The organism is Bradyrhizobium sp. HKCCYLR20261, from assembly GCF_051168435.1.
In the GTDB taxonomy this organism is placed as follows: domain Bacteria; phylum Pseudomonadota; class Alphaproteobacteria; order Rhizobiales; family Xanthobacteraceae; genus Bradyrhizobium.
Genome location: NZ_JBNPUZ010000006.1, coordinates 56907 through 113664 on the forward strand (window position 1 = coordinate 56907; position 56758 = coordinate 113664).

Annotated in this window: 47 protein-coding genes and 2 tRNA genes (2 of these 49 only partly in view); 20 read left to right on the forward strand and 29 right to left on the reverse strand. The window is 65.6% G+C overall.

From position 1 onward, the window contains the following. Positions 1-417, forward strand: partial view of a nucleoside triphosphate pyrophosphohydrolase gene (gene mazG, locus ACQR1L_RS15685; RefSeq protein WP_434858840.1) — the 3' portion only. The gene continues 402 nt to the left of window position 1, outside the view; only the last 417 of its 819 coding nucleotides appear in the window; its start codon lies off the left edge, out of view; its stop codon occupies positions 415-417. A gap of 24 nt (positions 418-441) precedes the next feature. Here mazG and ACQR1L_RS15690 read toward each other — a convergent pair whose 3' ends face one another. Beyond that, positions 442-1344, reverse strand: coding sequence for a LysR family transcriptional regulator (locus ACQR1L_RS15690; RefSeq protein ID WP_434858841.1), 903 nt, complete (start codon positions 1342-1344; stop codon positions 442-444). Between the two features lie 126 nt (positions 1345-1470). Between ACQR1L_RS15690 and ACQR1L_RS15695 the strand changes: the two genes are divergently transcribed. The 3 genes from ACQR1L_RS15695 to ACQR1L_RS15705 are packed head-to-tail and all read left to right on the forward strand — an operon-like array spanning position 1471 to position 6303. Further along, on the forward strand, positions 1471-2844 hold the full coding sequence (locus ACQR1L_RS15695; protein WP_434858842.1) for an MFS transporter: 1374 nt from the start codon (positions 1471-1473) through the stop codon (positions 2842-2844). Between the two features lie 23 nt (positions 2845-2867). Further along, complete coding sequence (locus ACQR1L_RS15700; protein WP_434858843.1) at positions 2868-4553, forward strand: FAD-dependent oxidoreductase; 1686 nt, start codon at positions 2868-2870, stop codon at positions 4551-4553. After that, the gene (locus ACQR1L_RS15705; RefSeq protein WP_434858844.1) at positions 4531-6303 is read left to right on the forward strand and encodes a thiamine pyrophosphate-requiring protein; all 1773 of its coding nucleotides are present in this window, start codon (positions 4531-4533) and stop codon (positions 6301-6303) included. Before ACQR1L_RS15700 ends, ACQR1L_RS15705 begins: the two co-directional genes overlap by 23 nt. Positions 6304-6310: 7 nt before the next feature. On the opposite strand, the gene hflX is transcribed toward ACQR1L_RS15705, so the two are convergent. The 7 genes from hflX to dusB all read right to left on the reverse strand — a co-directional run bounded on the left by hflX (position 6311) and on the right by dusB (position 15733). Next, entirely contained in the window at positions 6311-7687 is a 1377-nt protein-coding gene (gene hflX, locus ACQR1L_RS15710) for a GTPase HflX (RefSeq protein ID WP_434858845.1), read from the reverse strand. A 27-nt stretch (positions 7688-7714) separates the two neighbouring features. Beyond that, positions 7715-7963 carry an RNA chaperone Hfq gene (gene hfq, locus ACQR1L_RS15715; protein ID WP_006613906.1) on the reverse strand — a complete coding sequence of 83 codons (249 nt, stop codon included), beginning with the start codon at positions 7961-7963 and terminating at the stop codon, positions 7715-7717. Positions 7964-8233: 270 nt separating this feature from the next. Then, on the reverse strand, positions 8234-9604 hold the full coding sequence (locus ACQR1L_RS15720) for a sigma-54-dependent transcriptional regulator (protein ID WP_434858846.1): 1371 nt from the start codon (positions 9602-9604) through the stop codon (positions 8234-8236). A 17-nt stretch (positions 9605-9621) separates the two neighbouring features. Further along, positions 9622-11964 carry an ATP-binding protein gene (locus ACQR1L_RS15725; RefSeq protein ID WP_434858847.1) on the reverse strand — a complete coding sequence of 781 codons (2343 nt, stop codon included), beginning with the start codon at positions 11962-11964 and terminating at the stop codon, positions 9622-9624. A gap of 179 nt (positions 11965-12143) precedes the next feature. Further along, positions 12144-13586 carry a nitrogen regulation protein NR(I) gene (gene ntrC, locus ACQR1L_RS15730; RefSeq protein WP_434858848.1) on the reverse strand — a complete coding sequence of 481 codons (1443 nt, stop codon included), beginning with the start codon at positions 13584-13586 and terminating at the stop codon, positions 12144-12146. A 9-nt stretch (positions 13587-13595) separates the two neighbouring features. After that, a complete protein-coding gene (locus tag ACQR1L_RS15735; RefSeq protein ID WP_434858849.1) occupies positions 13596-14783 on the reverse strand; it encodes a two-component system sensor histidine kinase NtrB in 1188 nt (395 codons plus the stop codon). After that, positions 14780-15733 (reverse strand): tRNA dihydrouridine synthase DusB, encoded by a 954-nt coding sequence (gene dusB / locus ACQR1L_RS15740; RefSeq protein WP_434859242.1) that lies wholly within the window; start codon positions 15731-15733, stop codon positions 14780-14782. Before dusB ends, ACQR1L_RS15735 begins: the two co-directional genes overlap by 4 nt. Before the next feature lie 467 nt (positions 15734-16200). Between dusB and ACQR1L_RS15745 the strand changes: the two genes are divergently transcribed. Beyond that, positions 16201-17382, forward strand: coding sequence for a bifunctional 2-C-methyl-D-erythritol 4-phosphate cytidylyltransferase/2-C-methyl-D-erythritol 2,4-cyclodiphosphate synthase (locus ACQR1L_RS15745; RefSeq protein ID WP_434858850.1), 1182 nt, complete (start codon positions 16201-16203; stop codon positions 17380-17382). A gap of 368 nt (positions 17383-17750) precedes the next feature. After that, the gene (locus ACQR1L_RS15750; protein ID WP_434858851.1) at positions 17751-18365 is read left to right on the forward strand and encodes a CinA family protein; all 615 of its coding nucleotides are present in this window, start codon (positions 17751-17753) and stop codon (positions 18363-18365) included. 30 nt (positions 18366-18395) lie between these two features. On the opposite strand, the gene ACQR1L_RS15755 is transcribed toward ACQR1L_RS15750, so the two are convergent. Together ACQR1L_RS15755 and ACQR1L_RS15760 are read right to left on the reverse strand one after the other, a co-directional pair. Continuing rightward, positions 18396-18623: a hypothetical protein gene (locus ACQR1L_RS15755; protein WP_434858852.1), complete on the reverse strand. Its 228-nt coding sequence runs from the start codon at positions 18621-18623 to the stop codon at positions 18396-18398. A 349-nt stretch (positions 18624-18972) separates the two neighbouring features. Continuing rightward, a complete protein-coding gene (locus ACQR1L_RS15760; RefSeq protein ID WP_434858853.1) occupies positions 18973-19320 on the reverse strand; it encodes a DUF1127 domain-containing protein in 348 nt (115 codons plus the stop codon). A gap of 219 nt (positions 19321-19539) precedes the next feature. Between ACQR1L_RS15760 and ACQR1L_RS15765 the strand changes: the two genes are divergently transcribed. Further along, positions 19540-19860 (forward strand): hypothetical protein, encoded by a 321-nt coding sequence (locus tag ACQR1L_RS15765; protein ID WP_434858854.1) that lies wholly within the window; start codon positions 19540-19542, stop codon positions 19858-19860. A gap of 40 nt (positions 19861-19900) precedes the next feature. Here the strand turns inward: ACQR1L_RS15765 and ACQR1L_RS15770 are convergent, their stop codons facing one another. Continuing rightward, positions 19901-20458, reverse strand: coding sequence for an HD domain-containing protein (locus ACQR1L_RS15770; protein ID WP_434858855.1), 558 nt, complete (start codon positions 20456-20458; stop codon positions 19901-19903). An 832-nt stretch (positions 20459-21290) separates the two neighbouring features. Between ACQR1L_RS15770 and ACQR1L_RS15775 the strand changes: the two genes are divergently transcribed. Further along, the gene (locus ACQR1L_RS15775) at positions 21291-22553 is read left to right on the forward strand and encodes a methyl-accepting chemotaxis protein (RefSeq protein ID WP_434858856.1); all 1263 of its coding nucleotides are present in this window, start codon (positions 21291-21293) and stop codon (positions 22551-22553) included. A 373-nt stretch (positions 22554-22926) separates the two neighbouring features. On the opposite strand, the gene ACQR1L_RS15780 is transcribed toward ACQR1L_RS15775, so the two are convergent. Then, a complete protein-coding gene (locus ACQR1L_RS15780) occupies positions 22927-23400 on the reverse strand; it encodes a type II toxin-antitoxin system RatA family toxin (protein ID WP_434858857.1) in 474 nt (157 codons plus the stop codon). Positions 23401-23410: 10 nt separating this feature from the next. Then, positions 23411-24370 carry a lipoyl synthase gene (gene lipA / locus ACQR1L_RS15785; protein WP_434858858.1) on the reverse strand — a complete coding sequence of 320 codons (960 nt, stop codon included), beginning with the start codon at positions 24368-24370 and terminating at the stop codon, positions 23411-23413. A 135-nt stretch (positions 24371-24505) separates the two neighbouring features. Between lipA and ACQR1L_RS15790 the strand changes: the two genes are divergently transcribed. Beyond that, positions 24506-25144 (forward strand): DNA-3-methyladenine glycosylase, encoded by a 639-nt coding sequence (locus ACQR1L_RS15790; protein WP_434858859.1) that lies wholly within the window; start codon positions 24506-24508, stop codon positions 25142-25144. 79 nt (positions 25145-25223) lie between these two features. On the opposite strand, the gene ACQR1L_RS15795 is transcribed toward ACQR1L_RS15790, so the two are convergent. From ACQR1L_RS15795 to ACQR1L_RS15815, 5 genes are all read right to left on the reverse strand, one after another. Beyond that, entirely contained in the window at positions 25224-28088 is a 2865-nt protein-coding gene (locus ACQR1L_RS15795) for a valine--tRNA ligase (protein ID WP_434858860.1), read from the reverse strand. Between the two features lie 310 nt (positions 28089-28398). Next, on the reverse strand, positions 28399-29142 hold the full coding sequence (locus ACQR1L_RS15800; RefSeq protein WP_434859243.1) for a PopZ family protein: 744 nt from the start codon (positions 29140-29142) through the stop codon (positions 28399-28401). A 378-nt stretch (positions 29143-29520) separates the two neighbouring features. Then, positions 29521-30906, reverse strand: coding sequence for a TolC family outer membrane protein (locus ACQR1L_RS15805; protein WP_434858861.1), 1386 nt, complete (start codon positions 30904-30906; stop codon positions 29521-29523). Between the two features lie 282 nt (positions 30907-31188). Next, positions 31189-31854, reverse strand: coding sequence for a protein-L-isoaspartate O-methyltransferase family protein (locus ACQR1L_RS15810; protein WP_434858862.1), 666 nt, complete (start codon positions 31852-31854; stop codon positions 31189-31191). 147 nt (positions 31855-32001) lie between these two features. Further along, positions 32002-32187, reverse strand: coding sequence for a hypothetical protein (locus ACQR1L_RS15815; protein ID WP_434858863.1), 186 nt, complete (start codon positions 32185-32187; stop codon positions 32002-32004). A gap of 258 nt (positions 32188-32445) precedes the next feature. Between ACQR1L_RS15815 and ACQR1L_RS15820 the strand changes: the two genes are divergently transcribed. The 6 genes from ACQR1L_RS15820 (at position 32446) to ACQR1L_RS15845 (ending at position 35699) form a co-directional block, all read left to right on the forward strand. Then, positions 32446-32520: transfer RNA gene (locus tag ACQR1L_RS15820), tRNA-Asn, on the forward strand. A gap of 186 nt (positions 32521-32706) precedes the next feature. Further along, positions 32707-33210, forward strand: coding sequence for an NUDIX domain-containing protein (locus tag ACQR1L_RS15825; protein WP_434858864.1), 504 nt, complete (start codon positions 32707-32709; stop codon positions 33208-33210). Positions 33211-33226: 16 nt separating this feature from the next. Then, the gene (locus tag ACQR1L_RS15830; RefSeq protein ID WP_434858865.1) at positions 33227-34072 is read left to right on the forward strand and encodes a GRP family sugar transporter; all 846 of its coding nucleotides are present in this window, start codon (positions 33227-33229) and stop codon (positions 34070-34072) included. A 219-nt stretch (positions 34073-34291) separates the two neighbouring features. Continuing rightward, positions 34292-34738, forward strand: coding sequence for a response regulator (locus ACQR1L_RS15835; protein ID WP_434858866.1), 447 nt, complete (start codon positions 34292-34294; stop codon positions 34736-34738). After that, on the forward strand, positions 34735-35160 hold the full coding sequence (locus tag ACQR1L_RS15840) for a response regulator (protein WP_434858867.1): 426 nt from the start codon (positions 34735-34737) through the stop codon (positions 35158-35160). The genes ACQR1L_RS15835 and ACQR1L_RS15840 overlap by 4 nt, the downstream gene beginning before the upstream one ends. A 359-nt stretch (positions 35161-35519) precedes the next feature. Next, the gene (locus ACQR1L_RS15845) at positions 35520-35699 is read left to right on the forward strand and encodes a hypothetical protein (protein WP_434858868.1); all 180 of its coding nucleotides are present in this window, start codon (positions 35520-35522) and stop codon (positions 35697-35699) included. Between the two features lie 113 nt (positions 35700-35812). Here ACQR1L_RS15845 and ACQR1L_RS15850 read toward each other — a convergent pair whose 3' ends face one another. Then, positions 35813-37555 carry a methanol/ethanol family PQQ-dependent dehydrogenase gene (locus tag ACQR1L_RS15850; RefSeq protein ID WP_434858869.1) on the reverse strand — a complete coding sequence of 581 codons (1743 nt, stop codon included), beginning with the start codon at positions 37553-37555 and terminating at the stop codon, positions 35813-35815. A 105-nt stretch (positions 37556-37660) separates the two neighbouring features. Continuing rightward, positions 37661-38236 (reverse strand): ubiquinol-cytochrome c reductase iron-sulfur subunit, encoded by a 576-nt coding sequence (locus ACQR1L_RS15855; RefSeq protein WP_434858870.1) that lies wholly within the window; start codon positions 38234-38236, stop codon positions 37661-37663. 517 nt (positions 38237-38753) lie between these two features. On the opposite strand from ACQR1L_RS15855, the gene ACQR1L_RS15860 reads away from it, so the two are divergent. Next, a tRNA-Cys gene (locus ACQR1L_RS15860) sits at positions 38754-38827 on the forward strand. 49 nt (positions 38828-38876) lie between these two features. On the opposite strand, the gene ACQR1L_RS15865 is transcribed toward ACQR1L_RS15860, so the two are convergent. Genes ACQR1L_RS15865 through ACQR1L_RS15890 form a run of 6 tightly spaced genes read right to left on the reverse strand, consistent with a single transcriptional unit; the run spans position 38877 to position 49062 of the window. Then, positions 38877-39050 (reverse strand): hypothetical protein, encoded by a 174-nt coding sequence (locus ACQR1L_RS15865; RefSeq protein ID WP_434858871.1) that lies wholly within the window; start codon positions 39048-39050, stop codon positions 38877-38879. 49 nt (positions 39051-39099) lie between these two features. Further along, entirely contained in the window at positions 39100-39843 is a 744-nt protein-coding gene (locus tag ACQR1L_RS15870) for a tRNA-uridine aminocarboxypropyltransferase (protein WP_434858872.1), read from the reverse strand. A 39-nt stretch (positions 39844-39882) separates the two neighbouring features. Continuing rightward, the gene (locus ACQR1L_RS15875) at positions 39883-42987 is read right to left on the reverse strand and encodes an efflux RND transporter permease subunit (protein WP_434858873.1); all 3105 of its coding nucleotides are present in this window, start codon (positions 42985-42987) and stop codon (positions 39883-39885) included. After that, the gene (locus ACQR1L_RS15880; protein WP_434858874.1) at positions 42987-46115 is read right to left on the reverse strand and encodes an efflux RND transporter permease subunit; all 3129 of its coding nucleotides are present in this window, start codon (positions 46113-46115) and stop codon (positions 42987-42989) included. Before ACQR1L_RS15880 ends, ACQR1L_RS15875 begins: the two co-directional genes overlap by 1 nt. 30 nt (positions 46116-46145) lie before the next feature. Next, on the reverse strand, positions 46146-47549 hold the full coding sequence (locus ACQR1L_RS15885; RefSeq protein WP_434858875.1) for an efflux RND transporter periplasmic adaptor subunit: 1404 nt from the start codon (positions 47547-47549) through the stop codon (positions 46146-46148). Continuing rightward, entirely contained in the window at positions 47539-49062 is a 1524-nt protein-coding gene (locus tag ACQR1L_RS15890) for an efflux transporter outer membrane subunit (protein WP_434858876.1), read from the reverse strand. The genes ACQR1L_RS15885 and ACQR1L_RS15890 overlap by 11 nt, the downstream gene beginning before the upstream one ends. Before the next feature lie 300 nt (positions 49063-49362). Here ACQR1L_RS15890 and ACQR1L_RS15895 point away from each other — a divergent pair, with 300 nt between their 5' ends. The 4 genes from ACQR1L_RS15895 (at position 49363) to ACQR1L_RS15910 (ending at position 53993) form a co-directional block, all read left to right on the forward strand. Further along, the gene (locus ACQR1L_RS15895) at positions 49363-50676 is read left to right on the forward strand and encodes an NAD(P)/FAD-dependent oxidoreductase (protein WP_434858877.1); all 1314 of its coding nucleotides are present in this window, start codon (positions 49363-49365) and stop codon (positions 50674-50676) included. Between the two features lie 7 nt (positions 50677-50683). Continuing rightward, positions 50684-51529: a DUF1365 domain-containing protein gene (locus tag ACQR1L_RS15900; RefSeq protein ID WP_434858878.1), complete on the forward strand. Its 846-nt coding sequence runs from the start codon at positions 50684-50686 to the stop codon at positions 51527-51529. Positions 51530-51633: 104 nt separating this feature from the next. Then, the gene (locus tag ACQR1L_RS15905; RefSeq protein WP_434858879.1) at positions 51634-52863 is read left to right on the forward strand and encodes a class I SAM-dependent methyltransferase; all 1230 of its coding nucleotides are present in this window, start codon (positions 51634-51636) and stop codon (positions 52861-52863) included. A gap of 95 nt (positions 52864-52958) precedes the next feature. Beyond that, positions 52959-53993, forward strand: a complete 1035-nt coding sequence (locus ACQR1L_RS15910) for a cysteine synthase A (protein ID WP_434858880.1) — start codon at positions 52959-52961, stop codon at positions 53991-53993. A gap of 72 nt (positions 53994-54065) precedes the next feature. On the opposite strand, the gene ACQR1L_RS15915 is transcribed toward ACQR1L_RS15910, so the two are convergent. The 3 genes in view from ACQR1L_RS15915 to ACQR1L_RS15925 are tightly spaced (at most 49 nt apart) and all read right to left on the reverse strand, a layout consistent with a single transcriptional unit that may run on beyond the window. Next, entirely contained in the window at positions 54066-54809 is a 744-nt protein-coding gene (locus ACQR1L_RS15915; protein ID WP_434858881.1) for an amino acid ABC transporter ATP-binding protein, read from the reverse strand. Between the two features lie 25 nt (positions 54810-54834). Further along, entirely contained in the window at positions 54835-56355 is a 1521-nt protein-coding gene (locus ACQR1L_RS15920) for an amino acid ABC transporter permease (RefSeq protein WP_434858882.1), read from the reverse strand. A 49-nt stretch (positions 56356-56404) separates the two neighbouring features. Then, a protein-coding gene (locus ACQR1L_RS15925) for an amino acid ABC transporter permease (RefSeq protein WP_434858883.1) crosses the window boundary here: on the reverse strand, positions 56405-56758 show its final stretch. 852 nt of this gene lie beyond the right edge of the window; the window shows 354 of its 1206 coding nt (coding positions 853-1206); the start codon falls outside the window, past its right edge — the gene reads right to left on this strand; its stop codon occupies positions 56405-56407.

A 56758-nucleotide genomic window follows, 5' to 3' on the forward strand; every position in this document is an offset into this window, starting at 1 on the left:
CCCGAGGAGCTGGCCGGCAAGTCGTCGCTGCTGTCGGGCGTCAAGGCCGGACAGCCGGCGCTGGTGCGCGCGATGGAGCTGCAGCGAAAAGCGGCGACCGTCGGCTTCGACTGGAACGACCCGCGCGCGGTGCTGCAGAAGATCCGCGAGGAGGCCGACGAGATCGAAGCCGCCCTCGACAAGAAGGACGCGACCGAGCTCTCCGCCGAGACCGGCGACCTGCTGTTCGCACTGGTCAACCTCGCCCGCCACGCCGACGTCGATCCCGAAACCGCGCTGCGCGGCACCAACGCCAAGTTCGAGCGCCGCTTCGCTTATATTGAGCGCACGCTTGCGCAGAAGGGACGGACGCTCGAAGAAGCCTCGCTCGACGAGATGGATGAGCTGTGGAACGAGGCGAAACGGCTGGAGACATAGCGCGCGATCGCCGAAGGTGCCCGATCAAGCGCCCTTGGCCGACAGCACGCGCTTGGTGACTTCGATGAAGCGCTGGGCCGCCGGTGACAGGCCGAAATCGGCCCGGCTCAGCAGGGATACGTGACGATGGATCGTCGGCTGTGACAGCGGCACGGCGGCAAGCGTCGGAAACTGCCCCTGCGGTAGCATGTGTCCGGGCAGAATGCTGACCCCGGCCCCCTCGGCGGTGAGCGAGAGCGCGGTGGTGATCAGCGAGACTTCCAGCACCGGCTTGAGGGCTCGCCCGCTCTGCGCCAGGGCCTCGTCGATCTGACGGCGAATCCGCGTGCCCCGGCGCATCGTGATCAGGTCGGAGCTCATGATGCCGTCCCAGGTCAGACGGCGGCTCTTTTCGAAGCGGCCGTCCTTGATCCCGATCGCCGAAAGCGGACTCTGCATCAGCGGCTCGATCCGCACCTCCGCAATGCCCTCATCCTCCACGCTGCCGAGGCCGAACTCCGCATCCCCGGCCATCACGACGGCGATCAGCTCATCCGGCGCGACATCGCGCAGATCGATGCTGACGTCGGGATGCCGCGATCGAAACGCGGCGAATACCCGCGGCAACAGCGCCGATGCCACCCCGGCCGAAACCGCGATGGAGATGCGGCCGGACTTGATCTCGGCGAGGTCGCGCATGCGCTGTGACAGCCCCTGCGCGCCGGCGATGATGCGCTCCGCGGCCGTGATCGCCTCGCGGCAAGCCGAGGTCGGGTGCAGGGCGCGCGTCGTCCGGTCGAACAGCCTGAGTTGAAAGTGATCCTCGATCTGCCGGATCAGCAGGCTGATGGCCGATTGCGTGACCCGCAGCTCGGCCGCCGCCTTGGTGATGCTGCCGAGCCGATACACCAGGACCAGGGCCTCCAACTGGCGCAGTGTCGGTCCCATTAGCTTTCCTCATGAATGAATGAGAATTTTGTGGCTAATCGAAAGAGTTTGATCATGCAACATATTTGCAAACAGCCGGCGCCACCGAGGGCGCGAGGTAACAACAAGCTCACTGGGGAGGGACAATTGTCGCAAGCGATCAATCTCACACGCTACGTCGACGAACGACCGTTGTCGGGATTCCAGGTCCGGGTGATCTGCCTGTGCGCGCTCGTCGTCGGGCTCGACGGCTTCGACGCCCAGGCGCTCGGCTTCGTGGCGCCCGCCCTCAGCAAGGATCTGCACCTCGCGCCGGGAGCCTTGGGCCCCGTGTTCGGCGCCTCGCTGTTCGGCGTGATGGTCGGCTCGCTGGTGTTCGGCGCGCTCGCCGACTATCTCGGACGCAAATGGCTGGTTGTGGCCGGCGTCCTCGTGTTTGCGCTGGGATCGCTGGCGACGACCCAGGCTGGAAGCGTATCCGACCTCGTGCTCATTCGCTTCGTCACCGGCATCGGCCTCGGCGGCGTGCTGCCCAACACGATCGCGCTGACCGGCGAATACGCGCCGCAGCGCCGCCGCACCCTACTGATCATGCTGATGTTCATGACGGTGTCGCTGGGCTCGGCGATCGGCGGCGCGGTCGCGGCCAAGCTGATCACCGCCTATGGCTGGCAGGTCATCTTCCTCATCGGCGGCGTCCTGCCGCTGCTGCTTTGCCCGGTTCTGATCGTCTGGCTTCCGGAATCGCTGTCACTGCTCGCGCTCGATCCGAGCAAGAGCAACCGGGTCCGCGCGCTGCTGGCGCGCATCGATCGATCCGCACGGCTTCCGGCCGATGCGCGCTTCACGATCGTGGAGGAGAGCGGCAAGGGCTTCCTGCTGCCGCAGCTCTTCACCAACCGGCGCCTGCTGCCGACCCTGCTGCTGTGGGTCATGTTCTTCATGAACATGATGGACATCTACTTCCTCAACAGCTGGCTGCCGACGCTTACGCATGGCGTCGGGCTCGACGTCCAGGCGGCGATCGCCGTCGGCGTGGCGTTCCAGCTCGGCGGCATGCTCGGCACGATCGGCCTCGGGCTGCTGATCGAGCGGTTCGGCTTCGACCGCGTGCTGTTCGTGACCTACGTCGCCGGCTTTCTGTCGATCATCACCATCGGCGTCGCCGGCGCCGCGCTGCCGATCCTGGTGCCTGCGGTCTTCATTGCCGGCGTCGCCGTGATTGGCGGACAGATCGGCTGCAACGCCTACGCGGCGCGGATCTATCCGACCTACATCCGCGGCACCGGCATCGGCTGGGCGCTCGGCATCGGCCGGTTCGGCTCGATCCTCGGCGTCACCATCGGCGGCCTGATGCTGGCGGCCAAATGGGACGTCGCCTCGCTGTTCCAGGCCAGCGCGGTGCCGCAACTGTTCTCGGCGCTCGTGATCCTGGGACTGGCGCTCCTCAGCATGCGCGGCAGCCTCCCGACCTCCGACGAACCCCAGCGCGAGGCGCTCTCGGCGCCGGAGCGCGCCTAGATCACACGCAAAGAAAGCATGACATGAAGATGATTCAGACCCAGGTGCTCATCGTGGGCGCGGGCCCGGTCGGACTGACCGCGGCCATGGATCTTGCCTCCCGCGGCATCGACGTCGTGGTCGCCGAGATCCGGCGCGCCGGCGAGCCGCCGAACGTCAAATGCAACCACGTCTCGGCGCGCTCCATGGAGGTGTTTCGCCGCCTCGGCATCGTCCGGCAGGTGCGCGACGGCGGCCTGCCCGCTGATTTTCCCAATGATTGTGCCTACCGCACCGCCGTGGTCGGGCGCGAGCTGACGCGCATCCCGATCCCCTCCCGCCAGGACCGCTACACCGCGACGGGAGGGCCAGACACCGATTGGCCGACGCCGGAGCCGCCGCACCGCATCAACCAGATCTATCTCGAGCCCATCCTGTTCGCCTGCGCCGAGGCGCAGCCTCGCATCAAGATCCTCAACCGCGTTCAGCTCGATCGGTTCGAACAGGACGACAACGGCGTCGTCGCCCACGCCCGTGATCTCGACTCCGAGCAGGACATCACGATTTCAGCCGACTACCTGATCGGCTGCGACGGCGGCCGCTCCACCGTGCGCCGGCTGATCGGCTCCCGCCTTGGTGGGACCGACGTCGTGCAGCGGGTGCAGTCGACCTACATCCATGCGCCCGCGCTGAAGGATCTCATCACCCAGAAGCCGGCCTGGATGACGATGTCGCTCAACCCCAGGCGCTGCGGCACCACCGTGGCGATCGACGGCCGTGACACCTGGCTGATCCACAACCATCTCGCAGCCGAGGAGATCGAGTTCGACAGCGTCGATCGCGATTGGGCGCTGCGCACCATCCTCGGCGTCGACGATCGCTTCCAGTACGAGATCATCAGCAAGGAGGATTGGATCGGCCGTCGCCTGGTCGCCGACCGCTTCCGCGATCGCCGCGCCTTCATCTGCGGCGATGCCGCGCATCTGTGGATTCCCTATGCGGGCTACGGCATGAACGCAGGGATCGCCGACGCCGTCGATCTGTGCTGGATGCTGGCCGGCGTCATCCAGGGCTGGGCCGCCCCTGCCCTGCTCGACGCCTATGAAGCCGAGCGCCAGCCGATCACCGAGCAGGTGTCGCATTTCGCCATGAACCACGCGCTTGCCGTGATGAGCCAGCGGCGCTCGGTCCCTCCCGAAGTGGAAATGGATGGCCCCGCTGGCGATGCCGCGCGCAGCAAGGTCGGCCAGGCCGCCTATGACCTCAACGTGCAGCAATATTGCTGCGCCGGCCTGAACTTCGGCTACTACTACGATCGGTCGCCGGCCATCGCCTATGATGGCGAGACGCCGCCGCCCTACGGCATGGGCCACTTCACCGCCTCCACGGTGCCGGGCGCACGCGCGCCCCATGTCTGGCTCGCGGATGGACGGTCGCTGCTGGATGCCCTCGGCCCGGCCTATACGCTGGTCCGGTTCGATCCGGCAGTCGATGCCGCAGCGATCGTCGACGCCGCAGCCCGTCAGGGCGTTCCCTTGGCGCTCGTCGACGTCGACCGCGCCCAGGCCGGCTATCAGTTCGCCGAACACCTGCTGCTGCTCCGGCCGGATTCGCATATCGCCTGGCGCGGCATGGCCGCACCGCGCGATCCCGGACGGCTGTTCGACCGCCTGCGTGGCAATGCACCCCAGCTTGAGGCCATGCATCGTGACGCTGCCGTCGTCGCCTGATCCGCGCCCCCGCGCCGCTGCCCGCCATAGCACGGCGCATTATTTCCTCGAGGCGCTGGTCGAGCTCGGCATCGACTACATCTTCGCCAATCTCGGCACGGACCATGTGTCGCTGATCGAGGAGATCGCACGCTGGGACGCCGAGGGGCGATGCCACCCCGAGGTGATCCTATGCCCCCACGAGGTGGTCGCGGTGCATATGGCGATGGGCTATGCGGCCATGACAGGCCGCGGCCAGGCCGTTTTCGTCCACGTCGATGCCGGCACCGCCAACGCCTGCATGGGCATCCAGAATGCCTTTCGCTACCGGCTGCCGGTCCTCCTGGTCGCCGGGCGCGCGCCTTTCGCCGTCCATGGCGAGCTGCCGGGAGGCCGCGATACGTATGTCCACTTCGTCCAGGACAGTTTCGATCAGGCCAGCATTGTCAGGCCCTACGTCAAATGGGACTACACGCTGCCCTCGGGGGTGGTCGTGAAGGAAGCGCTGGCGCGCGCGGCCGCCGTGATGCACAGCGATCCGCCTGGCCCGGTCTACATGATGCTGCCGCGCGAGGTTCTCGCCGAGCTGTGGGACGACGACGCCATGCCCACCTACCCGCCTGCGCGCTATGGCAGCGTCAAGGCGGGAGGGATCGAGCCGGAGCTCGCCTGGGCGATTGCGGACGCGCTGATGCAAGCGGACAACCCGATCGTGCTGACCGCCTATCTCGGACGCAATGCCGAGGCCGTTGCCATGCTCGAGCGGCTGGCGCTGGTGTGCGGAATTCGCGTTGCCGAGTTCAATCCCGTCACCATGAACATCTGCCAGGACTCGCCCTGCTTCGCCGGCTCCGATCCCGGCGCGCTCGTCGCCAACGCCGACCTCGGTCTCCTGATCGACATCGACGTCCCGTTCATTCCGCAGACTCTCAGAGCAGCGGACCGGCTGCGATGGATCCAGATCGACGTCGATGCGCTCAAGGCCGATATTCCGATGTGGGGGTTCGCGACCGACCTTCGCGTTCAGGGCGACTCGGCCGTCATTCTGCGCCAGGTGCTGGAGATCGTCGTCGCCCGCAGCAACGAGACCTATCTGAAGAAGGTCCGTGATCGGATCGCAAGCTGGAGGCCGGCCCGCGAGGCCACAGAGGCCAGGCGGAGCTCTGCGGCTGCCCAGAAGGGCTCACGCGGCGCCATCAACCCAGCCTATCTGTTTGCCCGGCTGCAGGCGCTGCTGTCGGAAGACGACATCGTGCTCAACGAGGCGGTCCGCAACGCTCCGGTCCTGCAGCAGCAACTCCGCCGCACCAGGCCGATGACCTATGTGGGTCTGGCCGGCGGCGGGCTCGGCTTCAGCGGCGGCATGGCGCTGGGGCTCAAGCTCGCCAATCCCGAGACGCGCGTCGTGCAGGTGATCGGCGACGGCGCCTATCACTTCGCGGCGCCGGACTCGGTCTATGCCGTCTCGCAGCAGTATCAGCTGCCGATCTTCACCGTGATCCTCGATAACGCAGGATGGCAGGCCGTGAAGGCCTCGGTCCAACGTGTCTATCCCGACGGCGCCGCGCAGCAGAGCGACTCGTTCCTGTCGCGACTTTCGACGGGGCGCCAGGACGAGCAGCGGCGTCTCGCCGACATCGCCTGCGCGTTCGGAGCCCATGGCGAGCGGACTGACGATCCCGACGCGCTCGATTCAGCCATCGAGCGCTGCCTTGCAGCCGTCGATGGCGGCCGCCCCGCAGTTCTGCATGTTGCAGTCACGCCGCTTTAGCCGCCGCTCACGCGACCCGGGGCACGCCGTGATAACGCTCGACGACGATGTCCCGCTTCGTCGCGTCGACACGCACCGTCATGTCGTAGTGGCCCTCGTGCAGTTCCTTGGCGAGCACCTCGGCATTGCGATGCAGCCAGGAGATCCCGGCGCCATCGGCTGCGTCGATCGTGAGATCGAGCGTGGTGCGCGCGGCCGCGAGGCGATCTTCGATCGCCTGCAGCAGCACGTCGACGCCTTCCCCCGTCTCGGCGGAGACCATGAGGCACGGCCGCTCCGGCGGTCGGCGCGCGGCGATGTTGGCGAGATTCTCGCGCGCGGCCTCATCCAGACGATCGATCTTGTTCCAGACCTCAATGAGGCCGTCGGTCGCTTGGGGATCGATGCCGAGCTGGCTCAGCACCAGCTCGACGTCATGCTGCTGCGCCTCGGCATCCTCATGCGACATGTCGCGCACATGCAGGATGACATCCGCCTCCAGCACCTCTTCCAGCGTCGCGCGAAAGGCGGCGACGAGTTGGGTCGGCAGGTTGGAGATGAAGCCCACGGTGTCGGACAGCATCGCCTTGCCGCCATGCGGCAAAGTGATCGCGCGCAGGGTCGGATCCAGCGTCGCGAACAGCATGTCCGCGGCCTGGACGTCGGCGCGCGTGAGCCGATTGAACAGCGTCGACTTGCCGGCATTGGTATAGCCGACCAGCGCGACCACGCGATACGGCACGCGCTGGCGTCCGGCGCGATGCAGCCGCCGCGTCGCCTGCACCTTCTTCAGCTCGTTCTCGAGCCGGGTGATGCGATCGCCGATCAGGCGGCGGTCGGCCTCGATCTGGGTCTCGCCGGGGCCGCCCATGAAGCCGAAGCCGCCGCGCTGGCGCTCGAGATGGGTCCAGGAGCGCACCAGACGGCTGCGCTGATAGTTGAGATGCGCGAGTTCGACCTGCAGCGCGCCTTCCTTGGTCTTGGCTCGGCGGCCGAAGATTTCGAGAATGAGACCGGTGCGGTCGAGCACCTTGGTGTTCCAGGCCTTCTCCAGATTGCGCTGCTGGATCGGCGACAGCGCGCAATCCATCACGACCAGCTCAGCGCCCTGCCCGGCAATGACGCCGGCGATCTCGTCGACCTTGCCCTTGCCGAGATAGGTCGCGGGACGGATCTGCCCGATCGGCGCGAGAATCGATTCGGCGACCACAAGATCGATGGCGCGCGCGAGACCGGCGGCCTCGTCGATCCGCGCCTCGAAATCTCGCATGTCGGCGTGCGCGGACTGCGCGTCATCGCCGCGGCGCGCCCGCAAATAGGGGCCGACCACGATGACCAGCCCCGTTGTCTTGACGTCATCCGGCCTCGAAAGGCCGATGAACCCTTGGCGATCCCTGGGTTCCAATCAGGTCACTCTCACGTCAGGTCACTCTCACGCAGACGCGTCCTCGCCGCCTTCGAACAGCTGAATCGGGGCGCCCGGCATGATCGTCGAGATCGCATGCTTGTAGACGAGCTGCGAGTGACCATCGCGCCGGAGCAGCAGGCAGAAATTGTCGAACCAGGTGACAATCCCCTGCAGTTTCACGCCATTGACCAGGAAGATCGTGAGCGGCGTCTTGGTTTTGCGGACATGGTTGAGAAAGGTGTCTTGTAGGTTTTGTGCGCGGTCGGCCGCCATTGTTGTTATCTCGCAGTCTTGTGCTTTTTCTTATTGAACCTTCGATGACCCGATCGCAGGCCCCGGATTCATCGATGGTCCCATGGTCCATTGAGATCCCCCTCGAGGGACCACGGGATGCCGGATTAGAAGACAGGCGAGCATATTAGGCAAGCCGCTTGCAAGGAAGCGGGTTCCAAAAGACCCGGATTCGCCCGTAAAATTCCGGAACTGGACGGATTTTCCAGTGTAAATTCGTCCAGTCGGCAAAGTTGGCCGGGTTGAGAGGCGCTAGCCCACCCCCAGTGCCTTCAGCTTGCGATGCAGGGCGGACCGTTCCATCCCGACGAACTCGGCGGTGCGCGAGATGTTGCCGGAGAAACGGCTGATCTGGGCGATCAGATAATCGCGCTCGAACACCTCGCGGGCCTCGCGCAGCGGCAGGCCCATGATGTGCTCACCATTGTTGCTGGTCGGCATCGCCGGCACCATCGAGCCGACGTCAGGCGGCAGCATATCCGCGGTGATGATCACCTCCGGCCCGCCGGCTGCGAGAATCATCACGCGCTCGACATTGTTGCGGAGCTGGCGGACGTTGCCCGGCCACACATGCGACTGCAGCACGGCCATCGCGTCCTGACCGATCTGCCGCTTCGGCAGGCCGGTCGTGACAGAGATCTGGTCCATGAAATAGTCGATCAGCTCGGGAATGTCCTCACGCCGCTCGGACAGCGGCGGCACGCGAATCGGCACCACCGAGAGGCGATGATAGAGATCCTCGCGGAAGCGGCCCGCCGCGATCTCCTCCTCCAGATTGCGCGCGGTCGAGGAGATGATGCGGACGTCGACATGCACCTTGGTGGTGCCGCCGGCGCGCTGGAAGGTCTGGTCGACCAGCACGCGAAGGATCTTGTTCTGCGTCTCGCGCGGCATGTCGGCGATCTCGTCGACGAACAGCGTGCCGCCATGCGCCTCCTCGAGCGCACCGGTCTTGCGCGACTGCTCGCCGTTTGACTGCTCGATGCCGAACAGCTCCTCCTCCATCCGCTCCGGCGTGATCGCGGCGGCGTTGATGACGACGAACGGCCCCTCCGCGCGCGGCGACTGCGCGTGCAGCGTGCGCGCGGCGAGCTCCTTGCCCGAGCCCGGCGGGCCGACGATCAGGATGCGGCTGTTGGCCTTGGCGGCGCGCTCGATAGTCTGGCGCAACTGATTCATCGACGGCGAGCGGCCGGTCATCGTGCTCGCGGTCGGCGCCAATTGCTTCAGCTCGCGCACCTCGCGCTTCAGGCGCGAGTTCTCCAGCGCGCGCGTCGCGACGAGAATCAGCCTGTCCGACTTGAAAGGCTTCTCGATGAAGTCATAGGCGCCGCGCTTGATCGCGGCGACGGCGGTCTCGATGTTGCCGTGGCCGGAGATCATCACGACCGGCAGATCGGGATGGTCCTTCTTGATCTGCTCCAGCAGCTGCAGGCCGTCGAGCTTGGAGCCCTGCAGCCAGATGTCCAGGAACACCAGGTTCGGACGCCGGCTCGTGATCTCCGCGAGCGCCGAATCGCTGTCGCGCGCGGTTCGCGTCGTGAAGCCCTCGTCATCCAGGATGCCGGCAACCAGCTCCCGGATATCGGCTTCATCGTCGACAATCAGAATATCACTCGCCATGGGTCACGCCTGTCTCGTCAGCTGCCGGTTGCGGCTTGGATCTTTGGTTCATCATTGGTCGTTTGGACCGGGTCTGCGGTTTCGCCGCTGCCGGTCTTCTGCGCATTGTTTGTGGCCCCCGCCTGCTCCTTGGCATCCGTCTTCGCGGCCTGGCCGGAGACGGCGAAGCGCAGTCGCATCCAGGCGCCGCGCTGGCCGGAACGGAAGTCGGACGCGTCCTTCAGCTCGAGCTTGCCGCCATGGTCCTCCAGCACGCGCCCGACGATCGCGAGTCCGAGGCCGGTGCCCTTGGCGCGCGTCGTGACATAGGGCTCCAGCAGGCGCTGCCGCGCCACCTTCGGCAGGCCGATGCCATTGTCGATCACGTCGATCAGCACGTCCTCGCCCTCGCGCGAGGCGACGACGTCGATGCGGCCCTTGCCGAGTTCCGCCTCGGGCACCACCTCGATCGCCTCGGTCGCGTTCTTGATGATGTTGGTCAGCGCCTGCGAGATCAGCCGGCGGTCGAACTGCGCGCGTAGCGGGTCCTGCTTGATCTCGGTCTCGATGTCGATCTCGGGATGCGCGACCTTCATCAGGAACACGGCCTGGCGCACGGTGTCGGCCACGTCCTCGCCTTCCATCACGGGCTTGGGCATCCGCGCGAACCGCGAGAACTCGTCGACCATTCGCCTGATGTCGTCGACCTGCCGCACGATCGTCTCGGTACATTGCTCAAATACGGCCTTGTCCTCGGTGATGACCTTGCCGAATTTGCGGCGAATCCGTTCTGCGGAAAGCTGAATTGGCGTCAGCGGATTCTTGATCTCGTGTGCGATGCGGCGCGCGACGTCGCCCCAGGCAGAGGTGCGCTGCGCCGAGACCAGTTCGGTGATGTCATCGAGCGTGATGATGTAGCTGTCGCGCGCCTGGTTGGTCTGCTCGGCCGTGACGCGCACCGACAGATTGCGCTCGTGACCGTCGCGCTGGATCGTGATCTGTCCCTGCACAAGGCGCTGCTTGCCCTCGCGCGCGGTCTTCATCATGTCGTCGAGCTCGGGCAGCACGTCCGACAGCGGATGATCGAGCACCTCCTGCTCGGCATGGCCGATCAGCTTCTCGGCGGAGCGGTTGAGGATGCCGACGCTGCCGGACGCATCCACGCCGATGATGCCCGCTGAGGCCGAGGACAGCACGGCCTCGATGAAGCGGCGGCGGCTGTCGATCAGGTCGCTGGCGCTGACCAGCTCGTCGCGCTGCGTGCGCAGCTCCTGCGTCATCTTGTTGAAGGTCTGGCCGAGCTGGGCGAGATCGCCCTCCGAGCGATGCACCGGAACCTGGACGTTGAGATCGCCGGTCGAGACGGTGTGCGCGGCATTCATCAATTGACGGATCGGCGCCACCAGCCAGTTGGCGAAGTTCAGCCCGATCAGCACCGAGGCCATCAGGATGGTCAGCGCGATCACCGCGAACATCAGGGCGAAGGCGATCTGGATGCCGAAGCGCCGCGCCTCGACCTGGGCATATTCGGCGACCGACAGCTCGGTCTGTTTGAGCTGGTCGACGACCTGCGGATCGAGCGGACGGGCGACGTAGAGGAACGTGTCGTTGAAGGCGCGCAGCCGGATCACGGCGGCGACGTAGTTCGACTCCGGCAGGACCGCGATCTCCGGCTCCTGCTCGCCGACATTGTTGAGGAACTCCGGCGCCGGCGGCGAATAGGCGAGCTGCACGCCGCCGGTCTCCGCCCACACGATCGGGTTGGTGTTCTTGTCGATGATCATCGCGCCCGGCAGGTTGCGCGAGGCGGCGCTGGCGGTCAGCAGCTCGCGGAAGCTGGCGCGGTCCTGGTCGAACAGCGGCCGCGCCCGCGCGATGTCGGTGGCCATGCCGATGATGTCGCCGCGGATGAACTGGGCGTGCTCCTGCATGTAGGCGCGCGCGATGGTCAGCGAGTTCTGGATCGCGACCTTGGCGGGCCCGGAGAACAGCCGGTCGAGACCGCGGTCGATGGTGACGTTGGCGGCCACCGCGACCAGCACCGCCGGCAGCACCGCGATCACCGAGAACAGGCTGACGATCTGGACATGCAGCCGCGCCGCTGCCCGGCCGCGCCTGCGGGCCTGCACGACCTGCCAGACCTCGCGGATGATGATCCCGACCAGGATCAGGATCGTTCCGGCGTCGATCAAATAGAAGGTCTTGACCACCTCGGTGGTCGGCTCGACCGGGGTCAGCCCGACCAGCACGATGAAGGTCAGGAAGGCCGACAGCAGCGCGAGCGCCACCGCCACCGGCGCCAGCCAGGTGCGCCAGGTCCAGCGTCGGCCATCGGCGGACGCGGAATCAAAAGGGGTGGCCGAGGTTTCTGCGCTGGTCATTCCGGCAAGGGTGGTGAGGATGAACGCGGCACGTCCGGGGAATCGGACTGATGCATTCCTACCACGCTGTTGCCAAATTGCGACAAATCCACGGCGCGGAAGTCCGTCGCGGGTTTGTCTACAATAATTCTCAGCTGGGGCGGGTTTGCGCCCGCCTTGGGAGTATCAAATCACCGTCATCAGCCGCCGCTGCGGTAAACCTGGATGTCGAGGTCGCGAATCTTCTTCCGCAGCGTGTTGCGGTTGAGGCCGAGCAGGTCGGCGGCGCGGATCTGGTTGCCGCGGGTGGCGGCCAGCGCGGCCGTCAGCAGCGGGATCTCGATCTCCTTGAGGATGCGGTGATACAGGCCCGGCGGCGGCACGCCGTTCGGGAAACCCTGGAAGTGCGAGGACAGATAGGCTTCGACGGCGCCGCCGAGATTGTCGATCGAGGTCGGCGCGTTCGAACCGGTGGTCACAGCCGGCGGCGCCAGCTCGCCATCGATCACCGACGCCGTGATGACGTCCTGCGGGTACAGCGCCGCGAGGCGGCGGGCGAGGTTTTCGAGCTCGCGGACATTGCCCGGCCAGCGGTGCTGCTTGAGCCGTTCCAGCGCGGCAGCGTCGAGCTTCTTCGGCGGCAGCCCGTCCTTCTCGGCGAGCGCGAAGAAGTGGCGCACCAGGTCCGGCAGGTCCTCGATGCGCTCGCGCAGCGGCGGTAGCCGCAACGGCACGACGTTGAGGCGGAAGAACAGGTCCTCGCGGAACAGCCCCTGCTGGATCAGGATGCGCAGGTCCTTGTTCGAGGCCGCGACGATGCGGACGTCGGTCTTGATCGGGGTACGGCCGCCGACGGTGGTGTATTCGCCCTGCTGCAGCACGCGCAGCAACCGTGTCTGCGCCTCCATCGGCATGTCGCCGATCTCGTCGAGGAACAAGGTGCCGCCCTCGGCCTGCTCGAAGCGGCCGGAGGCGCGGGTGTTGGCGCCGGTGAAGGCGCCGCGCTCATGGCCGAACAGTTCCGATTCGATCAGGTCGCGCGGGATCGCCGCCATGTTGACGGCGACGAACGGGCCATTGCGGCGCTTGCCGTAATCGTGCAGCGCGCGCGCCACCAGCTCCTTGCCGGTGCCGCTCTCGCCGGAGATCATCACCGTGAGGTCGGTCTGCATCAGACGCGCCAGCACGCGGTAGATCTCCTGCATCGCCGGCGAGCGGCCGACCAGCGGGATCGATTCGAACTCGTTGTCGTCGGGCTGGCTCGCCGCCCGCTCCTTCGGCTCGGCGAGGGCGCGGCCGACGATCGCGATCAGCTCCTTCAGGTCGAACGGCTTCGGCAGATACTCATAGGCGCCGCGCTCCGAGGCCCGGATCGCGGTCATGAACGTGTTCTGCGCGCTCATGACGATCACGGGGAGGTTCGGCCGCATCTTCTTGATCCGCGGCAAGAGGTCGAACGCGTTCTCGTCGGGCATCACCACGTCGGTGATGACGAGATCGCCCTCGCCCTGGCTCACCCAGCGCCACAGCGTGGCGGCATTGCCGGTCAGCCGCACCTCGTAGCCGGCGCGTGACAGCGCCTGGTTCAGGACCGTGCGGATGGCCGTATCGTCGTCGGCAACGAGAATGCTACCTGCAGGCATGGGTGGTCCTCAATTTGATCCCTGAGAGGCATGCAACGACGTCCCCGAAACGTCGTCGCCAATGCTGTTTTTTGGGCCGTGGTCTTGTTGTTTGGTTGCGCTGTACATCGGCATCAGCACCCGGAAGGTCGTCTTGCGCGGCTGCGATTCGCACTCGATGATCCCGCCGTGGTCGCCGATGATCTTCGCGACCAATGCAAGACCGAGGCCGCTTCCGGTCGGCTTGGTGGTCACGAACGGATCGAACAGATTGGGCATCAGGTCCTCGGGCACGCCGGGACCGTTGTCCTTGACGCAGAACTCCAGCGGCAGCGACACCCGCGACTTCTTGCCGGGCACCGACAGCCGCACGCCCGGACGGAAGGCGGTGGTGAGCTGGATCTCGGCGTCCGAGCCGAGGTCGACGACCGCTTCCGCGGCATTCTTGACCAGGTTCAGGAACACCTGGATCAGCTGGTCCTGGTTGGCCAGCACCGGGGGCAGCGACGGATCGTAGTCCTCGATGAAGCGGATGTTGCGCGCGAAGCCCGACTGCGCCAGCCGCTTCACATGATCGAGCACGGAGTGGATGTTGACGGGCCCGCGCGCCACCGGCCGGTCGTCGCCGAACACCTCCATGCGGTCGACCAGGGTGACGATACGGTCGGCCTCGTCGCAGATCAGCCGCGTCAGCATGCGGTCCTCGGAGGAGGCCTGCTGCTCCAGCAGCTGTGCAGCGCCGCGGATGCCCGACAGCGGGTTCTTGATCTCATGCGCCAGCATCGCGGCCAGCGCGATCACCGAGCGCGCGGCGCTGCGATGGGTGAGCTGGCGGTCCATCTTGTCGGCGATGGTGCGCTCCTGCAGCATCACCACGATGTGCCCTGCCCGCTCCGGCAAGGGGGCCACATGAAGATCGACGAGCCGGTCGGCGCCGGTGCGCGGCGTGCCGAGGTCGACCTTGTACTCGTTGACCGGCGCGTTGGTGGTGCGCACCTGGTCGATCAGCGCCAGCAGCGGCGAGCCGAACGGCACCAGCTTCTTGAGCGACTGCCGCTGCAGAAACTGCGTCGAGGAATCGAAGAACGATTCCGCCGCCATGTTGGCGTCCATGATCATGCCGTCCGGGCCGATGACCAGGACCGGATTCGGCAGGGCGTTGAGGATGGCATCGCCATCCGACGGAAGGCGCTTGCGCTGTTCTGCGGCTGAGCTCATGCGGCTGCACTCCAGGCAAAATCGTCAAAGGCCTCGCGCAGCGCCCGGTGCACCTGGGACGGCTGCTCCGATGTCAGGATACGCTCGCGCCACGCCTTCAGTTTTTCGGCTGGCGCCTGGGCATGCTCGGCGGCGACGTCGAGCCCCCAGCTGAGATGCTTGCGGGCGTGGCGCAGGCCGACCCGCTCGCCATAGTGGCGGCAGATCTCGTCATAGAGCGCCGTGAGCAGATCGAGCTGCCGGGCGAGCTCCGGCGCGCCCTCCTCGGCCCCGCCGTCGAGCCTGCGGCCGATCTGGCCGGGCAGCCAGGGCTGCCCCTGCGCGCCGCGGCCGATCATGACCGCATCGGCGCCGGAGGCGTCCAGCGCCTCGCGGGCGTCCTCATAGCTCGTGATGTCGCCATTGACGACGACCGGCAGGTCGACGGCCTGCTTCACCGCGCGCACCGCGCTCCAGTCGGCCTCGCCCTTGTAGAACTGCTGCCGCGTCCGCCCATGCACGGTGATCAGCTGCACGCCGACGGCCTCGGCGCGGCGCGCCAACTCCGGCGCGTTCAGGCTGCGCTCGTCCCAGCCGAGCCGCATCTTCAGGGTCACGGGCACGTCGACGGACTCGACGGTCGCCTCGATCAGGGTCAGCGCATGATCGAGATCGCGCATCAAGGCCGAGCCGGACTGGCCGCCGGTGACGTGGCGCGCCGGACAGCCCATGTTGATGTCGATGATGTCGGCGCCGCCATCTGCCGCGACCTTGGCGCCCTCGGCCATCCAGTGCGCCTCGCAGCCCGCGAGCTGCACCACATGCGGGCCGATTCCGCTGGCCTCGCAGCGCAGCCGCGATATCCACCGTCCGCGCACCAGATCGTCGCTCGCGGTCATCTCGGAGACCACCAGGCCTGCGCCGAGCTCGGCCGCGACTCGGCGGAACGGCGCGTCGGTGATGCCCGACATCGGCGCGAGGACAGCCCGGTTGGCGAGCAAAACGTCGCCTATCTTCAACTGTTTGGCAGGTGTTTTGGCCGGACCGGTCACGAACGACTCTTAAAGCTCATGCGACGCATCATTGCGTCTGCCCTGCACTCTCAAGCACAATTCTTGGGCAGTCAAGCGTCATGCCTACACTTTAGCCAAGACCATCCACATTTCAAGTGCAGTGCAGCAAAATATGCTTGTTCGGCAGTCATGGTAAACCCGTGAGCTGCCGGGTTTTTGCATGGCTTCGTGCAGATGCGTGAAAGACCGGGCCAGGCCCGGACCAAGTCTGCCCGTCGAGGTGATGTTGCACCCTTCACCTTAACCGGAGTCGCCGCCGCGCCTCATGCAATGTGTGATCCTGCTCGCTTAACATCCTCTGCGGATGTAAGAAGCCGCGACCATTCACCGCTCCCTCATCTCATCAGCATCGATACCCTGTTCCCATGACGACTTCTCAGCGGACTGCAGCCATTCTCGTCGCGGCCGGCCGTGGCCTGCGCGCCGGCGCCGGCGGTCCGAAGCAATATCGCAGCATTGGCGGCCGCACCGTCATCCATCGCGCGCTCGCGGCTTTCGCCGAGCATCCCGAGGTCGCGGTGGTGCAGCCGGTGGTGAATCCCGATGACATCGAGGTGTTCAACGCGGCGGTGTCGGGCCTGCGCCACGAGCCGCCCGCGCATGGCGGCGCAACGCGTCAGGCCTCGGTGCTCGCAGGTCTCGAGGCGCTGGTGCCGCACAAGCCGGAGATCGTGCTGATCCATGACGCCGCCCGTCCCTTCGTGACACCGGCCGTGATCTCGCGGGCGATCGTCGCTGCGAACAAGACCGGCGCCGCGATCCCCGTCGTGCCCGTCACCGATACGATCAAGGAAGTCGGTGCCGCCGGCGACATCACCGCGACGCCGGAGCGCGCGAAACTGCGCATCGCGCAGACGCCGCAGACCTTCAGATTCGACACCATCCTGGAGGCGCATCGCCGCGCGGCGCGCGAGGGCCTCACCGAGTTCACAGATGATGCGGCGATTGCCGAATGGGCGGGATTGACCGTCGCGACCTTCGAGGGCGATGTTGCCAACATGAAGCTCACCACCCCGGAAGATTTCGTGCGCGAGGAAGCGCGCCTCGCAGCCTCGCTCGGCGACATCAGGACCGGCACCGGCTACGACGTCCACGCCTTCGGCGAAGGCGACCATGTCTGGCTGTGCGGCCTGCGTGTGCCGCATAGCAAGGGCTTCCTGGCCCACTCCGACGGCGACGTCGGCCTGCACGCTCTGGTTGACGCGATTTTAGGCGCCCTGGCCGACGGCGACATCGGCTCGCACTTCCCGCCCTCCGACATGAAGTGGAAGGGTGCCTCCTCCGACCAGTTCCTCAAATACGCCATCGAGCGCGTCACCGCCCGCGGCGGCCGCATCGCCAATCTCGAGGTCACGATGATCTGCGAGCGCCCGAAGATCGGCCCCCTGCGCGACCAGATGCGCGCCCGCATCGCCGAAATCTCCGGCGTCGACATCTCGCGCATCGCCGTGAAAGCCACCACCAGCGAACGCCTCGGCTTCACCGGCCGCGAGGAAGGTATTGCGGCGACAGCCAGCGCGACGATCCGGCTGCCGTGGGGGGTGTAGCGAGTAGGACTGGATCGATCCGACCAGGTGACGGAGACCTCCGCTCCTGACATCGAGGTACGAGATTGATCCAATCAGAGTTTGAGTCGAGCTATCACCGCGACCGCGGTGCGCTCCCTCGCCCCGTTCTTACGGGGAGAGGGTTGGGGTGAGGGGCAGCCGCACGGGCGGTGCGTGCGGACAGCCCCCCTTACCCGGATCGTATCTGACGATGCGATCCGACCTCTCCCAGCCCGAGCGAAGCCTCGCTTCGCACTGGCAGGGAGAGGTGAAACCGAGCCCATGGAAGCGTCTCGAAATCCATCGGGGCACTCTCTCTTCGGCGCGGTGTTGTTGGGGTAGCTATCGCTTCGAGGACGACCGGGGACATGGCGAGCGAACGTCAAATCGGCTCCACCAGTGCGCTGGCCCGCTCGCTGCTCGACCTCTGCCGGTCGCGCAAGCTGATGATCGCGACCGCCGAATCCTGCACCGGCGGCCTGGTCGCCGCCGCGCTCACCGAGATCCCCGGCTCCTCCGATGTCATCGATCGCGGCTTCGTCACCTATTCCAATGAAGCCAAGCGCGCGATGCTCGGCGTCGAGGCCTCCACATTGCAGACCTTCGGCGCCGTCTCCAAGGAGACCGCGATCCAGATGGCCGTCGGCGCCCTCGAGCGCGCCGACGTCGACCTCGCCGTCGCGATCACCGGCATCGCCGGCCCCGGCGGCGCCACCCCCGGCAAGCCGGTCGGCCTCGTCCACTTCGCCGTCGCGGCCCGCGACGGCCGCATCACCCACCGCGAGCACCGCTTCGGCGCCATCGGCCGCAGCACGGTGCGGACACGGTCGGTGCTGGAGGCGCTGCGGATGCTGATGGAACTGGCGAGGCCGCAGCTACCGGCCAAGCCGAAGCGCGCGGCGGCGACGCGATTGCGTCCGCGCGTGGCGCGGGCGCCGAGGTTGCATCCGGTGAAGCGGCCACCAAGGCGGCCAAGGACGTAGGGGCCGTTGAAGGTTCAGTGAAGCGAAGCTTCAGAGACCGTGCTTCGCCCAGATCGAGCTGATCTCATGATCGGTCGCGAACTCGCGTTGATCCGCTTCGCGAAGAGAGCCTTCAAACGAAGCAAGGTCTGCGGGGGTCAACTCCACACGAGCATCGTCGTGCCCGGTCAGGCGCAACAGCACACGCGCCAATTCGTCCTGCTCTTCGGCCGGAAGCTGGCGTGCCACATCGAAAGCTTTCTCAAGCAGAGTAGTCATGTTGGAAATCTGGACCGGCAAGCAATAGGTGGAAGTCCTCCGCCGCTCGCGAGTGGCGGGCTGGCTATACTTTGCCCCGCCGTAGACCAATCATCAACGACCCGCGTTTGCCTGCTCATGAGGGTGAGGCGACGCTGTCGCCTCACCCTCGGTCGTCATCCCCGCGAAAGCGGGGATCCATAACCACAGGATCCAGTGTGGCGGCACGTCCGTGGCTCAGATCTCGTTTGACCAGATCTGCTGCGGAGTATGGATCCCGGGTCGGCGCCTTCACGGCGCTATGCGCCGTGAAGGCTTGCCCGGGATGACAGCGGTGGGTGGGCCGGCCCCTCCGTTTCAGCTGAAGTCTTCACGCACGCCAGAACGGTCGCCGGCACAACCGCCGCGCTTCGTCGCGCGTGAGGCCGTAGTCCTCCAGCACTTCGTCGGCGAGCCAGGGCAGTTCCCTGGCGAAGCAGCGGCGCTCGCGCCAGCGTGCCCACCAGAGCCGGAGCAGCGATTTTGGCTCGGGCTCAGCGCCGCCGGGGTCGGCCACGGGATGCGGCAAGTAGTAGACGTTGGCTCCCGGCTTTGGCGAAGCAGGACGTCGCGCGGAGCGACCGCGACAGTGCTCGAAGATCCGCGGCGCATGCGCGACACCACGCAATCCGCGCGTCCCGATAGCGCTGAGGCTCGGATCGTCGGTCGTGCTCGGCATGACGGGCTCCCCTCGAAACGAAGACCTGCCGGCAACAAAAAAGCCGCCAGGTCTCTGGCGGCTGTTCGGATCAAAGACTGCAATTCATCAGATTGCGCTTGATCCTCCCGCCGCCCGTGAGTGACGGTGCGTCCAACGACCGAAACGATGGGAGGCGACGGTGATCATGATCGGCTGTATAGCTGATCGATCTGAAGTTGTCATCCTCGGAGACAGCGAATGGGCATCATCGTCTGCCCGACACATGGGCGCGCCGTCCTCGCCGAGACTTGCGAGCACATCGCGCAACAGGTCGCGCAAGGACGAACGCCGGACGGTCATCGCCTCCCGATCCCGGGACACCTGTTCGTCTGCGACGCCTGCTTCGATCAACTCGGCTTGGCCGGGCTTGCCGCACCGACAGAGTTGCCAGAAGCGTCGATCGACGTCGATGAGAATGGACTTTGGCCGCTATTCGATGCCGCCCACGATCGTCTGGAGCGCAAGGCCGTGTTCTGCCTCTCGTGCCTGCGTGCGCTCGGTGCCAAGCTATGTTCATGATCCGCTCGCACGGAGCGACCGGACCGCGCATGCGCGTCAGCTAGGACGGAAACGTGCCCACCGTCCGCGCAAGCTGCCGCGCCAACGGCCCCGGCAACGCCTGATCGAAGATGCTGCTCAGCGTGCGGTAGTACCAGATCGTCCCGTCCTTGCCGCCGGTGAAACGTTGCCAGACGGCGTCACCGACCTCGTCGAGGTCGCGCGTGATCGCCTCGGCATTGTCGACCTTGTCGGCGAGCGACACGAGGAGCGATGACACCGGCTTGTGTGGCAGCTTCGCGAGATAGGCTTCCTTGCGGGGACGCCATTCCGGCTTCGGCTCTACCCAGGAATCCGTACAGTCCGCGACAATGTCGGCGACGCCATCACCGAACCGCCGGCGGATCTCGTCCAGAGTCGGCTGGCCGCCCTGGTCTTCGGCGGCGTCGTGCAGCAGGCCGGCGATGGCCTGCACCTCGGTGCCGCCGGCCGACAGCACCCGGCTGGAGACGCTCAGCAGATGCGCGATGTAGGGCACGTTGCTGGCCTTGCGGAATTGGCTGCGATGCAGCTGCGCTGCATAGACCAGCGCGTCGTCGTAGATGGTCGAGAGTGACATCGGTTTGCTTTCTTCTCCTGGCGATCGCAGATCATCGCCGCAGACGTGAGACGCAGCCGGTCGCGCCGGGGGACATCGCGCGCCAGCATAGCCCACCCGTCGGGCAAATCAGCTGGGCTGCAAGCCCGTATCGGCTGCCTTGCGCTCTCTCGAGCCTGCTGACCGCGAAGCCGGAGCCGTGCGCCGCGCGACGAATTTCTCCAGCGCTTTCAACGCTCGACTCACTGTCCAGTCCTGACCGCGAAAATATTCCTATTTCGTATTTCCAGAATTCATGCTTCTTATGCCTCATCCCGCCTCGACACGAGGGGCGTATCGCGATCGTCACGACACGCGAGGTGGGGAGGCGATGGCCGCCGGTGAGCCGCAGCGCGTCTTCGGACGTGCCGACGAACGGCTCCGGGCGGACGTGAAGTCGCAGCGTCCTGACACCCCGATGCTGGTGTCACGCCGGCGGTGATGATCCGCCGGTCACGGGGGCAAGACAGCCGGTCCCCGGGGAGACTGCGTATAAGCGTGAAGACCATCGCGCAGGGAATGCCGGATGTCGGCTGAACCTGTGGTGACTGCCGCCTGCTTTTTTGTTGCAGGCGGGCCATGGGTTGCGGCCAGCGCCCGGCATTCCCTGCGCCCTCGTGATCTCCGGAGGGCCCGTCGATCACCATCACCTCGGGCGCGCCTGCGCCGCGAGAGGCGCCCTGCTGCGTCGCGTCAGCCGCAGTTCGCAGGACGATCGAAAGATTACGGGTGTCGGCCAGCGGCCGAAGGTTTTGGTTAATTTTGCCCTGCTAGCTCTGGTGCATTCTTCTCTGACAGTGGATTCGGGACCCCCATGGCTTTCTTCTCCGGCAAGTCGGCTGATCGCGTGCACAACCTCCTGATGGCCGAGCTGTTCGAACGCCATCGCGACGCCATCCTGGTAATGTCCGAGGGCAAGATCATCGCCTGCAACGAGAGCGCGGTGCGCTTCGGCGGCTTCCGCAGCAAGCAGGACCTGCTGTCGCGTTCCCCGGCGGCGATGGCCCCCGAGGTCCAGCCCAACGGCAAGAAATCCGCTGATGTCGTGCGCGAGATGGACGCCAAGGCCAAGCGCGAGGGCCATGCCAGCTTCGAATGGACCACCAAGCGCGCCGACGGCAGCCCTGCCCTGGTCCAGATCACCTTGGTGCCGGCCCAGATCGAGGGCAAGACCTACGTCTTCAGCTTCCGCCGCGATCTCTCCGACCTCGTCGCCGCGCGCGAGGAGAAGAAGCGCGCGCTGGAGAAGCTCGCCAAGGATTTCGAGACCACGGTCGGCGGGATCGCAAATGCCATCTCCGGCGCCTCGCGCGAGGTCGAAGCGACGGCGGGGTCGCTGACCGCGACCGCCGACCAGGCCGCCCAGCGCGTGGCGCTGGTCGCCTCGGCGTCGAGCTCCGCCTCGTCCAATGTGCAATCGGTGGCCGGCGCGACCGAGGAGCTGTCGACCTCGGTCAGCGAGATCAACCGCCAGGTCGCGACCTCCTCGACCATCGCGGCCGAAGCGGTCGAGGCGTCGTCGCGCACCAACGACCTCGTCAACAGCCTCGCGGACGCCGCCGCCAAGATCGGCGCCGTCACCGACATGATCAACGCGATCGCGAGCCAGACCAATTTGCTGGCGCTGAACGCCACGATCGAGGCGGCGCGCGCCGGCGATGCCGGCCGCGGTTTCGCGGTCGTCGCCTCCGAGGTGAAGAGCCTGTCGAGCCAGACCGCGAAGGCGACCGACGAGATCTCGGCCCACATCAGCGCGATGCAGCGCGCCACCAGCGATACGGTGGCGGCGATCCAGGGCATCGGCGGCACCATCGGCCAGATCAGCGAGATCGCCAAGACGATCGCGACCGCCGTCGATCAGCAGGGCCACGCCACGCAGGAGATCGCGCGCTCCGTGAGCCAGGCCGCCAGCGGCACCCGCGAGGTCGCCACCAATATCGGCTCGGTCAGCCAGACGGTGGAGTCCGCCGGCGGCGCCGCGCGGCAGATGCTGGGCGCTGCGGGGCAGCTCTCCAAGCATGCCGACGAGTTGCGCGGCAAGGTGAAGGACTTTTTGACCGCCGTGCAGGCGGCGTAGGGCAAGATCGCAGGCTGACAGGGTCCGCGATCAGACCGGCTCCGCGACGATGTCGCGGAGCAGTTGTTTGAAACGTGGATAGAATTTTGAAGCCAAGTTGCGCTGGCGACGGCTTCGCGGCCGCAGCTTGCTGTGAGTTGGCAAGCTCACCAGCCGCCACCCTCCGCTGTCATCCCGGGCAAGCCTCAGCGGCGCAAAGCGCCGCGGAGGCGCCGACCCGGGATCCATACGCCGCAGCAGATGTGGTGAGACGAGGTCGGAGTTGCCTGCCTGCCGCCACAAACCATCCTGTGGTTATGGATCCCCGCTTTCGCGGGGATGACGGCGGAGAGTGTGGTGCCGACTGAGGCCGATCATCGATAGCAGCAAGACCTTACGTCGGCGACACCGCCGGCTTGCGCCCGTAGATCGCGTCCGCCCGCTTCTCGAACGCCGCCGACATCCGCGCGAAGATCGTGTCGAACATCGAACCCATCAGCATCGCTAGCATGCGGCTCTTGAACTCGTAGGCGATGAAGAACGTCACTTCGCAGGCGCCCTGCTCGCGCGGCTCGAAGCTCCAGCGGTTTTCCAGGCTGGAGAACGGCCCGCTGACATATTCGACCAGGATGTTGCGCTTGGCGCGATCCAGCGTGACGCGGCTGGTGAAGGTCTCCTTCACCAGCTTGAACGACACCGTCATGTCGGCGACGACGACCTCGGTGCCGTCAGGCTTCGCGTTGCGCTGGCGCACCACCAGCTTCTCGCACAGCGGCACGAACTCCGGATAGCGCTCGACATCGGCGACGAGGTCGAACATCTGGTCGGCCGTGTGCGCGACACGGCGCTTGTTGGAAAATCTCGGCATCTCGTCTCGATCAGCGCGCGAGCGCGTCGCGCGCGGCCTTCAGCTTGGCAAAATCCTCGCCGGCGTGGTGGGAGGAGCGCGTCAGCGGGCTGGCCGACACCATCAGGAAGCCCTTGGTGTAGGCGACGGTCTCGTAGTTGGAGAACTCCTCCGGCGTGACGTAGTTCATCACGGCGTGGTGCTTCTTGGTCGGCTGCAGATACTGCCCGATGGTCAGGAAATCGACCTCGGCCGAGCGCAGATCGTCCATCACCTGCAGCACCTCGTGGCGCTGCTCGCCGAGGCCGACCATGATGCCGGACTTGGTGAAGATGGTCGGATCGATCTCCTTGACCCGCTGCAACAGCCGGATCGAGTGGAAGTAGCGCGCGCCGGGGCGCACCGAGAGATAGCGCGACGGCACGGTCTCGAGATTGTGGTTGAAGACGTCCGGCTTGGCAGCGACGACCTGCTCCAGCGCGCCGTCCTTGCGCAGGAAGTCGGGTGTCAGCACTTCGATCGTGGTGGTCGGGCACTTCGCACGGATGGCGCGGATCGTCGCCGCGATATGGGCGGCGCCGCCATCGGCGAGATCGTCGCGGTCGACCGAGGTGACCACGACATGGGTCAGGCCGAGCTTGAAGGTGGCCTCGGCGACGTGCTCGGGCTCACCGGCGTCGAGCGCGGCGGGCATGCCGGTCTTGACGTTGCAGAAGGCGCAGGCCCGGGTGCAGGTGTCGCCCATGATCATGAAGGTGGCGTGCTTCTTGTCCCAGCACTCGCCGATGTTCGGGCAGCCGGCCTCCTCGCAGACGGTGACGAGTCCGTTCTCGCGAACGATGTTGCGGGTGTCGGCGTAGCCGCGGGTGGTCGGCGCCTTGACTCGGATCCAGGCGGGCTTGGCCGGCGAGACCGAGTCCGGCCGGTTCACCTTCTCCGGGTGACGGGGGCGCAGCGGCGTGTTCGCGTTGATGTCGACGATGGTGACCATGGGGACCTGGCAAAGCTCTGTTGCGCCCTAGCTATTCCGTGCCGGGCTGCGCCGCAACCGGCTGGCCGAGGATACCAGGGCATGGCAGATATGGGCAGCGCGGAACCGCGCTGATCCCGGCGGAATTCTTCAAGAATGGCGCAAAAACCGGCAAAAACCACCGGAGTTTCCCGGCCCCCGCGCGCAGCGCCAGGCAAGCGGCTGACGCGGGCGTTCTTCGCCCGCGACGTGCTTGAAGTGGCGCCTGATCTGATCGGGGCGACGTTCCTGGTCGACGGCGTCGGCGGCGTGATCGTCGAGGTCGAGGCCTATCACCACACCGACCCGGCGGCGCACTCGTTCCGCGGCCCGACGCCGCGCAACCAGGTGATGTTCGGCCCGCCCGGCTTTGCCTATGTCTACCGCTCCTACGGCATCCATTGGTGCGTGAACTTCGTCTGCGAGCCCGAGGGCTCGGCCAGCGCGGTCTTGATCCGGGCGATCGAGCCGACGCTCGGGATCGAGGAGATGAAGCGGCGGCGCGGGCTGGCGGACGTGCGGATGCTGGGCTCGGGGCCGGGCAAGCTGACAGAAGCGATGGGCGTGACGATCGCGCACAATGGCCTGCCCCTCGATGCTCCGCCGGTCGAGCTGTTCGCGCGCCCAGCCGATGTCGAAGTCGTCACCGGCGTCCGCATCGGCATCACCAAGGCCATCGAGAAGCCCTGGCGCTTCGGTCTCAAGGGCTCGCGGTTCGTGAGCAAGCCGTTTCCGCCGTCATCGCGAGGAGCGTAAGCGACGAAGCGATCCAGGGACTTCGCCGAAACTCTGGATTGCTTCGCTGCGCTCGCAATGACGCGGAGGGCGCTTCGCGTCAGACTCCCTGCAGCCGCGACAGCGCCTCCTGGAACTTGGCCTTGCGGGCGAGCGCCGCCTCGCGCTTCTCCTTCTCCTCCTCAACGAGCTCCTCGGGCGCGTTGGCGACGAACTTCTCATTGCCGAGCTTCTTGTCGACGCGCTCGATGTCCGCCTCGGCCTTGGCGATTTCTTTTCCGAGCCGGGTGCGCTCGGCGGCGAGATCGACGACGCCCTTGAGCGGCAGCGCGGCCACCTCGCCGCGGACGACGAGCTGGGCGGAGCCTTCGGGCGCGGTGTCCGCGAAGGAGATGTCGGACAGCCGCGCGAGGCGCTTGATCACCTCGCTCCAGCGCGGCGCGCGGTCACGGGTCTCCGCGGAGGCACCGACGAGGGCGAGCGGCATCAGGGTCGCCGGCGGGATGTTCATCTCGGCGCGGACCGAGCGGATCGCGGTGACGAGATCGACCACCCAGCCGATCTCGGCCTCGGCCGCCTCGTCCTTGAAGCTGGCGGCGTCGAACGACACCAGCACCGGCGGCACCAGCGGATCGCCGAAGCTGGCAGCGGACAGCGCGGCGATCTCGGCCACGGTTGGCGTGTCGACGCGGTGCGGCCAGGGCGAGAGCGTGAGAAGGCTGTCGCGCTTGGCCGTCGACTCCCACAGCGCCTCGGTGATGAAGGGCATGAAGGGATGCAGCAGCTTGAGGATCTCGTCGCGCGCCCAGGCGACCATCGCCTTGGTCTCGTCCTTGGCCGGCCCCTCTTCGCCGAGCAAGGTCGGCTTGGAGAGCTCGACATACCAGTCGCAATAGACGTCCCAGACGAAGCGGTAGATCGCGTTGGCCGCATCGTTGAACCGATAGGCCTCCAGCGCCTCGGTGACCTCGCGCGTGGCGGCGGCCGCCTCATGGGCGATCCAGCGGTTCAGCGTCTCCTTGGCGGAGGCCGGATCAAAGCCCTCGGGCACGGTGCAGCCGTTCATCTCGGCGAAGCGGCTGGCGTTCCAGAGCTTGTTGGCGAACTTGCGGTAGCCCTCGACGCGCTGCGTCGACAGCTTGATGTCGCGGCCCTGGGCAGCCATCGCAGCCAAGGTGAAGCGCAGCGCGTCGGCGCCGTGCTCGTCGATCAGCGCCAAGGGATCGATGACGTTGCCCTTCGACTTCGACATCTTGGCGCCCTTCTCGTCGCGGACGAGCGCGTGGATGTAGACGGTCGAGAACGGCACCTCCTTCATGAAATGGAGGCCCATCATCATCATCCGGGCGACCCAGAAGAAGATGATGTCGAAGCCGGTGACCAGCACGTTGGTCGGGTAGTAGCGCTTCACCTCCGGCGTATCGTCGGGCCAGCCGAGCGTCGAGAACGGCCACAGCGCCGAGGAGAACCAGGTGTCGAGCACGTCCTCGTCACGCGTGATGAAGCCCTCGCGCTTGTTGCGGTCGAGCGCCATCTCACGGCCCTGCTCCGCCGTGATGACCTCCTGCTCGACATAGTAGCCGATGGCGTGACCGACGGCCTCCTCCTCGGTCTCGGCAACGAACACCTTGCCGTCGGGTCCGTACCAGGCCGGGATCTGATGGCCCCACCACAGCTGGCGCGAGATGCACCAGGGCTGGATGTTCTCCATCCAGTCGAAATAGGTCTTCTCCCAGTTGCGCGGCACGAACGTCGTCGCGCCCGAGCGCACGGCCGCGATCGCCGGCTGCGCCAGGGTCTTGGCGTCGACGTACCACTGGTCGGTCAGATACGGCTCGATGACGACGCCGGAGCGGTCGCCATGCGGCACCATGTGCGTGTTCGGCTCAATGCGCTCGAGGAAGCCGAAGGCTTCCAGCCGCTCCAGGATCTTCTTACGCGCAGCGAAGCGCTCGATGCCGTGGAACTCCTTCGCAAACTCCTCGGAGCCCTCCGGCAGGCCGCGCAGATAGTCCTCGTTGTCGACCAGCGCGATGCAACCCTCGCGGTCGAGGATGCTGATCTGCGGCAGGCCGTGGCGCCGGCCGACCTCGAAGTCGTTGAAGTCGTGCGCCGGCGTGATCTTGACCGCGCCGGTGCCCTTCTCCGGATCGGAATAGGTGTCGGCGACGATCGGGATCTCGCGCCCGACCAGCGGCAGGATCACGCGCTTGCCGACAAGGTGCTGATAGCGCTCGTCATCGGGATGCACGGCGACCGCGCTGTCGCCCAGCATGGTCTCGGGACGCGTGGTGGCGACGACGATGAAGCTCGCGGGATCCTCGGGACTGAAGGTCTTGCCCTCGATCGGATAGCGCAGGTACCAGAGGTTGCCCTTGACCTCGATCTGCTGGACCTCGAGGTCCGAGATCGCCGTCAAAAGCTTGGGGTCCCAGTTGACCAGCCGCTTGTCCTTGTAGATCAGGCCGGCGCGGTGCAGCTCGACGAACACCTTCACGACGGCCTTGGACAGGCCCTCGTCCATGGTGAAGCGCTCGCGGCCCCAGTCGCAGGACGCGCCGAGGCGCTTGAGCTGGTTGATGATGGTGCCGCCGCTCTCATCCTTCCACTGCCAGACGCGCTCGAGAAACTTCTCGCGACCCATCTCGCGGCGGCCCGGCTGCTGGCGCTCCATCAGCTGGCGCTCGACCACCATCTGGGTGGCGATGCCGGCATGGTCGGTGCCAGGCTGCCACAGCACGTCGCGGCCGCGCATGCGCTCGAACCGGCACAGTATGTCCTGCAGCGTGTTGTTGAGGGCGTGCCCCATGTGCAGCGAGCCGGTGACGTTCGGCGGCGGGATGACGATGGTGAAGGGATCGGCGTCGCGGCGGTCGGGGCGGCCGGCGGAGAACGCGCGCGCATCCTCCCAGACCAGGGACATGCGGCCTTCGAGGTCGGCGGGCTGGTAATTCTTATCGATCATGACGTTTCCCAGCTGGCGCGCGGCCGGCTGTCCAATTCGGAAGGTGGCGAAACTTGTCCCGGTCTGCGGTCGCGACCTGAAAAAGCTCGCGCAAGCTGTTGGTGCTTGGGCTCTTTTCGGACTGATGTCCGGCCGCGGATCGCGCTCCCAAGAGAGCGTTTCCCCGATCCGTCGGGCAGCATCAGCTTGTCATGGCTAGAAAGCCGCCGCCGCTCGCCAAGTCAACAGCGTCGGCAAACATTGAGGTCAGCCGGTCCCCGGCGGCAACTCACGGCGGCCCTCGAACCGGCACGCCGACGTCCGCAAGATGTCAGCGGCCGCGCGACACGCGCTCGATCTCCGCCTTGACGATCCGCTCGACCAGCGCCGGCAGATTGTCATCCAGCCAGGATTTGAGCATCGGCCGCAGCATCTCCTTGACGAGATCCTCCAGCGTCCGGGCATTGTTGCTCAGCACGGTGTTGGCCAGCGCATTGAACGCCGATTCCACGGCATTCACCGTCTGCGGCGCCAGGATCGGCTGCTTCGGCGCCACCGGCTCAAAGGCGGAGTCGAAGCTTGCAGCCTTCTTGTTCACCCGTCCGGCCTCGATGAATTCGATGTCGTCCTGCGGCTCCACCTTCTTGAATGAAGCCGCGGCGGGGGCTGGGGCGGGTGCTGGAGCAGGTGTCGGTGGGGCCACGGCCATGTCGTCCGTCAACTCGAGTACTTCTGGTTCCGGCTCGGGCTCCGGCTCTGGCGCCCGAGCTTCTACGGCCGGAGTCGTTTCATCCAAACCCGCCAGCAATGCGTCAATGTCGTCCTGGCTGTTGCTGGCAGCTGCAGCTGGTGGCGGCGCAGGCGCCGGCTTCGCCGGCGCGATCTTCGACGGCGGAATGTCGTTCATGACCGGCTTCGGCGCGGCAGCAGCCGCCGGCTTCTCGGCCTTGACCGGCTCCGGCGCGGCAGCCTTCTCGGCCGCCGCCGGCTTGCCCTCGTCATCGGCAATGATACGCCGGATCGACGCCAGAATCTCCTCCATGGAGGGTTCTTGGACCTTCGCAGGCTGCGTCATTTCCGACTCCAAATCAGCGACGCTGCCGCACGAACCGGCGCAGCGCAAAAGTCTCGGGCGCCGGATCCAAGTGGCGTGAACTTCTCAACGGACATGCCGACTTGTCTCCAGACGAGGCCAGATCGATGCAAAACAACAGAACGATACTGTCCATGTCGACGTCTATTCTTGGAAGAACATCCGACGTAGTCCGAATCGTTCGGCGGCCATTTTGAGGCTATGTCATGGCAACAAATGAATGCAAGCAACGCCCGCCGCGAACCGGTGGAGCACGGAGCTCGCCGGTGAAGCGTCGCCCATTCATCACAACCTGAACATGTGCCATAAAAAAATCCCCCGGCCAAGGACCGGGGGATGCGTCTCGACGTTAAGAATGAACTAACGACCATCCGGCGTCCGGACACCCGCCCAGTTGTCGCGGACCTGCTGGTAGTGGACGGAGGGGTCATAAGTCGACGTTGGCAGGTTCAGCACCTGCGGGGACAGCCGCCCGACGGTCTGAAGTACCGAGTAGGATGCGACCACGCGATCGTGCTGTGCGTTCACCAGCGAGTTTCGCGCATTGACCAGTGCCTGCTGAGCGTTGAGGACATCCAGCGTAGTCCGCTGACCCGCCTTGGCCTCCTCGCGCACGCCGTTCAAGGCGATCTCGGAGGCCGCCACCTGGGCCTGCGCCGACTGAACCTGAGCCTTGCCCGCGAGCAGCTTGCCCCAGGCAGATACCACGTCGGAGCGAGCCTGATCACGCGTCTGCTCCAGGACCAGACGCTGCTGCGCCAACGACTCCTTGGACTGCCGGATCAGCGAATATTCAGCCCCACCGTTGTAGATCGGGACGGTCAGCGACGCGATAGCCGACGCGCTGAACCCTTTATAGGATTGCAGGCTCGCCTCATAACCCTGCTGGGCCTGAGCCTGGACGTTGACGGTCGGCAGCAGCGCACCTTCCTTGATCTTCGTGTCAAGATACTGGACGTCGATGCCGTACATCGCCGAGGTCACGCTCGGGTTTTCCGTCAGGGCCGTTTCGACCGACTGCTGCAGGGACGGCGGCAAGTAACGATCGACAGGAGCGCCCGGCGCCAAGTTCTGGGGATCGTTTCCAATGATTCGGCGGAAGTTCGAGCGGGTCGCGGTGAGTTGGGCCTCTGCCGTGAGCTGCTGCGTGCGGCCGGCGGCGAGCTGAGCCTCGGATTGCGCGACGTCGGTGCGGGTGACTTCGCCGACATTGAACCGATCGCGGGTCTGCTTGAGCGTCTGCTCCAGCACCCGCGTGTTGCTGCGCTGGACCTCGACGATCGCCGCATCGCGCAGATAGTCCATGTAGATCGTCGCCGCCTGCAGCAGCACCTGCTGTTCCAGAACGCGCAGAGCCTCGCGTTGCGCCGACACGCTCGCCTCGGCCTTGCGGACGCCGTTTCCCGTCTGATTGCCGTTATAGAGGTTCTGGTTGACGGTCAGACCGACGCTGCGGGGCCTCTGTACGCCGTTAACTGCCGTCGTCCCCGGCGCTGCCTGCAAGTCCGTGTACTGAATACCCGCCGTCGCAGTCAGGTTGACCTTCGGCCGATACCCAGACAGCGCTTGCGGCACGCTTTCGTCGACCGCACGAACCTGGGCCCGCGACGCGTTCAGTTGCGGGTTGTTCTGATAGGCGCGCACCAGCGCAGCCTCGATCGTGTCGGCCAGCGCAGGCGTCGGGCCTACACAAGCCATCACGAGAACCGCAGCCGCCGCTGCGGTGACGACCTTCACCCCAAACATCCCTGTTCCATTCATTTTGTTACCGGCTCGAACGCCAGAGCCGGGCCGTAACCTGTTAATGAGACTCCCGCGCACCTCGCACCTTATTCCCCATGCAAGCGCAACGGAACCACCCAAGCCTGGAACTGATGCTGAAAACTGTCAACGTGCAGCATCCGGGCCACACTTCTGATTTAAAACAGAATTTTGCCAGACCGAGGCCGCCGGAACGACTCGGAGCGTCCGCACTCCGCCAGCCGCGTGCAGCGAAGTCCAGCAGCTCTCGACAGATTCGTCCGATGCTTAGAACACGAATTCGGGCAGCCGTTCGAGACCGGGAATGACCGGGGCCGCGGCGTCGAACAGCACCCTGCTGCCGATGTCACCATGCGATCGCGTAAAGATCATGGCGCGCGCTGGCGTCGTCTTGGCGAACACACCGAGCAGCCGGCCGCCTTCCTTGAGCTGCCGGCAAAGACCGTCCACCGCCACCTCGGTGGCCCCATTCAGCAGAATCACGTCGAATCTGGCATCGGCCGGGTCGCCCTGCCCGGCAGGCGCGACGCGAATCGTGACCGGGCAACCGTCGACGTTAGCCAGCAGCTGCTTGGCCCGACCTTCGAGTGCCGGATCAACCTCCGTCGCCGTGACGCTCCCAGCAAGCTTCGCGGCCAGAGCCGCCAGATAGCCGGTCGCACAGCCGACGACGAGCACGCTGTCGGTCGACTTGATCTCGGCCGCCTGCAGCAGCTTCCCGATCAACATCGGCTTGATGAGAAAGCGTTTGGCAGCCCCCGACTCGGACACGTCGAGGTCCTGATCGAGATAGGCCAGCGCCTGACGATCGGCCGGAACGTAGGCTTCTCGCGGCACGGTCAGCAACGCATCGAGCACGCGGTGATCGGTCACGTCGTTGGTCCGAACCTGACCATCGACCATTTTCTGGCGCGCCGTCGCGAATGAAGACATGAGCAGACCTGCAAGCAAAAGGAATGAACCGCGAAGCGGTCTGCGCGATCTTTTGGTACAAGGCTCCCGAAAAGGCAACACAGGGGTTCACAGGGGGCCCCCCTGGCTGCCGAATGCGCACGCGATCGCTGGCGGCCGGGCGACCGACTATTCGATCACGACCGCCAGACGCCCGATGAGTTGCACGATCTCGTCCAGCTGATGGGAATCACCGCCGGTGACCGCCGCCGCCAGCCGCGTCAGGCACTCGTCGTCGCTGAGACGCTCGACTTGGTCGGGAATCAGCGAAGGTGCTGAGACCGCTTGGGTGAACTGGATGATGGTATTGGGCATACGCGACACTCCATGACTGCGGGCACAGGGTGGTTCCGTCCAACTATCGGTGGCGGTTTACTCCCCTCCAAGTGAAATTCCTGTCATCCATCTGTGGGCGGATCGTGCCCACCGATCGGTCAGAGCCAAGATAACTCTCTGTTTTGCCGCAGCTTTGTCATCCGACGCGCAATCGTCGCAAAGATGCGATTTCATCCTATGCAAGGCCAAAAGGCTTTGTTATACGCAGCGCCGTTCGCGGAGCTTTGCTTCGCTTGTTCCTCGGTAGCTCAGCGGTAGAGCATTCGACTGTTAATCGAATGGTCGCTGGTTCGAATCCAGCCCGGGGAGCCATTCTGGCGGTGCCGAATGGCTCTACTTCCCCCCTCCTCCCTCCATCTTCTTGTTCAATCGGCTGGTTTTCTGAACGCGGCGGACTGCGATGACGTGCGAGTCGTCCGGCAGGGCCAGCCCGGGTCGCCTTGACGCCACATCGGCGGTCGGGCAAGCGAGGGTCCTTTCCCGCAAAAGACGGCCCAAATGCCCATTTCCGATCATCTCAAGGCCGTCCGGAGCAAGATCGGCCACGATCTCCTGGCCACGACAGCGGTTTCGATCTCGGTGTTCGATGACGCCGGCCGCATTCTGCTGGGCCACGACGCCGAAACCGGCCTCTGGACCCTGCCGGGCGGAGCGATCGATCCGAATGAGCACCCGGCCGATGCGGCGATTCGCGAATGCTTCGAAGAGACGGGTCTGCTGGTCCGGCCGCAACGCCTGCTCGGCGTGTTCGGCGGCCCTGAATTCCTGATTCGCTATCCGAACGGCGATCTCACCTACTACACAGTCGTCGCCTTCGAGGCCGTGATCGTCGGCGGCGAGCTCACGCCTGATGGTGAAGAAATCGCAAGTCTGCGATTCGCCGATCGCAACGAGTGGACGCAGCTTCCGATCTCTCCATCGAGCCGCATCATCTCGCGGCAGGCGCTCGATCGCTCGCCCGTCCCCTATTTCGCCGCTCCGACCTGGCGGCCCGAAAGCTAGGTCCGGGACAGAGCCGTTGGATCCCGTCGCTGCGCTGCTGATGCTGCTGGCTGGCCTGCTCCACGCCGGCTGGCATGCCATCGTCAAGACCGGCAGCGGCCTCGCCATTCTGGCAGGCATGGGACTGGTGAGCAGCGTGGTCACGCTGCCCTTCCTGTTTTTCGTCCCGTTTCCGGCGGCGGCGACCTGGCCGATCCTCGCAGCTTCGCTCGCCCTTCACGCCGGCTACAAGGCGAGCCTCGCGACAGCCTACCGCTCTGGCGATCTGGGACGCGCCTATCCAATTGCGCGCGGTACCGTTCCGTTGTTTGCCACGCTGTTCGCCTCTCTCGCGCTTCAGCAAATGCCGTCGGCTGGTCAATTGGCCGGAATTGCCGTGATCGTCATTGGCATCATCGGCCTGGCGCTCGACCGGCGCCACGGCCCGATCGATCGTCGCCCGTTCGCGGCAGCGACCTGTGCCGCTGCGCTGGTGGCGGCTTATTCGGTGATCGATGCCTGGGGCACGAGACAGGCCGCAGGTTGGGCGTCGTTTACGGCCTGGCTGATCGTGCTCGACAGCATGGCTTTCTTCATTGTCGCTGCGATGTTCCAAGGTCGGACCATCGTCGTCGCGATGCGTGATGCCTTCATGCCGGTGGTGATCGCCGGACTTCTCGGGCTCACCTCGTTTGCCGTGTTCCTATGGGCACTGAGCCGCAATCCAATTGCGAGCGTCGTGGCGTTCCGCGAGTGCAGCGTGGTGTTCGCAACATTGATTGCGGTGCTCGTCTTGAAAGAACGGGCAACGCCGCGACGCCTCTGCTGCGCCGCGCTCGTCGCGGCCGGGCTCGTGATCATCGCGCTGCTCAAGCCGACCTGACACTGTTCGTTGCCCCAACTGTTCGCTGTGCACACGACGGTTCCATGTTCACATCGTGTTGCACAAAACAGCGGGATTCTTGCCACGGCGATCCGTAAAACTCCTGGTTGCAAATCGGAGGCAACTAATTCAGTGTTAATTACTTTGTCATTTTTGAGTCCGAGATATTTGTTCTCGTAGCGTGCGAGTCCTTCAGTCCAGCTGATACTGAGGTGGCCCATGCCTACCGTACTAATTATTGATGATGATTACGCAACGCGTGCGGCGCTGGAGACATTGCTGAAGAAGAAGAAATTCTGCGTTTTTCTCGCGCCGGACGGACCGACCGGAATTCGATTGATAGGCAGTGTTTCGTTCGATGCCGTGGTGATCGACATGTTCATGCCCGGGATGGACGGAATTGCAACGATCCGCGAGCTGATCAAGATCGATCCGACCGTGCCGTTCATCGCGATCTCAGGCTACGCATTCACCGACAGGAAACAAGGCGCTCCCGATTTCCTCGGCATGGCCATCAGGCTCGGAGCGACGGCTGCGCTACAGAAGCCGTTTGACATTCTCGACCTGCTCGAATCCATCGATCGCGCGATCGAGGTGCGTCAGAAATTGTTGGCCGACGCTCCGCAACCACTCTCGGCAGACACATCGGTCAGGAGGGCTTCATGACGAACATCCTGGTCGTCGACGACGAAGTCGGCGTCGTCTGCGTCCTCCAACATCTTCTCGTTCGCGAGGGATACGCCGTAACCGCGATGACCGATGGCCGGCAGGCAATCGACGCGGTCACACGCGACGATTTCGCGGCTGCCCTGATCGATCTCAACCTCGCCGATATGGACGGCGGCGATGTGATCCGGGCGGCTCGCGCCGCCAGACCGAACATGCCCATCGTGATGATGTCGGGCATGGTGCTGGAATCCGGATGTGGAGCGTCCGATGTCTTCGGGCTCTCCGCCATAGCGAGCGGCCTTCACCGTCTGCCGAAGCCGTTCAAGCCGAAAGACCTGTCGCAATTGATGCGGGACATTCTCGGTTACGAGACGGGACCGGCCGCTGAGGCAGCGAACCCGCGACAGCAGGTCGCTTGACGCGGCGACGCCGCACGCAAGACGCGAGCAGCAGGTTCAGAAGCAGGTTGAGCGTCGAACGTGGCGCGGCCCTGTCGCATGCGGCAATTCGCCGTCCGTAGCGTGCGCTCATGTGTCACCCTCCTCATATCCAGACACCGGCCCAGCCGATGCAACGAGGCAAGCTTGGGACAACAAAGTTCCGGGAGATGTGACGTCGTTCACACCGGAGCGTCGCGGATCGAGGTACCGTCTCAGGAACGAAAGAGACTGGTAACCAATTGGGTCGTTCGTCCGTGATGATTCAAATTTGAGCGATCCGCTCAAACCGGACAAAATGGAGTTTTGCGATCGTGGCTCGCAGTTGACGCGAGGGTGCGATGAGCGAAGTCGAATACGAGTTGTTGATGGATGTAGTGAGAACGGCTATTGCGCCTGAGCCCGAGACAGATTCCATGACCCGCTTGTTTTCGTTTCCGTATCCCCCCAAGGCCGCCAACGACAATCATGGCGCCTGGCCGCTGATCCCGTTTCCGGACGGCTGGAGCGCGGCCTGCTGATTCGCGTCCGCGCGTGGTGACCGGACGTGCAGCGATCACGCGGTGACGTCTACACATCTCAGCCCCGGTGACATGGCGGCGACATCCGCTCGCCGCCATGCCGCTTGAGTCGCCTATTTCTTGAGGGCGAAGACCCAGACTACGCCGCCTTGCGGCACGTTGTCCTCCAGACCGGTATTGCCCTTGGCCAGCGCATCCTGGATGCGCTGTGCGTCGACGCCCCAGCCCGATTGCACCGCAATGTACTGCGTGCCGTCGACCTCATAGGCGACCGGCATGCCCATGATTCCGGAGTTCGTCTTCTGCTCCCACAGCAGCTCGCCGGTCTTGGCATGGAAGGCGCGGAACATCCGGTCGTTGGTGCCGCCGACCAGAACGAGATCGCCCGCGGTCGCGGTGACCGAGCCGAACAAGTGAGATTTCGGGAAGTTGTGCGACCAGACCTTCTTGCCACTCGCCGGATCCCACGCCTGAAGCTCGCCGAAATGGTCGGCGCCGGGCCGCACCGTCAGCCCGATGTCCTCGGCCTTGGTGCCGAGCCAGAGCTGCCCTGGAACGAGCGGCAGCTTTTCGCCGGTGAAGCCGCCACAGAAGTTCTCGTTCGCCGGCACATAGACGAACCGCGTCTTCTGGCTGTAGGCAGCTGATGGCCAGTCCTTGCCTCCCCACAGCGACGGACAGAAGTCGACCCGCTTGCCGAGCGTCGGTTTGTGCGCGGGATCGACGATCGGCCGTCCTGTTTCCGGCTCGATGCCTTTCCACACATCGGTGTGCACGAAGGTCCAGCCGTTGACGTAGTTGATGCGCTCCGGCGTGCGCTCGAGCACCCAGAAGATTGCATCGCGGCCGGGATGGATCAGGCTCTTGAAGCTTCGGCCGTCACGCTGCAGGTCGACCAGCATCGGCGCGTCGACCTCGTCCCAGTCCCATGAGTCGTTCTGGTGATACTGGAAGTGCGTCTTGATCTTGCCTGTCGCCGGATCCAGCGCAATCACCGAGCTGGTGTAGAGATTGTCGCCGGGATGCAGATTGCCGGGCCACGGCGCGGCATTGCCGACGCCCCAATAGACCGTCTTGGTATCCTTGTCGTAGGTGCCGGTCATCCAGGCCGAGCCGCCGCCGTTCTTCCAGTCGTCGCCGCTCCAGGTGTCGTGTCCCGGTTCGCCCTCGCCGGGGATCGTGAAGGTGCGCCACAGTTCCTTGCCGTCTTCGGCATCATAAGCGGCGACATAGCCGCGCACGCCGAACTCGCCGCCGGAGCCGCCGACCATCACCTTGCCGTCGACGATGAGCGGCATCAGCGTGAGATACTGCCCTTTCTTGTAGTCCTGGACCTTCTTGTCCCACAGCACCTTGCCGGTCTTGGCGTCGAGCGCAACGAGATGATCGTCGGTCGTTGCGAGATAGAGCTTGTCCTGCCACAGCCCGACGCCGCGGTTGGTCGGATGCAATTGGAACAGATCATCGGGGAGCTCGCGCTTGTAGCGCCAGTACTGATCACCGGTCTTGGCGTTGAGCGCGATCACCTGCCCCATTGGCGTGGTGATGAACATCACGCCATTGTTGATCAGCGGCGGCGCCTCGTGGCCCTCGATCACGCCGGTGGCGAAAGTCCAGACCGGCACCATGCCCTTGACGTTGGAGGTGTTGATCTGATCGAGCGGGCTGTAGCCCTGGCCGTCATAGGTGCGGCGGTAGAGCATCCAGTTGCCGGGCTCGGGATTCTCGAGCCGCGCGGGCGTGACCGGACTGTAGGACTCGATGGGACCGGCAACTGCGGCAGGCGCCGCGAGACAGGTGAATGCGACGGCGCTCGATAGGAGCCATTGCTTGATCGTCGTGGATGTGATGGACATGGACAAACCTCCCCTGCTTCGTTGTTCGCTTCTTTGCCCGTCGTGATGATGTTCACGAGGATGCGGTCGTGACGATGCGAGTTCCGATAGGCACACGAGATCTCATCAGCCCTGCTGGCCACCTACCTTTCCGATGAAGGGGGCGGCAACGACCAGCATGCCATCCTTGATGACGAGCGGCAGCGCAGCCAATCGCCGTGGCGCGGGGCCGAACACGACCTGCGCGCCTCGCCGTGGGTCGTATTCGGAGTTGTGGCACATGCATTTGAAGACGTCGTCGGCGCCCTCAGAGGCCTTGATCCAGGCCGTCACCGGACATCCGGCGTGCGAGCAGATCGCCGAATAGGCCACGATCCCCTCGGCCGCACGCGAGCGCGTGTCGTCGTCGAGCTCGCCCGGATCGAGCCTGATGACCAAGATCTCATTCAGACGAGACCCATCGCGAACGACCGCATTCGCCGCATCCTTGGGCCAGGCGTGAACCGGAGGATCTCCGGATTTCAAATCATCAGGCGTGATCGTCTGACCTTCGCGGGTTCCTTCCGAGAACACGAGCACGTCGCCCTTTTGCGGCCGTTTCTCCTTGCGAGGATCGTCGTCATCGGCCGCGGCACGCGCGACGGATGCGCAAGCGGCAAGCGTGCCGAGAACCACCGAACGGCGCGTCGGGTGATCGTCCATCGTTGCTCTTTGCGTGAGATGTGGTGTGAGTTCAGGAAATGCTGCTCTTCAGCCCGTCTCCCGCAGAGCACCCTGACATAGAATAATTAGAACAACACAACCTGACGAAATCAAGGCGCGCTGCGCGATTTCGCCGCGATCTTTCCAACAATCGTCGCTGCTGCGCGTCATTGCGGATGCAGCAGTCGGGCTGCACAAGGCCACTTATCGCCTGTGTTCTCTAGGGCCGTCGTCGAAGCTCTCATGGTCGCTCGATGAGGGTGTCAGCCGTTGCGCCAGCGGCGTGATGACGGAGCGAGGCTCGGCACTCGGCGGCACGGATGTTTGGGCTGAGAAGTGCATGTGAACATCACAACGGCCAGCTGCGCAGCCAGATCACAACCCGACGCGGATGGATATCCGGTCGCGGCACGAATCCAGCCGCCCCAGCGCTGTCACGTTGACAGGAGACCTTCCACAGGCGGAAGGTTTAGCGCTTGCATCAACACCTGGGATTGCCTAGAGATTTCAGCCATGAGGCCATGTGGCGGAGTGGTTACGCAGCGGTCTGCAAAACCGTTTACACCAGTTCAATTCTGGTCGTGGCCTCCACTCAATCAAATCAAGCGGTTAGACCAGCCGTGACGCCGGAGAGACGACGTCACACGGGCAAGTCGTCGATTCCGCCGGGATAGACGGCCTGGGTTCGCGGCCAGGCCACCACCTCTCCGCGTCCGCCTGACGACACGTTGGCCCGATCGGCGCTCAACCTCCCGGCCAAGCGCGGCGCGTAATCCCGGAACTGCACCACGTTGGACTTTTCCGCTTCCTGCATGGCTCTCATCCTTTTCCATGCTGCAATGCAAGAAGCGTACCCCCGGTTCCTAAAGCCGGCGTTTACGGCGGCGCCAATCCGGCTTGGCACGGGGCTTTGGTCGCGGCGTGAGTTCGGGATGCTCTTTTTCCACCTCTCGATACCGCGCCAGCATGCGCTCGAAGCTGGCGTCGAGGGTTGCAGCGATCTCAGGGCGACGTTCCAGGGCCGCCATCAGCAGGCCTGCCGCCTCGATCGTCGAGAGTCCGTCGCTGCGCGGCTCGCGCCGCAGGTGCCCGTAGCGCGAGGGACGGCGCGGGCCTAGGATCACGCGCTGGCATTTCAGCATCCAGGGATTGCGCCACCACAGCGCCTTGGCCTGGCTCCAGGTGCCGTCGAGCACGATCACGCCCTCGATGGATTTGAGGATGCCGCGCTGGTTCTCGGCGACCTCGCCCTTGCGGGTCAGCGCGACGACCTCGCTCTCGGGATCGAGCTCGGCCGCCTTGGCCGAGCCGAGATAGAGAATCGCCCAGCGTGAGGGATCGTGGACGGGCCGGCCCAGCGCCTTGGCGAGGCTCGGCCAGGACAGTCCGACCTTCACCACCGCATTCTCGAAGTGCTGCGCGGCGAGCCGAGCCGTGCCGAGCGCGCGGTCCTGCTCCTGCGGATGCTGCAGGATCAGGAGCCCGAGCCGGCTCTCCAGCGGCGTGACGCTGTCGCAGATGCACAGCGGCAGCGGCTTCTGGCAATGCGGGCAATCGGGCGGCGGCTCGGCAGCGAGCGCCGGGTGGTCGTGGGGCTGGTCGGACATGGCGCGCCTATACGCGCCCATGGCGACCACCACAACGGCTCATTCGGCGGGAGCGGCCAACGGCTCCGGCGCGGAGCGGCGGCGCAGGCGGTCGATCAGCAGGTAGATGACCGGCGTCGTGTAGAGCGTCAGGATCTGTGACACCAGGAGTCCGCCGATGATGGTGATGCCGAGCGGCCGGCGCAGCTCGGTGCCGGGACCGGTCGCGACCACCAGCGGCAGGCCGGCGAACAGCGCCGCCAAGGTGGTCATCAGGATCGGGCGGAAGCGCACCCGGCAGGCCTCGAAGATCGCATCCGCCGAGGACATACCATGCTGGCGCTCGGCCTCGAGCGCGAAGTCGACCAGCATGATGCCGTTCTTCTTGACGATGCCGATCAGGAGGATGATGCCGACGAAGGCGATCACGGTCAGCGGCGTATTGGTGACCTGCAACGCCAAGAGCGCGCCGAGCCCCGCGGACGGCAAGGTCGAGATGATGGTCAGCGGATGCGCCAGGCTCTCATAGAGTACGCCGAGCACGATATACATCGCGGCCAGCGCGAACAGAATCAGCAGCGGCTGGCGGCCGCTGCCCTTGTTGAAGTCGCCGGCATTGCCGTCGAAGCCGCCGCGGATGCCCTCGGGCATGTGCAGCTCGTCGACCGCGCGCTGGACATTGGCGGTCGCGGCCTCCAAAGGCACATCCGGCAGCAGGTTGAACGACACGGTGGTCGACGGGAATGATTGCGAGTGGAAGACCGCGAGCGGCGACAGGCCGCGCTCGGCCTTGACCAGCGCCGACAGCGGGATCTGCGCGTCCCCTGCCCCCGCGACATAGATGCGATCGAGATTCGACGGATCGGTCTGGAATTTCGGATCGATCTCCAGCACCACCATGTACTGGTTGCGCTGGCTGTAGATGATCGAGATCTGGCGCTGCGCGAACGCGTTGTTGAGTGCGTTGTCGATGTCCTGGACGCGGACGCCGAGGCTCGACGCCTTCTGCCGGTCGATCTTGAGCGCCAGTTGCAGCCCGCCGGGATCGCGGTCGCTGGAAATGTCGGTGATGCCCTCCACCGTCTCCAGCCGCTTGGCGACGATGGGCGCCCATTTCTGCAGGAGATCGAGGTCGGGGCTGCTCAGCGTGTACTGATAGTCGGAATCGCTCTGCCGGCCACCGGTGCGCACGTCCTGCGCGGCGAACATGAACAGCCGAATGCCGGGCACCATGGCAAGGCTGCGGCGGAGCCGGTTGATCACGAGCTCCGTGGAGACGCCGTCGCGCTCCGCGGGCGGCTTGAGGTTGATGAACATCGTGCCGCGGTTCGAGGTGGCGCCGCCCGGCCCGCCGCCCCCGCCGATGGTCGAGCCGAGGCCAGCCACGGCCGGATCGGCCATCACGATATCGGCGAGCCGCTGCTGCAGGCCGAGCATCGACTGGAACGAGACGTCCGCCGAGGCGCGCGTCGCGCCGATGATGAAGCCGGAATCGTCGGTCGGGAAATAGCCCTTGGGCACCTTGATGTAGAGCGTCACCGTCAGCGCGATCGTGGCGAAGAAGACGATCAGGGTCAGGAACGGGTAGAGCAGCACGCCGCGCAAGGTCCAGGCGTAGAAGCGCACCATGCCTGACAGCGTGCCCTCGATGATCCGGTCGAACCAGGTGGCGCGGTCGGATAGCGTCTCCTTGATGTAGTGCGCGCAGATCATCGGCGTCACCGTCAGCGACACCAGGGTCGACACCACGATGGCAAAGGTCAGCGTCAGCGAGAATTCGCGCAGCAGGCGGCCGACCACGCCGTCCATGAAGATCAGCGGCACGAAGGCCGCGATCAGCGACAGGCTGATCGACAGCACCGTGAAGCCGATTTGCCGGGCGCCATCGAGCGCGGCGCGCATCGGCGACAGGCCATGTTCGAGATTGCGGTACATGTTCTCGATCATCACGATGGCGTCGTCGACGACGAAGCCGACGGAGATCGCGAGCGCCATCAGCGACAGATTGTCGATCGAGAAGCCCGCGAGCCACATCGCGGCACAGGTGCCGGCCAGCGCCAGCGGCACCGAGACGCCGGCCGCAACCGTCGGGACGAGACGGCGGAGGAACACGAACACGACGACCATCACCAGCACGGCGGTCGCCAGCAGGGTCCATTGCATGTCCTCGACCGAGGCGCGGATGGTGCCGGTGCGGTCGATGAGCGTCGAGATCTCGATGCCGGCCGGTATCCACTGCTTGAGCTCGGGGATCAGCGCCTTGACCCGGTCGACGGTCTCGATGACGTTGGCATCGCCCTGCTTGGCGATCTGGATCAGCACCGCCGGCTGCTTGTTGAACCAGGCGATCGAGCGCACGTTGCGCACGGAGTCTTCGACATCGGCTACGTCGGACAGGCGCACGAAGCTGCCATTGCTGCTCTTGATCAGAATGTCGCGGAATTCGGCCGCGGTCCGCATCTGCCGGTTGACCGCGATGGTCTCGCTCTGCCGCCCGCCCTCGAAGATGCCGACCGGGCCGATCGGATTGGCGTTGACGATGGCGGTCCGGACGTCGTCGGTCGCAATGCCTGCGTTCGCGAGCGACACCGGATTGAGCGCGATCCGAACCGCCGGCTGATCGGCGCCGCTGACGGTGACGTTGCCGACACCCGGCACCTGGAACAGCCGCTGCGCCAGCACGGTGTCGGCGACGTCGTACATCGCGCTCGGCGTCATCGTCTTCGAGGTCAGCGCCAGCACGAACACGGGCGCGGCCGCCGTGTTCGCCTTGCGGAAGCGAGGCAGCGCCGGAAGATCGCTGGGGAGATCCGACAGCGAGGCGTTGATCGCGGCCTGCACGTCCCGCGCCGCCTTGTCGATGTCGCGGCCGATCGAGAACTGGATCTGGATGTTGGTGGTGCCGAGCGAGCTCGTCGAAGTGATCTGGTCGACCCCCGCGATCTCGCCGAGCCGCCGCTCCAGCGGCGCTGCGACCGTCGCCGCCATGACCGAGGGATCGGCGCCGGGCCGCGAGGCGCTGACGAAGATCGAGGGGAAATCCACATTCGGCACCGGCGCGACGGGCAGGAAGATGTAGGCGACGATCCCGATCAGGAACAGGCCGATCGAGAGCAGCGTGGTGCCGACCGGCCGGCGGATGAACGGCTCGGAAATCGAGGCCATCACTGGATGCCTTCGGTGGCGCCCGCGATCGGTGGCGACGGCAGGTCCGGCGCAGGCGGCAGCGCGCGCTCGAAGCGGCGGTTGATGCGGTCGAGCGCGAGATAGATCACCGGCGTCGTGTACAGCGTCAGCAGCTGGCTCAGCAGCAGGCCGCCGATGATGGAGATGCCGAGCGGGAAGCGCAGTTCCGAGCCGGTGCCGCTCTCGATCGCCAGCGGCAGCGCGCCGAACAGCGCGGCCAGCGTCGTCATCATGATCGGGCGGAAGCGCAGCAGGCAGGCCTGCACGATCGCGTCGGTCGGCGTGCGGTTCTCGTGCCGCTCGGCCTCCAGCGCGAAGTCGATCATCATGATCGCGTTCTTCTTGACGATGCCCATCAAGAGGATGATGCCGATCAGGCCGATGACCGACAGATCCTGTCCAAACAGCATCAGCGCCAGGATGGCGCCGACGCCGGCGGAAGGCAGCGTCGAGAGGATCGTAATCGGGTGGATGTAGCTCTCATAAAGCACGCCGAGCACGATATAGATCGTGATCACGGCGGCGAGCAGCAGCCAGGGTTGCCCGGCGAGCGACTTGGCAAACTCGGCGGCATCGCCCGAGTACACGCCGATGATGCTGCCGGGCATGCCGATACGGGTCTCGGTCGCATGCAGCGCGTCCACCGCCTCGCTCAGCGCGGCGCCGGGCGCGAGGTTGAAGCTGAGCGACACCGCCGGGAATTGCGCCTGGTGCGAGATCGCGAGCGGCGTCGTGGTGCGCTTGAGCGTCGCCACCGCCGACAGCGGCACCTGTCCCCCTGCTCCCGGCAGATAGAGCTTGGACAGGATCGAGGGATCGCGCTGATACATCGGCAGCGCCTCCAGCACCACGCGGTACTGATTGGCCTGGCCGTAGATGGTGGAGATCTGGCGCTGCGCGAAGGCATCGTTGAGCGTGTCGGTCACGGCCTGCAGGCTGACGCCGAGTTGGCCGGCGCGCTGGCGGTCGATCGTCAGCTCGGCCCGCAGGCCGCCCTCCTGCGCTTCCGAGGAGACGTCACGGAACAGCGGATCGCGCCGCATCTCGGCAACGAGCTGCCGCGCCCATTTCGAGACCTCGGCGGCATCGGCGCCGGTCAGCGTGTACTGATATTGCGAGCGGCTCGCCTGCGTCGAGATCTGTACGTCCTGGACCGGCTGGAAGTACACGGTCATGCCGGGCACGCCGGAGATCTTCTGCTTCAGCCGTTCGATCACCTCGGCCACGCCGTCCTTGCGTTCGCCGAGCGGCTTCAAGGTCAGGACCAGACGGCCGACATTGGTGGTCGGGTTGACCGAGCCGGCGCCGATCACCGAGACGACGCCGACGACGTCGGGATCGGCCTGGATGGCGGCAGAGATCTCGGACTGGCGCCGGCTCATCTCCGCGAACGACACGTCCGGCCCCGCCTCCGTCACGGCGGTGATCGAGCCGGTGTCCTGCATCGGCAGGAAGCCCTTCGGCGCGACGATGTAGAGCGCCAGGGTCGCCGCGAGCGTTGCGAAGGTCACCACCAGCGTTTCGGTCTGGCGGTCCAGCACCCACAGCAGGCTGCGGTGATAGACGGCGATGGTGCGGTCGATGAAGCGGCTGATGGCGTTCAGCCCCGGCAGCACCCATTCCTCGCTGGCATGCTTGAGCAGCCGCGAGCACATCATCGGCGTCAGGGTCAGTGACACCACGGCGGATGTCACCACGGCGATCGTGAGCGTCAGTGCGAACTCGCGGAACATGCGGCCGACGAGCCCGGACATGAACAAAAGCGGGATGAACACCGCGATCAGCGACACCGTCAGCGAGATCACCGTGAACCCGATCTCGCGCGCGCCTGTTAGCGAGGCGCTCATCGCGCTCTCGCCATTCTCCATGTGGCGCACGATGTTCTCGATCATCACGATCGCATCGTCAACGACGAAGCCGGTGCCGATCGTCAGCGCCATCAGCGACAGGTTATCGAGGCTGAAGCCGGCGAAATACATGATGCCGAAGCTCGTGATCAGCGACAGCGGCAGCGCGACGCCGGCAATGATCGTGGCGCGCATCGAGCGCAGGAAGAGCAGCACCACCAGCGTCACGAGCACGACACTCAGCACCAGGGTGAATTGCACGTCATGCACCGAGGCGCGGATCGTCACCGTGCGGTCGCTGACGATGGCGAGCCTGACGCCGGCAGGGATCGTCCGCTGCAGCTTGGGAATCTCGGCCCGGATCTGCCGGACGACCTCGATGACATTGGCGCCGGGCTGGCGCTGGATATCGAGGATCACGGCCGGCACGCCCTGGTACCATCCGCCGGTGCGATCGTTCTCCAGCCCATCGACGATGGTCGCGACGTCGCCGATCGTGACCGGCGAGCCGTTGCGATAGGCGATGATGATCGGCTTGTAGGCGTCGGCGGCGCCGATCTGGTCGTTGGCGGTGATCAGATAGGCCTGCTGCGCGCCGTCCAGCGACCCCTTCGGACCGGAGACGTTGGCGCCGGCGATCGCGGCGCGCAGATCCTCCATCGAGATGCCGTAGGCGGCGAGCCTCGCCAGATCGGCCTGCACGCGCACCGCCGGCTTCAATCCGCCGAGCACCGAGACACGGCCCACACCGGACACCTGGCTCAGCCGCTGCGCCAGGATGGTGTCGGCCATGTCGCTCATCGCGCGCAGGGACACGGTGTCGGACGTCAGCGCCAGCGTCATGACAGGCGCGTCGGCCGGATTGACCTTGGCGTAGGTCGGTGGATAGGGCAGCGTCTTCGGCAGCACGCCGGCGGCGGCGTTGATGGCGGCCTGCACGTCCTGCGTGGCGCCGTCGATGTCGCGTCCGAGATCGAACTGCAGCGAGATCTGGCTGACGCCGAACGAGCTCGTCGAGTTCATCACCGACAGCGACGGGATCTGACCGAGCTGCCGCTCCAGCGGCGCCGTGATCAGCGATGCGATCACGTCGGGGCTGGCGCCCGGCAACTGCGTTGTGACCTGCACCGTCGGGAAGTCGACCTGCGGCAACGCCGACACCGGCAATGCGAGATAGCCGAGCAGGCCGCCGATCAGGAGCGCGACGCCGAGCAGCGACGTCGCGATCGGCCGGCGGATGAAGGGTTCGGAGACGCTCATCGCGACGACCCCGTCACTCTGTCGGACGCGTCATGGTTGCGGCCTCGCACCACGCCCCTGCTCGCCCGTTCCCTGCGGCGGCCCTCCCGCGTCGCTGTGGCCGTCGGCAGGCGGCCGGCGCCGGCGCTCGCCGTCTTTCGGCGCGCCCTCGGGCGGACCGCCGCCCTCCTTTGCCTGGTCCTTCTGCTGGTCCTTGCCTTGCGGATTACGGCCGCGCTTGCGCGGCGCGAGATCGACCTGCGGCGCCTGGTCGGCACGGCCGACCACGACCTTGGCGCCATCGGCGAGATTGGCAAAGCCGGTCGTGATCACGCGATCCCCGGGGGTCAGGCCGCTGGCGATGACGGCCTCGCTCTCGTTCTGCTGCACCACCGTCACCGGATGCGCGGAGGCGATGTCACCCTCGCCGATCACGTAGCTGAAGGTGCCCGCGGGCCCGCGCTGAACGGCCGAGGTCGGCACCGTCAGCGCCTGCGTCAGCGTCTCGACCTTGAGACGCACGTTGACGAACTGGCCGGGCCAGAGCTGGAACTTGGCGTTGGGGAATTCCGCTTTCAGCTTGAGCGTGCCGGTGGTCTGGTCGACCTGGTTGTCGATGCCGCGCAATGTGCCGGTGTCGATCACCGTCACTCCGTCATTGCCGAACACGTCGACGGCAAGCGGACCCTTGGCTGCGGCGGCATTGACGCGCATGATCTGCTGCTGCGGCAGGCTGAACTGCACCGCGATCGGCTGCAATTGGGTGATGACCACAAGGCCGGTCGTATCCGACGAGTGGATGATGTTGCCCTGGTCGACCTGGCGCAGGCCGGCCCGCCCGGCGATCGGCGCCACGATCTTGGTGTAGCTCAGGGTTGCCGCGGCATTGTCGATCGCGGCCTGGTCGGCCTTGATCAGCGCCTGCTGCTGCGCCACCACCGCGCGCTGGGTGTCGGCCTGCTGCTTGGAGCCGGCGCTGCTGGCCGCCAGTTGCTCATAGCGCGCGAGATCGAGCTTCTGGTTGGCAAGCTGCGCCTCGTCCTGCGCCTTCTTGGCGACCGCCTGGTCGTATTGCGCCTGGTAGATCGCGGGATCGATCTCGGCGAGCACGTCGCCTTGCTTGACGTCCTGGCCCTCGACGAAGTTGACCGCGATCAGCTTGCCGTCGACCTGCGAGCGCACGGTGACGGTGTTGAGCGCGCGGACCGAGCCGACGCCATCGAGATAGACGGGGACATCCTTGACGACCGGCGTCGCGGCCAGCACCGGCACCGGAAGGTCGGGCCTCGCGAAGCGATTATTGCCCTGTTGCTTCTGCTGCATCGCCGACCAGCCGATATAGCCGAGACCGCCCAGGATCAGCAGCGTGATCGTGATCGAGACCAGCCGCCGGCCCACGCCCGAGCGCACGCGTTTGACGGCCCCTGTGCCCTTCTCGTCCGGTTTAAAGAGCATCGGCCGACTTCTCCATGCGCGGCTCCCAGCCGCCGCCGAGCGCCTGGTACAGGCTCACGAACGCCTGCAGCCGCGCGAGCTGCGCCTGCCATAGCGCGTCCTCGGCCTGGAACAGCGTCAATTGGGTGTTCAAGACTGTCACGATGTCGGCAGTTCCTGCGCGCAGCTGCTGCTCGGACAGTTCGAACGCCCGGCGCGATGCGGCAACCACCTGCCGCTGCAGTTGCAGCCGAAGCGTGGTCTGCTTGATCGAGAACAGCGCGTTGTTGACGTCCGTGAACGCCTGGATGACGGTCTTGCGATAGGTCTGCAGCAGTTCGTCCTGGCGCGCCTTCGCATTCTCGAAATTGCCGAGGATCCGGCCGCCATCGAAGATCGGTTGGGTCAGGCTGCCCGCAAGGCTGAAGAACGCCGCGTGCGGCTGAAACAGCGAGACGAGCGCCGCGCTCTGGTAGCCGCCATTGCTGGTGAGCTGAATGCTGGGGAAGAACTGCGCCCGCGCGCTGCCGACATTTGCCGTCGCCGAGGCGAGCTGGGCTTCCTGCCTCCGGATATCCGGCCGCTGCGTCAGGAGCTCCGAGGGTAGCCCCGGTGTCACGCGCGGCGTTCGGATCTGGTCCAGCGACCCGCCGGAAATGCGAATGCCCTCGGGCGATCGTGCCACCAGCACGGCGAGCGCGTTGACGTTCTGATCGAGTGTCTGGCGCAGCGGCGGCACCGCCGCCTTCTGGTTGGCGAGCACGCTCTCCTGCTGAGCGACGTCGAGGTCGTTGCCGGTGCCGGCCTTCTGCCGCTCGCGGATGGCGTCGAGCACGCGCGTGGCGCTGGCGATGTTGCGCTCGGCGGTACGGATGCGATCCTGCGCGGCGAGCACCTGGAAATAGGCGTTGGCGACCGTGGCCAGCGTCGTCAACTGGGTGACGTCGCGATCGAAGCGGTTGGCCACCGCCGTCTCCTCGGCGGCCTGCAAGGCGTCGCGGTTCTGGCCGAAGAAGTCGAGCTGATAGCTCGCCGACAGCGACGCCTGGTAATTGACGACCTCGCGGCCGCCATTGGTGAGGCCGCTGGAGCTCGAGCCTGATGTCCGCGAATAGGTTTCCTGTCCGGTCGTGGACAGGCTCGGCAGCAGCGCCGCCCCGGCCTGACGGGCCAGCGCATCGGCCTGCCTGAATCTCGCCACGGCGGCAGCGATGTCGAGATTGACGCTCTGCGCCTCCTCCATCAGCTGGGTCAGCTCGCGCGAGCCGAAGCCGCGCCACCAGTCCAGGGTCGGCGGCGCTGCCAGGTCGGCTCCGGAGGCCGACTTGTAGCGTTTGGGCAGATCGAGGGCGGGATCAGGGATATCCTGGGTCAGCAGGCAGCCCGCTGAGCTCGCGGCCAATCCGATGGCGGCGATCCAGCGGGCGAAATGCCGCAGGCCCGGCTGCGCATGGCGCAGCTGCTTTCCGACGACAATCCGCGTATCAACGGACGCGCGGCAAGGCTCGTCGACGGCGATCGGCACGATGGACACTGGCTTGATGCTTCCCTGTAGTCTTGGGAATCATTCTAGCCCCGGGCCGCGGCGCCGCACAGCCCTGCCCACCCCGTATCCCCGTCCCGCAGCGGCCCCGAAGGTTTTCCGCGAATCGCGGAATCTCCCGTAATTCAGCGGGTTTTTGCACAAAATGGTCGCGTGCGCGCCCCATCAGCCTTACCAAGATTTCATCTGCCGCGTGCGATTTAGGGGCGTGGTGTGACGGGGGCAACGCGTTCTGAAACCCTTTGACGGCGGCTCCGTAACTCGCACGTGAACTTGAGGGGGGAATAGTCTATGCGAGTTGCGGTGGTCGGAACGGGTATCGCGGGGAATGCCGCGGCCTGGGCCTTGGCGAAGCGTTACCCGATCACCGTGTATGAGCGCGATCTTCGCCCGGGAGGCCACAGCCACACGGTGACGATCGACTACGATGGCGTCCCGGTTTCGGTCGACATCGGCTTCATCGTCTATAACGAGCTGAACTATCCCGAACTGACCGCGCTATTCGATCATCTGGGCGTGGAGACCGTCGAGAGCAGCATGAGCTTCGCCGTGACGGCGGATGCCGGCCGCTTCGAATGGAAGGGCGGCGGCAACACCTGGTTCGATACGGCCAAGGGGCTGTTCGCACAGCCGAGCAACCTGCTGTCGACCTCCTATCTTTGGATGCTCAGGGACATCCTCACCTTCAACGAGCAGAGCACTGCCGACTTCAAGGCCGGCCGCCTCGAAGGCCTCACGCTCGGTGACTATTTCCGCCGCAACCATTTCGCGCCGCGGCTCCTGACCGACTATCTGGCTCCGATGGGCGCCGCGATCTGGTCGGCGCCTGCGTCCGAGATGCTGGAGTTTCCGGCCGAAAACTTCGTGGCCTTCTTCAGCAACCATCGCTTGTTGCAGTACGATCGTCCGGTGTGGCGCACGGTCAAGGGCGGCAGCCGGCGCTATGTCGAGAAGCTGATGGCGGGTTTCCGCAGCCACGTCAGGCTCGGCAGCGCCGTGACCGGCATCGAGCGTACCGCGCATGGCGTCGTGGTCCATGACAGCACCGGGCACCACGACGCCTACGATCACGTCGTCATCGCCGCCCACAGCGACCAGGCGCTGTCGATGCTGTCGGATGCCGACGAGCAGGAACGCAGCGTGCTCGGGGCGATCAAATACTCGCCCAACACGATCTATCTTCATCGCGACCCCAGGCTGATGCCGAAGCGCCGCCGCGCCTGGGCGTCATGGAATTTCCTGCGCTGGCAGCGCGAAGGCGTGCCGATGAACGACGTCGCCGTGACCTATTGGATGAATAATCTGCAGGGCATCGACCACGACAAGCCGCTGTTCGTCAGCCTCAACCCGCCGTTCGCTCCGGCTCCAGAGTTGACCTTCGGCCGCTACGTCTGCGAGCATCCGCAATACACCGCCGCCGCCTTTGCGGCGCAGAAGCGTCTTCCGGCCATCCAGGGCCACCGCCATACCTGGTTCTGCGGGGCCTGGACGGGCTATGGTTTCCACGAGGACGGGCTACGCTCGGGCTTCTCGGTGGCGGAGGCGCTCGGCGCCGGCGTACCCTGGCGCGAGCTTCCCGCGGGGCTTGCCGAGGCTGCGGAATAGACACGGCATGGACACGGACCAATCCGGACAACGCGATCTGACGCCGGCAGCGGCACTCTACGTCGGCGAGGTCATGCATGCCCGCATGCGGCCGACCACGCACCGCTTCCAGTATCGGGTCATGAGCCTGATGATCGACCTCGGCCGGCTCGAGGAGGCGGACCGGCAATCTCCCCTGTTCAGCGTCAATCGCCGCGCGCTCTACAGCTTCCACGAGCGCGACCACGGCCCGCGTGACGGCTCGTCGCTGCTCGCCTATGCGCAAACCTGCGCAACGGCGCAGGGCGTTGATCTGACCGGCGGCCGCGTCCTGCTGCTGTGTTATCCGCGGCTGCTCGGCTATGTCTTCAACCCGCTCTCGGTGTATTTCTGCTATCGCGGCGACGGCACGCTGGCGCTGATGATCTACGAGGTCCGCAACACCTTCGGCGAGATCAAGCCCTATGTGCTGCCGGTCGGCGCGGGTGAGCTCACGGCGGCCGGGCTACGCCAAGAGCAGGACAAGACCTTCTACGTCTCGCCCTTCATCGACATGGCGATGCGCTACCATTTCCGGGTGACGCCGCCCGGCGACATCGTCAAGTTGCGCATTCTCGAGACCGATAGCGACGGCCCCCTGCTCGCCGCCACCTTCTTCGGCCGCCGCCGAGAGCTGAACTCCCGCTCGCTGCTGACAGCCTTCGCCTCGCTGCCGCTGGTGACACTCAAGATCTTCGCGGCGATCCACTGGGAAGCACTGCGGCTCTGGGCCAAGGGCGTACGGCTCGTCCCGCGCGGTGAAATCCCTCCTCTCGCGGTCGCGGATAGCGGCTTGGCGAGAAACGACAGCCAAGCTTATATATCTCGGCGCTGACCGGAAACGGTGAGCTGCGCCCTGCTTTCACCTCCCAGCCAGCGCCGCTGCGGCCGCTGCACCGGAGAGGCGGAGGCGGAGCCGTTTGCGTGAATGGACCTGCCATGCCGGACGTCATCCCCGTCACCCCCGACAACATCAACAAGGTGCTTGCCGACCTGCCCCGCCTGCCGCGTCTCGCGCTGGGCTTCGGCTCGCGGCTCCGCAAGGGAACGCTCGACGTCACCCTGCCCGACGGCCGCGTTGTCCGGCTCGGCGGCGTCGAGCCGGGACCGGCGGCGGCGATGATCCTGGCCAATTACGGCTTTGCGGCTGGCATCATCAACGGCGGCGATATCGGCATCGCCGAGGCCTATCTCAACGGCGATTGGGACACGCCGGACCTGACGCAGTTTCTCTATCTGTTCTGCGTCAACCAGCATCTGCTGCAGTCGATGCTGGAGGACAAGCCGCTGATCAGGTTCGCGCAGCTGGTCCGGCACTGGTTCAACCGCAACACCCGGCGTCAGGCCAAGCGCAACATCTACGCGCATTACGACATCGGCAATTCGTTCTATTCGGCGTGGCTCGACCCGAGCATGACCTACTCCTCGGCGCTGTTCGAGGAGCACACCACCGACCTCACCGCCGCGCAGACCAACAAGTACAAGCGGCTCGCCGAGGCGATCGACCTGAAGCCCGGGCAGACGCTGCTGGAGATCGGCTGCGGCTGGGGCGGTTTTGCCGAATATGCCGCCAAGACGTTCGGCACCAAGGTCGTCGGGCTGACCATCAGCGAGCAGCAGCGCGATTTCGCGCAGCGCCGCATCCATGAGGCCGGGCTTGCCGAGAAGGTCGAGATCCGGCTGCAGGACTACCGCGACGAGCGCGACCGCTATGACCGCATCGCCTCGATCGAGATGATCGAGGCGGTCGGCGAGCAGTTCTGGCCGAAATATTTTTCGCAGTTGCGAGACCGGCTGCTGCCGGGCGGCCTCGCGGGTGTCCAGGCGATTACCATCCAGGACAGCCTGTTCCAGCACTACCGCCGCGAGGTCGACTTCATCCAGCGCTACGTCTTCCCCGGCGGCATGCTGCCGACGCCGCAGATCCTGAAGTCGTTCGGCGAACGGTTTGGCATGCCCGTCATCCGCGAGCGCATCTTCGGGCAAGATTATGCCAAGACGCTTGCGATCTGGCGAAGCAATTTCCGCAACGCCTGGCCGGACCTCACGCCCTCAGGCTTCGACGAGCGCTTCCGCCGGCTGTGGGAATACTATCTGTCCTACTGCGAAGCAGGTTTCCTGTCGGGGAACATCGATGTCCGGCAGGTCGTGTTCGCCAAGGCGCGGTAGAAGATGGTCGTCCAGGCCTTCGGCTTACGCCGCACTGGAGACTGGGCTAGTGTCTTCCTAGATGTGATTGAGGAAGCTGCCCAAGGTATCTGCAAATGGCCATAAGAAACGACGTCGTTGCCGCGGTCGGCAACACGCCCCTGATCAAGCTCAAGCGCGCCTCGGAGGCGACGGGCTGCACCATTCTCGGCAAGGCCGAGTTCATGAATCCCGGCCAGTCGGTGAAGGACCGCGCCGGCAAATGGATGATCCTGGAGGCCGAGAAGCGCGGCGATCTCAAGCCCGGCGGGCTCGTGGTGGAAGCCACCGCCGGCAACACCGGGATAGGTCTCGCCGTCGTCGCGAGCGCGCGCGGCTATCGCACCCTGATCGTGATCCCGGAGACGCAGAGCCAGGAAAAGAAGGACATGCTGCGGCTGTGCGGCGCCGACCTCGTCGAGGTGCCCGCGCTGCCGTTCAGCAATCCCAACAACTACCAGCATGTCGGCCGCCGCCTGGCCGACGAGCTGCGCAAGACCGAGCCGAACGGCGTGCTGTTCGCCGACCAGTGGAACAATCTCGACAATGCCAAGGCGCATTACGAGTCGACCGGCCCGGAGATCTGGGAGCAGACCGGAGGCAAGGTCGATGCGTTCATCTGCGCCGTCGGCACCGGCGGCACCATCGCCGGAACCAGCCGTTATCTGAAGGACAGGAACAAGAACATCGTGACCGCCTGCGCCGATCCGCACGGCTTTGCGATGTACAACTGGTTCAAGAACGGCGAGGTGAAGTCGACGCCTGGCGACTCCATCACCGAGGGCATCGGCATCGGCCGCGTCACGCCGGTCATCGAGACCGCCAAGGTCGACGACGCCTTCCTGGTCTCGGACGAAGACGCCGTCAATACGATCTACGATCTCGTGCAGCACGAGGGCCTGTGTCTGGGCGGCTCGACCGGCGTCAATGTTGCCGGCGCGGTGCAGATCGCCCGGAAGCTCGGCCCCGGCCACACCATCGTGACCATCCTGTGCGACTCCGGGACACGCTATCAGTCGAAGCTGTACAATCCGGAGTTCATGCGTTCGAAGAACCTGCCGGTGCCGGCATGGCTGGAGCGGCGCAGCGGCATCAAGCCGCCGTTCGTGTGAGAGCGAGTAGCGAAGGATTGCGGCTCACGTCGAGGCTGACAACCCTATTCGCTACTCCCCATTCGCCCCTCATCAATGCCGCAGGATCTGGCTCAGGAACAGCTTGCTGCGCGCGTGCTGCGGATGGGCGAAGAATTCCTCGGGCGTGTTCGACTCGATGATCTGGCCGGCGTCCATGAACACGACGCGGTTGGCGACCTCGCGGGCGAAGCCCATTTCGTGGGTGACGACGAGCATGGTCATGCCCTCCTTGGCGAGGTCGACCATGGTGTCGAGCACCTCCTTGACCATCTCCGGATCGAGCGCCGAGGTCGGCTCGTCGAACAGCATGACCTTCGGGTTCATCGTGAGCGCACGGGCGATGGCCACGCGCTGCTGCTGACCGCCGGACATCTGCCCCGGATATTTGTGCGCCTGGTGCGGGATCTTGACCCGCTCCAGGAACTTCATCGCGGTTTCCTCGGCTTCCTTCTGCGGAATGTTGCGCACCCAGATCGGCGCCAGGGTGCAGTTCTCCAGCACGGTCAGATGCGGGAACAGGTTGAAGCTCTGGAACACCATGCCGACCTCGCGGCGCACCTCATCGACGCGCTTGAGGTTCGGACCGAGATCGATGCCGTCGACATTGATCTCGCCCTCCTGGAACTCCTCGAGCGCATTGATGCAGCGGATCAGCGTCGATTTTCCGGAGCCTGAGGGCCCGCAGATGACGATGCGCTCGCCCTTGGCGACCGACAGGTTGACGTCGCGGAGGACGTGGAACTCGCCGTACCATTTGTTGAGCGCGGCAATGCTGACGATGGAGTTTGCAGACATGGTTCGGTGACTCGCGATGTCTTGTTCAATTGCGCCGGTGCGCGTTGAGACGGCGCTCGACCAGCATGGAGTAGCGTGACATGCCGAAGCAGAAGGCGAAGTAGATCAGCCCGGTGAAGGCGAAGCCGGTGAAGGCCGTGGTCGGCGTCGCCCAGACCGGATCGGCGAACGAGGCCTTGAGGCTGCCGAGCAGGTCGAACAGCGCAACGATCGAGACCAGCGAGGTGTCCTTGAACAGCGAGATGAAGCTGTTGACGATGCCGGGGATGACGTGGCGCAGCGCCTGCGGCAGCACGATGAAGCTCGTGGTCTTCCACCAGGACAGGCCGAGCGCGCTCGCCGCTTCGGCCTGGCCGCGCGGAATGGCCTGCAGGCCGCCACGGATCACCTCGGCCATATAGGCGCCGGAGAACAGCGCGACACCGATCAGCGCGCGCACCAGGCCGTCGACGCGGACATTGCCGGGCAGGAACAGCGGCAGCATGTAGGTCGCGAAGAACAGCACCGTGATCAGCGGCACGCCGCGCACGAGCTCGATGAAGGCGATCGAGAAGATGCGGATCAGCGGAATGGTCGAGCGGCGGCCGAGCGCCAGCGCAATGCCGATCGGCATCGAGGCGACGATGCCGATCACCGACACCACCAGCGTCACCAGCATGCCGCCCCACAGCCGCGTGTCGACGATCGACAGGCCGCCGCGATCGAGGCCCATGACGCCGATGACGATGGCGATGCCGACGAAGGTCGCGGCGGTCGCGATCACGCTGCGCAGCGCCCTGCTGCCGCCGCCGACCACGAACACCAGCGCGGTGACCACGATGCCGGTGATCACGAGGTCGTTCCACACCGGCTGGTGCGATTGCTGCAACTCATGGCGGACCCAGACCAGCGGCCAGATCACCCATGTCGCCAGCGTTCCGATCAGAACGACGAGCTTGCCGAGCAGCCACAGCAGCATGCCGACCACCGGCACGCTGTCGCCTGCACGGACCAGCGCGTTGCCCGCGGTATCGATGCTCTCCACGAACAGTTGCAGCGTGCTGGTCGTCCAGCTCACGCCGAAGCCCGACAGGCCGCCGCCATAGAGCAGGAAGAACGCCACGACCGGCAGCGCGAAGAAGAACAGGCCGGCGTTCAGCCCCTTGGCCGGCAGACGCGGAATCAGCAGCGGCACCAGCAGCAGTACCGCGAGCCCATAGGTCAGATTGACTCGCCAGCGCTCGGCGTCCGGGTAGAAGCCGTACATGAACTGGCCGAACTTCGCCGTGACGTACGGCCAGCAGGCGCCGACCACGCGACCGGCGTTCTCCGCGAGGCAGGCATCGCGGTCCTTGCCGACCCAGACCGCGTCCACCAGCATGAATTTCAAGGCCGGGATCACGGTGAACCAGATCAGCAGCGCGCTCACCAGCGTGAGCAGGATGTTGGTCGGCGAATTCAGGAGCCGTGTGCGGACGAAGCCGACGAAGCCCGTTGTCTTCACCGGCGCCGGGCGTTCCCCGGCCATGTCCTGACGAATGAAGGTCGAAGCGGTGATGTCGGTCATGCGCCCAATCTCTTCATGCGCGAAATCGTCTTCATGCACCAAGCCTGCGTCATGCACCCAGTCTCTTGCCCAGCCGCCAGCTGTAGAAGCTCATCCCCGCGCTCGTGATCAGCGACAGCGCCAGATAGACGCCCATGGTGATGCCGATGATCTCGATGGCCTGTCCGGTCTGGCTCATCGTGGTGCCGGCGAAGACCGAGACGAGATCGGGATAGCCGATGGCGACCGCGAGCGAGGAATTCTTGGTGAGGTTGAGATACTGGTTGGTCAGCGGCGGCAGGATCACGCGCAGCGCCTGTGGCACCACGATCAGGCGCAGCACGGTACCGCGGCTCAATCCGAGCGAGAGCCCCGCCTCCATCTGCCCCTTGTGCACCGACAGGATGCCGGCGCGGACGACCTC

Excerpts from the sequence above, each read along its gene's own strand:
- ACQR1L_RS15690 (WP_434858841.1), bottom strand. The coding sequence starts at position 1,344 with ATGGGACCGACACTGCGCCAGTTGGAGGCCCTGGTCCTGGTGTATCGG.
- ACQR1L_RS15700 (WP_434858843.1), top strand. The coding sequence starts at position 2,868 with ATGAAGATGATTCAGACCCAGGTGCTCATCGTGGGCGCGGGCCCGGTC.
- hfq (WP_006613906.1), bottom strand. The coding sequence starts at position 7,963 with ATGGCGGCCGACCGCGCACAAAACCTACAAGACACCTTTCTCAACCAT.
- ACQR1L_RS15720 (WP_434858846.1), bottom strand. The coding sequence starts at position 9,604 with ATGGCGAGTGATATTCTGATTGTCGACGATGAAGCCGATATCCGGGAG.
- ACQR1L_RS15725 (WP_434858847.1), bottom strand. The coding sequence starts at position 11,964 with ATGACCAGCGCAGAAACCTCGGCCACCCCTTTTGATTCCGCGTCCGCC.
- ntrC (WP_434858848.1), bottom strand. The coding sequence starts at position 13,586 with ATGCCTGCAGGTAGCATTCTCGTTGCCGACGACGATACGGCCATCCGC.
- ACQR1L_RS15735 (WP_434858849.1), bottom strand. The coding sequence starts at position 14,783 with ATGAGCTCAGCCGCAGAACAGCGCAAGCGCCTTCCGTCGGATGGCGAT.
- dusB (WP_434859242.1), bottom strand. The coding sequence starts at position 15,733 with ATGTCGGGCATCACCGACGCGCCGTTCCGCCGAGTCGCGGCCGAGCTC.
- ACQR1L_RS15745 (WP_434858850.1), top strand. The coding sequence starts at position 16,201 with ATGACGACTTCTCAGCGGACTGCAGCCATTCTCGTCGCGGCCGGCCGT.
- ACQR1L_RS15750 (WP_434858851.1), top strand. The coding sequence starts at position 17,751 with ATGGCGAGCGAACGTCAAATCGGCTCCACCAGTGCGCTGGCCCGCTCG.
- ACQR1L_RS15755 (WP_434858852.1), bottom strand. The coding sequence starts at position 18,623 with ATGACTACTCTGCTTGAGAAAGCTTTCGATGTGGCACGCCAGCTTCCG.
- ACQR1L_RS15760 (WP_434858853.1), bottom strand. The coding sequence starts at position 19,320 with ATGCCGAGCACGACCGACGATCCGAGCCTCAGCGCTATCGGGACGCGC.
- ACQR1L_RS15765 (WP_434858854.1), top strand. The coding sequence starts at position 19,540 with ATGGGCATCATCGTCTGCCCGACACATGGGCGCGCCGTCCTCGCCGAG.
- ACQR1L_RS15770 (WP_434858855.1), bottom strand. The coding sequence starts at position 20,458 with ATGTCACTCTCGACCATCTACGACGACGCGCTGGTCTATGCAGCGCAG.
- ACQR1L_RS15775 (WP_434858856.1), top strand. The coding sequence starts at position 21,291 with ATGGCTTTCTTCTCCGGCAAGTCGGCTGATCGCGTGCACAACCTCCTG.
- ACQR1L_RS15780 (WP_434858857.1), bottom strand. The coding sequence starts at position 23,400 with ATGCCGAGATTTTCCAACAAGCGCCGTGTCGCGCACACGGCCGACCAG.
- lipA (WP_434858858.1), bottom strand. The coding sequence starts at position 24,370 with ATGGTCACCATCGTCGACATCAACGCGAACACGCCGCTGCGCCCCCGT.
- ACQR1L_RS15790 (WP_434858859.1), top strand. The coding sequence starts at position 24,506 with ATGGCGCAAAAACCGGCAAAAACCACCGGAGTTTCCCGGCCCCCGCGC.
- ACQR1L_RS15795 (WP_434858860.1), bottom strand. The coding sequence starts at position 28,088 with ATGATCGATAAGAATTACCAGCCCGCCGACCTCGAAGGCCGCATGTCC.
- ACQR1L_RS15800 (WP_434859243.1), bottom strand. The coding sequence starts at position 29,142 with ATGACGCAGCCTGCGAAGGTCCAAGAACCCTCCATGGAGGAGATTCTG.
- ACQR1L_RS15805 (WP_434858861.1), bottom strand. The coding sequence starts at position 30,906 with ATGTTTGGGGTGAAGGTCGTCACCGCAGCGGCGGCTGCGGTTCTCGTG.
- ACQR1L_RS15810 (WP_434858862.1), bottom strand. The coding sequence starts at position 31,854 with ATGTCTTCATTCGCGACGGCGCGCCAGAAAATGGTCGATGGTCAGGTT.
- ACQR1L_RS15815 (WP_434858863.1), bottom strand. The coding sequence starts at position 32,187 with ATGCCCAATACCATCATCCAGTTCACCCAAGCGGTCTCAGCACCTTCG.
- ACQR1L_RS15825 (WP_434858864.1), top strand. The coding sequence starts at position 32,707 with ATGCCCATTTCCGATCATCTCAAGGCCGTCCGGAGCAAGATCGGCCAC.
- ACQR1L_RS15835 (WP_434858866.1), top strand. The coding sequence starts at position 34,292 with ATGCCTACCGTACTAATTATTGATGATGATTACGCAACGCGTGCGGCG.
- ACQR1L_RS15840 (WP_434858867.1), top strand. The coding sequence starts at position 34,735 with ATGACGAACATCCTGGTCGTCGACGACGAAGTCGGCGTCGTCTGCGTC.
- ACQR1L_RS15845 (WP_434858868.1), top strand. The coding sequence starts at position 35,520 with ATGAGCGAAGTCGAATACGAGTTGTTGATGGATGTAGTGAGAACGGCT.
- ACQR1L_RS15850 (WP_434858869.1), bottom strand. The coding sequence starts at position 37,555 with ATGTCCATCACATCCACGACGATCAAGCAATGGCTCCTATCGAGCGCC.
- ACQR1L_RS15855 (WP_434858870.1), bottom strand. The coding sequence starts at position 38,236 with ATGGACGATCACCCGACGCGCCGTTCGGTGGTTCTCGGCACGCTTGCC.
- ACQR1L_RS15865 (WP_434858871.1), bottom strand. The coding sequence starts at position 39,050 with ATGCAGGAAGCGGAAAAGTCCAACGTGGTGCAGTTCCGGGATTACGCG.
- ACQR1L_RS15870 (WP_434858872.1), bottom strand. The coding sequence starts at position 39,843 with ATGTCCGACCAGCCCCACGACCACCCGGCGCTCGCTGCCGAGCCGCCG.
- ACQR1L_RS15875 (WP_434858873.1), bottom strand. The coding sequence starts at position 42,987 with ATGGCCTCGATTTCCGAGCCGTTCATCCGCCGGCCGGTCGGCACCACG.
- ACQR1L_RS15880 (WP_434858874.1), bottom strand. The coding sequence starts at position 46,115 with ATGAGCGTCTCCGAACCCTTCATCCGCCGGCCGATCGCGACGTCGCTG.
- ACQR1L_RS15885 (WP_434858875.1), bottom strand. The coding sequence starts at position 47,549 with ATGCTCTTTAAACCGGACGAGAAGGGCACAGGGGCCGTCAAACGCGTG.
- ACQR1L_RS15895 (WP_434858877.1), top strand. The coding sequence starts at position 49,363 with ATGCGAGTTGCGGTGGTCGGAACGGGTATCGCGGGGAATGCCGCGGCC.
- ACQR1L_RS15900 (WP_434858878.1), top strand. The coding sequence starts at position 50,684 with ATGGACACGGACCAATCCGGACAACGCGATCTGACGCCGGCAGCGGCA.
- ACQR1L_RS15905 (WP_434858879.1), top strand. The coding sequence starts at position 51,634 with ATGCCGGACGTCATCCCCGTCACCCCCGACAACATCAACAAGGTGCTT.
- ACQR1L_RS15910 (WP_434858880.1), top strand. The coding sequence starts at position 52,959 with ATGGCCATAAGAAACGACGTCGTTGCCGCGGTCGGCAACACGCCCCTG.
- ACQR1L_RS15915 (WP_434858881.1), bottom strand. The coding sequence starts at position 54,809 with ATGTCTGCAAACTCCATCGTCAGCATTGCCGCGCTCAACAAATGGTAC.
- ACQR1L_RS15920 (WP_434858882.1), bottom strand. The coding sequence starts at position 56,355 with ATGACCGACATCACCGCTTCGACCTTCATTCGTCAGGACATGGCCGGG.